Annotated in this window: 52 protein-coding genes (2 of these 52 running past the window's edge); 19 read left to right on the top strand and 33 right to left on the bottom strand. The window is 51.2% G+C overall.

Annotated elements, in window-relative coordinates; genetic code table 11:
- From FRY98_RS16755 to FRY98_RS16770, 4 genes are all read right to left on the bottom strand, one after another.
- Positions 1–338 carry the start of a hypothetical protein gene (locus FRY98_RS16755; RefSeq protein WP_148453983.1) on the bottom strand. 736 nt of this gene lie to the left of the window's left edge, so the window shows 338 of its 1,074 coding nt (coding positions 1–338); the start codon lies at positions 336–338; its stop codon lies beyond the left edge, outside the window.
- Positions 339–457: 119 nt separating this feature from the next.
- Positions 458–1,519, bottom strand: coding sequence for a hypothetical protein (locus FRY98_RS16760; protein WP_148453985.1), 1,062 nt, complete (start codon positions 1,517–1,519; stop codon positions 458–460).
- A complete protein-coding gene (locus FRY98_RS16765; RefSeq protein WP_148453988.1) occupies positions 1,494–2,081 on the bottom strand; it encodes an RNA polymerase sigma factor in 588 nt (195 codons plus the stop codon). Before FRY98_RS16765 ends, FRY98_RS16760 begins: the two co-directional genes overlap by 26 nt.
- Positions 2,082–2,290: 209 nt before the next feature.
- Entirely contained in the window at positions 2,291–3,319 is a 1,029-nt protein-coding gene (locus FRY98_RS16770) for an alpha/beta fold hydrolase (protein ID WP_148453990.1), read from the bottom strand.
- A gap of 148 nt (positions 3,320–3,467) precedes the next feature.
- Between FRY98_RS16770 and FRY98_RS16775 the strand changes: the two genes are divergently transcribed.
- The 3 genes from FRY98_RS16775 (at position 3,468) to FRY98_RS16785 (ending at position 6,324) form a co-directional block, all read left to right on the top strand.
- On the top strand, positions 3,468–4,361 hold the full coding sequence (locus FRY98_RS16775) for a LysR family transcriptional regulator (RefSeq protein WP_148453992.1): 894 nt from the start codon (positions 3,468–3,470) through the stop codon (positions 4,359–4,361).
- A 564-nt stretch (positions 4,362–4,925) separates the two neighbouring features.
- Positions 4,926–5,828 carry a hypothetical protein gene (locus FRY98_RS16780; RefSeq protein ID WP_148453994.1) on the top strand — a complete coding sequence of 301 codons (903 nt, stop codon included), beginning with the start codon at positions 4,926–4,928 and terminating at the stop codon, positions 5,826–5,828.
- A gap of 76 nt (positions 5,829–5,904) precedes the next feature.
- Complete coding sequence (locus FRY98_RS16785) at positions 5,905–6,324, top strand: hypothetical protein (protein ID WP_148453996.1); 420 nt, start codon at positions 5,905–5,907, stop codon at positions 6,322–6,324.
- A 147-nt stretch (positions 6,325–6,471) separates the two neighbouring features.
- On the opposite strand, the gene FRY98_RS16790 is transcribed toward FRY98_RS16785, so the two are convergent.
- A complete protein-coding gene (locus tag FRY98_RS16790) occupies positions 6,472–7,173 on the bottom strand; it encodes a DUF4386 domain-containing protein (protein ID WP_148453998.1) in 702 nt (233 codons plus the stop codon).
- 89 nt (positions 7,174–7,262) lie between these two features.
- On the opposite strand from FRY98_RS16790, the gene FRY98_RS16795 reads away from it, so the two are divergent.
- The 3 genes from FRY98_RS16795 to FRY98_RS16805 all read left to right on the top strand — a co-directional run bounded on the left by FRY98_RS16795 (position 7,263) and on the right by FRY98_RS16805 (position 10,226).
- A complete protein-coding gene (locus tag FRY98_RS16795; protein WP_148454001.1) occupies positions 7,263–8,132 on the top strand; it encodes a helix-turn-helix transcriptional regulator in 870 nt (289 codons plus the stop codon).
- A 261-nt stretch (positions 8,133–8,393) separates the two neighbouring features.
- Positions 8,394–9,257: a helix-turn-helix transcriptional regulator gene (locus FRY98_RS16800; protein WP_225039063.1), complete on the top strand. Its 864-nt coding sequence runs from the start codon at positions 8,394–8,396 to the stop codon at positions 9,255–9,257.
- Between the two features lie 96 nt (positions 9,258–9,353).
- Complete coding sequence (locus FRY98_RS16805; RefSeq protein WP_148454005.1) at positions 9,354–10,226, top strand: SDR family oxidoreductase; 873 nt, start codon at positions 9,354–9,356, stop codon at positions 10,224–10,226.
- A gap of 292 nt (positions 10,227–10,518) precedes the next feature.
- Here FRY98_RS16805 and FRY98_RS16810 read toward each other — a convergent pair whose 3' ends face one another.
- From FRY98_RS16810 to FRY98_RS16830, 5 genes are all read right to left on the bottom strand, one after another.
- Positions 10,519–11,472 (bottom strand): alpha/beta hydrolase, encoded by a 954-nt coding sequence (locus FRY98_RS16810; RefSeq protein WP_148454007.1) that lies wholly within the window; start codon positions 11,470–11,472, stop codon positions 10,519–10,521.
- Between the two features lie 71 nt (positions 11,473–11,543).
- The gene (locus tag FRY98_RS16815; protein ID WP_148454009.1) at positions 11,544–12,182 is read right to left on the bottom strand and encodes a peroxiredoxin-like family protein; all 639 of its coding nucleotides are present in this window, start codon (positions 12,180–12,182) and stop codon (positions 11,544–11,546) included.
- Between the two features lie 18 nt (positions 12,183–12,200).
- The gene (locus FRY98_RS16820) at positions 12,201–12,632 is read right to left on the bottom strand and encodes a MarR family winged helix-turn-helix transcriptional regulator (protein WP_148454012.1); all 432 of its coding nucleotides are present in this window, start codon (positions 12,630–12,632) and stop codon (positions 12,201–12,203) included.
- Positions 12,633–13,133: 501 nt separating this feature from the next.
- Positions 13,134–13,370, bottom strand: a complete 237-nt coding sequence (locus FRY98_RS16825; protein WP_148454014.1) for a DUF6953 family protein — start codon at positions 13,368–13,370, stop codon at positions 13,134–13,136.
- A gap of 309 nt (positions 13,371–13,679) precedes the next feature.
- The gene (locus tag FRY98_RS16830) at positions 13,680–15,428 is read right to left on the bottom strand and encodes an ABC-F family ATP-binding cassette domain-containing protein (RefSeq protein ID WP_148454016.1); all 1,749 of its coding nucleotides are present in this window, start codon (positions 15,426–15,428) and stop codon (positions 13,680–13,682) included.
- A 335-nt stretch (positions 15,429–15,763) separates the two neighbouring features.
- On the opposite strand from FRY98_RS16830, the gene FRY98_RS16840 reads away from it, so the two are divergent.
- Positions 15,764–17,788, top strand: a complete 2,025-nt coding sequence (locus tag FRY98_RS16840; protein ID WP_148454018.1) for a right-handed parallel beta-helix repeat-containing protein — start codon at positions 15,764–15,766, stop codon at positions 17,786–17,788.
- Positions 17,789–18,006: 218 nt separating this feature from the next.
- Here FRY98_RS16840 and FRY98_RS29450 read toward each other — a convergent pair whose 3' ends face one another.
- On the bottom strand, positions 18,007–18,288 hold the full coding sequence (locus tag FRY98_RS29450) for a helix-turn-helix transcriptional regulator (RefSeq protein ID WP_225039064.1): 282 nt from the start codon (positions 18,286–18,288) through the stop codon (positions 18,007–18,009).
- Entirely contained in the window at positions 18,200–19,048 is an 849-nt protein-coding gene (locus tag FRY98_RS16850; protein ID WP_148454022.1) for an epoxide hydrolase family protein, read from the bottom strand. The genes FRY98_RS29450 and FRY98_RS16850 overlap by 89 nt, the downstream gene beginning before the upstream one ends.
- Positions 19,049–19,333: 285 nt before the next feature.
- Here FRY98_RS16850 and FRY98_RS16855 point away from each other — a divergent pair, with 285 nt between their 5' ends.
- Together FRY98_RS16855 and FRY98_RS16860 are read left to right on the top strand one after the other, a co-directional pair.
- Positions 19,334–19,564 (top strand): hypothetical protein, encoded by a 231-nt coding sequence (locus tag FRY98_RS16855; protein ID WP_211373311.1) that lies wholly within the window; start codon positions 19,334–19,336, stop codon positions 19,562–19,564.
- 180 nt (positions 19,565–19,744) lie between these two features.
- Positions 19,745–21,193, top strand: coding sequence for a serine hydrolase domain-containing protein (locus FRY98_RS16860; protein WP_148454024.1), 1,449 nt, complete (start codon positions 19,745–19,747; stop codon positions 21,191–21,193).
- Positions 21,194–21,265: 72 nt separating this feature from the next.
- Here the strand turns inward: FRY98_RS16860 and rlmH are convergent, their stop codons facing one another.
- Complete coding sequence (gene rlmH / locus FRY98_RS16865; protein WP_148454027.1) at positions 21,266–21,745, bottom strand: 23S rRNA (pseudouridine(1915)-N(3))-methyltransferase RlmH; 480 nt, start codon at positions 21,743–21,745, stop codon at positions 21,266–21,268.
- A 298-nt stretch (positions 21,746–22,043) separates the two neighbouring features.
- Here rlmH and FRY98_RS16870 point away from each other — a divergent pair, with 298 nt between their 5' ends.
- Genes FRY98_RS16870 through FRY98_RS16880 form a run of 3 tightly spaced genes read left to right on the top strand, consistent with a single transcriptional unit; the run spans position 22,044 to position 24,774 of the window.
- The gene (locus FRY98_RS16870; RefSeq protein WP_148454029.1) at positions 22,044–22,622 is read left to right on the top strand and encodes a sigma-70 family RNA polymerase sigma factor; all 579 of its coding nucleotides are present in this window, start codon (positions 22,044–22,046) and stop codon (positions 22,620–22,622) included.
- Positions 22,612–23,742 (top strand): DUF4179 domain-containing protein, encoded by a 1,131-nt coding sequence (locus FRY98_RS16875; RefSeq protein WP_170287115.1) that lies wholly within the window; start codon positions 22,612–22,614, stop codon positions 23,740–23,742. Before FRY98_RS16870 ends, FRY98_RS16875 begins: the two co-directional genes overlap by 11 nt.
- Before the next feature lie 21 nt (positions 23,743–23,763).
- Entirely contained in the window at positions 23,764–24,774 is a 1,011-nt protein-coding gene (locus tag FRY98_RS16880) for a hypothetical protein (protein ID WP_148454033.1), read from the top strand.
- A 454-nt stretch (positions 24,775–25,228) separates the two neighbouring features.
- On the opposite strand, the gene FRY98_RS16885 is transcribed toward FRY98_RS16880, so the two are convergent.
- The 3 genes from FRY98_RS16885 to FRY98_RS16895 all read right to left on the bottom strand — a co-directional run bounded on the left by FRY98_RS16885 (position 25,229) and on the right by FRY98_RS16895 (position 28,026).
- Positions 25,229–25,396: a CxxH/CxxC protein gene (locus FRY98_RS16885; protein WP_148454035.1), complete on the bottom strand. Its 168-nt coding sequence runs from the start codon at positions 25,394–25,396 to the stop codon at positions 25,229–25,231.
- 149 nt (positions 25,397–25,545) lie between these two features.
- Positions 25,546–26,997 carry a CAP domain-containing protein gene (locus FRY98_RS16890; protein WP_148454037.1) on the bottom strand — a complete coding sequence of 484 codons (1,452 nt, stop codon included), beginning with the start codon at positions 26,995–26,997 and terminating at the stop codon, positions 25,546–25,548.
- A gap of 132 nt (positions 26,998–27,129) precedes the next feature.
- Entirely contained in the window at positions 27,130–28,026 is an 897-nt protein-coding gene (locus FRY98_RS16895; protein ID WP_148454040.1) for a DMT family transporter, read from the bottom strand.
- A 127-nt stretch (positions 28,027–28,153) separates the two neighbouring features.
- Here FRY98_RS16895 and FRY98_RS16900 point away from each other — a divergent pair, with 127 nt between their 5' ends.
- Positions 28,154–29,029 (top strand): helix-turn-helix transcriptional regulator, encoded by an 876-nt coding sequence (locus FRY98_RS16900; RefSeq protein ID WP_249043451.1) that lies wholly within the window; start codon positions 28,154–28,156, stop codon positions 29,027–29,029.
- A 573-nt stretch (positions 29,030–29,602) separates the two neighbouring features.
- Here the strand turns inward: FRY98_RS16900 and FRY98_RS16905 are convergent.
- Positions 29,603–30,856: a S1C family serine protease gene (locus FRY98_RS16905; protein WP_148454044.1), complete on the bottom strand. Its 1,254-nt coding sequence runs from the start codon at positions 30,854–30,856 to the stop codon at positions 29,603–29,605.
- 369 nt (positions 30,857–31,225) lie between these two features.
- Here FRY98_RS16905 and FRY98_RS16910 point away from each other — a divergent pair, with 369 nt between their 5' ends.
- Positions 31,226–31,435: a hypothetical protein gene (locus tag FRY98_RS16910; protein WP_148454046.1), complete on the top strand. Its 210-nt coding sequence runs from the start codon at positions 31,226–31,228 to the stop codon at positions 31,433–31,435.
- Here FRY98_RS16910 and FRY98_RS16915 read toward each other — a convergent pair.
- From FRY98_RS16915 to yycF, 5 genes are all read right to left on the bottom strand, one after another.
- Entirely contained in the window at positions 31,404–32,210 is an 807-nt protein-coding gene (locus FRY98_RS16915; RefSeq protein ID WP_148454048.1) for an MBL fold metallo-hydrolase, read from the bottom strand. The two genes, FRY98_RS16910 and FRY98_RS16915, sit on opposite strands and share 32 nt — an antisense overlap.
- A gap of 7 nt (positions 32,211–32,217) precedes the next feature.
- Positions 32,218–32,967, bottom strand: a complete 750-nt coding sequence (gene yycI, locus FRY98_RS16920; protein ID WP_148454050.1) for a two-component system regulatory protein YycI — start codon at positions 32,965–32,967, stop codon at positions 32,218–32,220.
- A 304-nt stretch (positions 32,968–33,271) separates the two neighbouring features.
- Positions 33,272–34,564, bottom strand: a complete 1,293-nt coding sequence (locus tag FRY98_RS16925; RefSeq protein ID WP_148454053.1) for a YycH family regulatory protein — start codon at positions 34,562–34,564, stop codon at positions 33,272–33,274.
- Positions 34,561–36,384 (bottom strand): cell wall metabolism sensor histidine kinase WalK, encoded by a 1,824-nt coding sequence (walK, locus tag FRY98_RS16930; RefSeq protein ID WP_148454055.1) that lies wholly within the window; start codon positions 36,382–36,384, stop codon positions 34,561–34,563. The genes FRY98_RS16925 and walK overlap by 4 nt, the downstream gene beginning before the upstream one ends.
- A gap of 1 nt (position 36,385) precedes the next feature.
- The gene (gene yycF, locus FRY98_RS16935; RefSeq protein ID WP_148454057.1) at positions 36,386–37,099 is read right to left on the bottom strand and encodes a response regulator YycF; all 714 of its coding nucleotides are present in this window, start codon (positions 37,097–37,099) and stop codon (positions 36,386–36,388) included.
- Positions 37,100–37,300: 201 nt separating this feature from the next.
- On the opposite strand from yycF, the gene FRY98_RS16940 reads away from it, so the two are divergent.
- From FRY98_RS16940 to FRY98_RS16955, 4 genes are all read left to right on the top strand, one after another.
- Positions 37,301–37,981, top strand: a complete 681-nt coding sequence (locus FRY98_RS16940; RefSeq protein WP_148454059.1) for a response regulator transcription factor — start codon at positions 37,301–37,303, stop codon at positions 37,979–37,981.
- Positions 37,978–39,357 carry a sensor histidine kinase gene (locus FRY98_RS16945; protein ID WP_148454061.1) on the top strand — a complete coding sequence of 460 codons (1,380 nt, stop codon included), beginning with the start codon at positions 37,978–37,980 and terminating at the stop codon, positions 39,355–39,357. Before FRY98_RS16940 ends, FRY98_RS16945 begins: the two co-directional genes overlap by 4 nt.
- A gap of 101 nt (positions 39,358–39,458) precedes the next feature.
- Positions 39,459–42,572 carry an efflux RND transporter permease subunit gene (locus FRY98_RS16950; RefSeq protein WP_148454063.1) on the top strand — a complete coding sequence of 1,038 codons (3,114 nt, stop codon included), beginning with the start codon at positions 39,459–39,461 and terminating at the stop codon, positions 42,570–42,572.
- The gene (locus FRY98_RS16955; RefSeq protein ID WP_148454065.1) at positions 42,565–43,620 is read left to right on the top strand and encodes an efflux RND transporter periplasmic adaptor subunit; all 1,056 of its coding nucleotides are present in this window, start codon (positions 42,565–42,567) and stop codon (positions 43,618–43,620) included. Before FRY98_RS16950 ends, FRY98_RS16955 begins: the two co-directional genes overlap by 8 nt.
- Before the next feature lie 42 nt (positions 43,621–43,662).
- On the opposite strand, the gene FRY98_RS16960 is transcribed toward FRY98_RS16955, so the two are convergent.
- The 3 genes from FRY98_RS16960 to FRY98_RS16970 all read right to left on the bottom strand — a co-directional run bounded on the left by FRY98_RS16960 (position 43,663) and on the right by FRY98_RS16970 (position 48,080).
- Positions 43,663–45,252: a peptidoglycan DD-metalloendopeptidase family protein gene (locus FRY98_RS16960; protein WP_148454067.1), complete on the bottom strand. Its 1,590-nt coding sequence runs from the start codon at positions 45,250–45,252 to the stop codon at positions 43,663–43,665.
- A 228-nt stretch (positions 45,253–45,480) separates the two neighbouring features.
- A complete protein-coding gene (locus FRY98_RS28670) occupies positions 45,481–46,320 on the bottom strand; it encodes a hypothetical protein (protein ID WP_211373312.1) in 840 nt (279 codons plus the stop codon).
- A gap of 473 nt (positions 46,321–46,793) precedes the next feature.
- On the bottom strand, positions 46,794–48,080 hold the full coding sequence (locus FRY98_RS16970) for an adenylosuccinate synthase (RefSeq protein WP_148454069.1): 1,287 nt from the start codon (positions 48,078–48,080) through the stop codon (positions 46,794–46,796).
- A 359-nt stretch (positions 48,081–48,439) separates the two neighbouring features.
- Between FRY98_RS16970 and FRY98_RS16975 the strand changes: the two genes are divergently transcribed.
- Entirely contained in the window at positions 48,440–49,774 is a 1,335-nt protein-coding gene (locus tag FRY98_RS16975; RefSeq protein ID WP_148454071.1) for an APC family permease, read from the top strand.
- Positions 49,775–49,784: 10 nt separating this feature from the next.
- On the opposite strand, the gene dnaB is transcribed toward FRY98_RS16975, so the two are convergent.
- The 8 genes from dnaB to FRY98_RS17015 form a co-directional block, all read right to left on the bottom strand.
- Positions 49,785–51,146: a replicative DNA helicase gene (gene dnaB, locus FRY98_RS16980; RefSeq protein ID WP_148454073.1), complete on the bottom strand. Its 1,362-nt coding sequence runs from the start codon at positions 51,144–51,146 to the stop codon at positions 49,785–49,787.
- A gap of 1 nt (position 51,147) precedes the next feature.
- Positions 51,148–51,591, bottom strand: coding sequence for a 50S ribosomal protein L9 (rplI, locus tag FRY98_RS16985; protein WP_148454075.1), 444 nt, complete (start codon positions 51,589–51,591; stop codon positions 51,148–51,150).
- Entirely contained in the window at positions 51,588–53,588 is a 2,001-nt protein-coding gene (locus tag FRY98_RS16990; RefSeq protein ID WP_148454077.1) for a DHH family phosphoesterase, read from the bottom strand. Before FRY98_RS16990 ends, rplI begins: the two co-directional genes overlap by 4 nt.
- Before the next feature lie 11 nt (positions 53,589–53,599).
- Positions 53,600–54,520, bottom strand: a complete 921-nt coding sequence (locus tag FRY98_RS16995) for a DUF2232 domain-containing protein (RefSeq protein WP_148454079.1) — start codon at positions 54,518–54,520, stop codon at positions 53,600–53,602.
- A 6-nt stretch (positions 54,521–54,526) separates the two neighbouring features.
- The gene (locus tag FRY98_RS17000) at positions 54,527–54,829 is read right to left on the bottom strand and encodes a MazG-like family protein (RefSeq protein ID WP_211373313.1); all 303 of its coding nucleotides are present in this window, start codon (positions 54,827–54,829) and stop codon (positions 54,527–54,529) included.
- A 118-nt stretch (positions 54,830–54,947) separates the two neighbouring features.
- Positions 54,948–55,376 (bottom strand): CBS domain-containing protein, encoded by a 429-nt coding sequence (locus tag FRY98_RS17005; RefSeq protein ID WP_148454083.1) that lies wholly within the window; start codon positions 55,374–55,376, stop codon positions 54,948–54,950.
- Positions 55,377–55,538: 162 nt separating this feature from the next.
- The gene (locus tag FRY98_RS17010) at positions 55,539–56,636 is read right to left on the bottom strand and encodes an LCP family protein (RefSeq protein ID WP_373317703.1); all 1,098 of its coding nucleotides are present in this window, start codon (positions 56,634–56,636) and stop codon (positions 55,539–55,541) included.
- Positions 56,637–56,889: 253 nt separating this feature from the next.
- Positions 56,890–57,671, bottom strand: partial view of an ABC transporter ATP-binding protein gene (locus tag FRY98_RS17015; protein WP_148454087.1) — the 3' portion only. The gene runs 184 nt beyond the window's last position; the window shows 782 of its 966 coding nt (coding positions 185–966); its start codon lies beyond the right edge, outside the window — the gene reads right to left on this strand; it ends in the stop codon at positions 56,890–56,892.

The following is a 57,671-nucleotide window of genomic DNA, read 5'->3' on the forward strand; positions in this document are numbered from 1 at the left end:
TATTTCCCACCGTTTAAATCTTCATAATTGATTTTAATACTGATCGTTTCGAGCTTTCCATCAGCTTTATAAGCAATAATATCGTCCTTGAAGTTCTCTCTTTTTAAATGGATAGAGTCTTTTGTAGCAGTTCCTTGAATTAACGTATACGTATTTCCTGTCAATTCTTTAAGCTTATCCTGAGCCGTTTGCATAAGCTTCTGATCAAGCTTAATATCTTGTGAAACATTGATATTTACGTTGTTAGGCGCATCTGCTTGAACGAGTGATTGGTATCCAAGCAGACTTCCTGATAATAAGGCTACTCCAAGGATAGGGAAAATTATTTTTTTGTTCATATTAATAAACTCCTTTATTTTTTATTTTGCTTACCCACAGCTTGTTAATGGAATGCTTCAGTCACGTTGAAATGAATCTATAGAAAATCAGTAGTCATCACCTCCTCTCACTACATTTATTAGTCCGTTCCTTTTTCAGATAACGGCCTTAGCTCAATTTTAATGGAATAGATCGTTCCTTTAGAGGTGAACAACGCAGTCACGTCTGGAGAACCCGCTTTTGTGAACGTTAATGTATCAAACCGTGATTCAAGTTTGGACACGCTATAATCAGTCAAGTCCAAATTCATCCATGCTTTAGCTTGCTTCACTGTTTCCTCATGAATCTTATCCAGCTCAATTGCTTTTGTTTTCTCAACTAGATCATGATATTTATTTTTATCGTCCAATTTATAAAGGTGATCCGACAACGGAAAAGCTAATACCTCTGTGATCTGATTGGTATCTTTTTGTACATCAATGAGGACAGAACCCTTCTTTGTTTCATACACGAACTCATACACCGGGTTTTGATTGGGTCTTAAGATCATTTGACTTACTGACCGTTTACTTTGTTTAAAATCTCCAACTTTATGAAAAGCTTGGTCCGCTGCATCTTTTGCAGCATCTGGAACCTGCTCCTCTCCAATCGTTTGCTCCGCATAATACCATTTACCTTGGTTAAATTCGATGGATCTGTTTTCGTTTCGCGCCTTTATGTGAAATGTGTTCGTATCATATTCGTACATAATCACATCATTAATTTCTTCTCCCTGGGGAAAAATCTCATTCCAGACCCTTTGCAGCTGGCTTTTAAACTCTTGGTCCTCAATGTCATCAAAGCGAATCATCCCTGTATGAAAATGCTTATTCCCATCCAAACCTGTCGCATAAAGTGTATCCACCTTCTCATTTGGATTCATTTTCATTTCTTTGACAAAAGGATTCAAATATTCAAGCAAGGATAGCCGCTCTATGGTTTGAGCCATGACAGGAGTTAGAGACACACAAAAAGCAACCAATGCCGCTGCGATGACTCCCGCCCTTCTTGTGAAGACTGGCTTTTGGAGTGGCACGCTTTTAGATTCAAGTTTTTCTACAATCTGTTGACTAATGCTATGCTCTGGCGTCTCCGTATCCCGAATCATTTGCTCCACCTGTTGAATACTTAGATTTTTAGATGGATTTGGTGATTGACGCATTCGCTCTACCTCCTTCATTAACTTCCTTCGTCTGTAGTTTTTTACGAAGGCGTTCATACTTTTTGCGCACAGTTGCTGGTTTCATATTCAACATTTCACTAATCTCGTCAAAGTGATATTGATGAATCGCCCGGAGAACCAATATATGTCTCTCTTCGATCGTCAATAAATTTAGAAAATCCTTCAGTGTAGTTTGACTGTCGATTTGCTGAGTCGAGGTCTCAGGCTGATCATATTTATAACGATCTATAAAACGAAACCACCTTTTTTTGCTCCGGATTTGATTCAGACTGTAATTGTAAGCAATTTTGTACAGCCATGCCGAGAAACTCATATTTGGACGATACTTATGTATCTGTTCATACACTCTAATAAAGATTTCTTGCCTAGCATCCTCGGCTTCTTCCTTGCTTTTGAGCATATGGTAACAATAGATATACATTGGTTTTTCAAAGTTTCTTATAATTGAAGCGAAGGCTTCCTTATCACCATGCTTAGTCCTTTCAATCAGCATCTCAATTTCTTCGGAGTCTGATTGATACTCTCTGTGCTGTCTATCCAAAAGTCTTCCCCCCCTCCTGGCTTCACTCTTAATACACCAATGCAGCTCATTTTGTGACAGCAACATCAAAAATAATGCTTGGTAACATCATCCACCTTGAAATAACGAAAAAGAAAAAAACACCGCCTATAAAGGAAATAGCACTCTTCTAGATTATAGAAGGGTGCTTATATTCCATACAGATGTGTTTTCCAATGGACACTCCAATGTTAAGGCTGACTTCCGTTTGTACTAAGCGCCAACAAGCGTTTTAGATTGTCATCAATAAATGTATTATCGGCACTGTTGATGCCGCGACCGGCAAAATGGCCCCACATTGACTCTATAGGCTTAAAAATAGCGTTCGGTATACGCTCAGCCTCGTATTCGCTATCGTCCGCCGGGCAGAAGAGATCCGTGCTCCCTGGCATGACGCAGGCAAGCGCCTTAATGCTTCCCAGCGCCTTATCGAAATCTCCGCTGTAGGTGGGATTTGCACTAATATCTGCATTTTGGCCCGTCCATAACATAGCTAAAACATTGTGCGGATCCATCCGCACAAAGCTGTTTTCCCAGACGCCGACCATAAAATCCGCCAAGGAGTCAAATCCCAGCTCACGATAAAGTTCCTCTCTGTAAAACGCCTGCGATACGCCCCATCCCGCATAGACACGGCCAACGGCACGCATATCTTCAGAAGTCAACTGGTTGAGTTTGCTTGAATCGAAGCGGACGGCGGCTATAAGCGAAGCTTTCATGCCTTCCAGGACCACATATGTTTGAGGCCAAGTCTTGGCAACGCCGGCGAAAGGCGCAATGCGTTCCACCATGTCGGGATAACTTGCCCCCCATTGGAATGCTTGAATGCCTCCCATGGACCATCCAACGACGAGAGCGATCTTTTGGATGCCGAATTTTTCAGTCAGCAGCCGATGCTGGAATTGAACGTTGTCGTAGATGGTTACCTGCGGAAAATTCGCCCGGTCGAATGGCGGAGGCGTGTTGCTGGGAGACGAAGATAAGCCGTTGCCCAGCAGATTTGGAACGATGATGAAATATTTTTGCGGATCCAGTGCCATGCCGCTGCCAATCAACCATTCATTCTGAACATGCTGATCGCCAAAAGCCGTCGGATAGACGATGACATTATCTTTTTTTTCATTTAATCTTCCATAAGTTTTATAAGCCAGAAAAGCGCCCGGTAACGTCACTCCCGACTGCAAAGTTACGTCGCCCAAATCGAAAATCTCATAATCCATCGTATAGCCTCTCCCTTCAAAATGAACCCTACCCCATGCCTAAAAATGTATTCCTTGTTGTTAGTATAGAACTGTGCTACCTTCAATAAAAGTGAATTAATTTCAACTTAGCATTCAATAATATTGAAAGTTAAAGGGGAATCATAGGATGGAATTGCGCCAACTTATTACGTTCCGTACGGTTGCGTCAACTTTAAATTTCAGTCGGGCTGCGGAAGCGTTGAATTACGTTCCCTCCAACGTCACGATGCAAATCAAAGCGTTGGAGGATGAGCTTGGCGTTCGCCTCTTTGACCGCTTGGGGAAGCAGCTTGTTCTCACCCATGCGGGCAAGCGCTTTTTAACTCAGATCCAAAGTGTTCTGGATAAATTGGACGAAGCTCGCAGCGTCGTTCACGACAATGAAGTGCTGAACGGCACCCTAACGATCAGTGCTAACGAGGTGATTTGCGCCTATCGGCTTCCGGCTGTCTTTCAACGATTTCGTGCGCAGCATCCGGGCGTTCGTTTGATCTTCCGCTCCGTTCCCAATCAGGAACTCAAGCAGGCACTCTTTGAGGGAACGGCCGATATCGTCTTTATGCTGGACGAGCCCGTTCGCTCGAACGGACTTGCCGTGGAGCCTCTACTGGAAGAGACTTTCCGCCTTTTCGCCGCTCCAGACCACCCGCTCGCTAAACGAACGGTGCTGCAGCTGGATGATTTTCACGGAGAAGTGTTCCTGACGAATGAAAAGGGCTGCCCCTATCGAACCATGTTTGACCGGTCATTTGAGAAAGAAGGCATGGATAGTATTACGTATTTAGAGTTTCAAAGTGCGGAAGCCATTAAACAATGCGCCATTTCGGGAATCGGCATTGCCTTTCTTCCCGAAATCGTAGTGGAAGCCGAAGTTGAACGGGGCGAACTTGTTGCTCTTCCCTGGCAAATTCCAGACCTTCACGTGTATACACAAATGTCATGGCACAAAGACAAGTGGCTTTCACCCATCATGTTGTCTTTTATAGAAGCGGCAAGGGGGGTTCTCCTGCTGGGGATTTGAGCTTTGAATCGTAACCATTAGGGAACAAGAGGAGAAATTCAATATAAATAAAAAGCTAGTAGTTATAACCCCGTCTTGGATGTAACGGGGCTGAACGACACTTATTTGGAATAGAGCTTCTAACCAAGCTGGGAACGCGGCCAAGATTGGCCGGCTCGAATCCCAAGCCCGTAAGGATTGATGGCTCAAGATTTCGTACTTGTGATGGAAATGCCTATCTTGCGTTCCGCGATGGAACTAGGGAAAGGGGTACCCTTCCAGTCGCAGCACTATCATCTTAAGTGCACAACACATCTGCATTAGGCGTTGAATTGGCAGCAAGTAAATAGTGACCTGTAGGAATCTCAAACATAACAGGTTATGTAAAATATTCCTTTAGAGAAATTTACATATTATGTATTTTGTAGCATTATGCCTATAAGAAATATTTTCCATTTGCATCAAAATTATCGGGATGTGATTAGCCTTTTCTTAAGGTGTCTATTGAAGCTGGCCAGCCTTCAATCCACATATACTCCTATGAATATTACATCGGACAAAAATATATTTTAGAGGGAGAATATCATGAAAAAAATCTTATCTTTAATATTAACTTGTTCGTTCTTCGTATATTCTGGATTAAATGTTTCTTACGCATCTTCTGAAAGTAATGCAGTCGATACAAAGCAGTCGTATGATCAGCAAATGGTTAAGCTAGAAAACTCCATTAAAATTGAATCTAAGGTACCATTACAGAAGATCACTATTGATCCTAATAATAGTAAAGAAGTGGAAATGACTATTAATAATTATAAGTTGTTACCAAAGACTGCTAATGATATTCGTGAATATTCTGAAAAAGTTCAAAATGGTGACATTACCTCGTATGGAATTAGTCTATATCTACCAGCAGGGAGTCAAGGGAATTTGTCAACTAACTCCACTACTAGAACTTACGTAGGCTACAATCATAAAACATATTATGAAGATATAGTAGTATACAATAGTATAAGCCCAGAAACAGAGATCAATAAAACAAAAAAAGAAAAATGGGCCGATTATGCAAAAAAAACTATTAGCGCGACAGTTAAATACTATATTGATAAAACACTAGATTCTGTTACTTTAGGTAATTGGAGTATGGCAAAAATTTTTTTAGAGGGTATCCCCTCTCAAGTTAGTGGACAAACGGAAATTACACATACGGCCAAATTCATCCAAAGTGTAGCTAAAAAAAATACCTATATAGTTTTGGATGGACAATATTATTTTGGATACGCCAGTGAGAGCGGCTCTTATTACTGGCAGAATTTCCGCAACATTCCGGGATACGGTATGATATTTGATGAAAGCACCCCTGTGGTATCAAAAAAGTTGCCAAATTATGATAAGGGTGACGAAAAGGCATATTTTAATTATGTTAATGGGGGGCTTACTGAACGTTTTAGCAATTACTCGTATGGAGGTGTAATATTCAACGCGATTTAGTATGAAAAGGAAAATATTACTGCTAAGTGTCCTCGTTTGTGTATTGCTGTTGATTTATGTTCTATATAGCGGGTATATGTATACAAATAGTTACTACAAGCATGAACATATTAAGGGAGTAGTTGTAGGACTTTCTGATAACAAACCCGGTATAGGGTCAACCCTTCAACAAATTAGAAGCATTGATGAACAAGAAATTGCTGAAGTGGTAGGGCTCTTAAAAGACAGGACAGTCATTAAATTATTTCCTGACATAGGGCCTGTAAGAGGGCATTCGAGTCAATATTTTGATTTACGAATTGAGCTTATTTCAGATACTAATTTAACCTTAGAGTATAGGGTCTCCTCAACCGGGCATGTTGAAGTTAAAAAAGGGGTTGATAACAACCCCTCAAATACTTTGATTTTCGGTGGCAGCAGTAAGGAATGGTTTAATGAAATAAACGCTTTGTTTGAGGAAAAAAAACAAAATCCTCTATGGTCTAAACAGGAGTAACCGGTTATTCACCGTTTTACTCCTGTTTCTTTCAGCGCGCCCGGTAAGGGCGTACAGAATCATTAATAAAGAAATATCAGTGACTGGGGACAGAAAGATCAATCGAATTGAATTTAGCTCCCGCTATCGCTGTGAAATAAGCGAGAATCAAGCAGCAGGCGATCTCATTTTTTGCAGGTTATCGCGATGAAATCCCTTCACAATCAACCAGACTGCCAAGGTCATCTCATAAACGCCTACAGGCAGTGCGACCAGTCCTTTTACTGCCGAGTAAGGTCCAATAATTCCGAACATTTGCAATAAACCAGCCACAAAAACCATAACCGCTGTAAGCATTCCGAAAATCGCTATCGGTTTAGGCACATAGCCTGTTCGATAGAGCAAATAACTATATATACTTGTATTGATGCCTAACATGAGATTGGGACCCAACATAGCCGTCCAGCGATAAATATCCTGCAGCAATAACCCTATAGGCTCAAGATTGGCTGCATTTGCTAAGCTGGCCGTACTATAATACGTACTAAGCCGTAACAAGCCTAATATACTTAGGATTCCGATTGCAATAAATACAGCCTCCATAAACCGAAAACATAAATATCCCAATGCAAGGGGTTCATTCCAGAGCCGAACGTAAGGAAATAGCATGATTGAAGTACCAACAGCCGTAACCACAAGCAGGAGATCATTCAATACACCGATTAAGACCTTCGTTTCCGACCCATTTGCCACGGCCATCTGCCATTGCTCCGACAAGACAGGCCCGTACAAAACCACCGCTATGATTGACGACAATGCAGCTATGATATAAAAAATCCCCAGTATTCTGGCATTCCTTTTGTCTCGCATTTTTCCTCCTGAGAAATCATTTTTTGCTGATGCTCGTATGGTATACTTGGTACAAAACAGCCTGCAAACACTTGATAGAAGGAGTTATTATGAACCATAACGAAGTCATCGAACGTGCTTTGATCCATATCGAGGACCATTTACAACATTCCTTAACCGTGGAATCCGTAGCCAATGCCTTCAACATGTCTAAATATTATTTTCATCGGCTGTTCTCTGCTATGATGGGCTGTACGTTAAGTCAATACATCCTATCCAGAAGATTGAATGCATCCTTAACCTTGATTCTTGATAAAAACAATTCTCTGACCGACATTGCCTATCGGCTTAACTTCGGTACGCAAGCCTCTTTCACTCGCGCTTTCAAACGACAATACGGTACAGCCCCAAGTTCTGTAAAAGCAGGAATCACAACGATCTCTCCAATCCCCATACCTACAGTAGTGAATAGACCCATTAAAAACATTAACGGCGATATCGTCGCGGATTTCACCTTGACTGAATTCGAGAAGACCCGAATCAGCGGAATCGCTTTTGAAGTCGATCTAGCCAATGATGATTATAAGAAGAAGATTCGCGCACATTCAGAAATGCTGCTAAGTCAAATTGATGAAACCATAAATGGTCCCTGCTACGTCATTTATTCAAACTGTCAACCTGATTCAACCCGGTTTAAGGTTCTATTCGGGATCCCGAGCAGTATTGAAATCGATGAGCCTTATTATTTTACGGTCGATGTGCCGCAAATTTTTTGTGCAAGGTTCAACTATTGTGGTGATCTACTTGACATTGGGGATGTACTGAAAAGTGACTATGCTCGTTTTTTAAAGATCTCCAGGCAGGAAACGGCAGAAACCGATATTGAACTCATTCAAGTTTTTGAGGACGTCCACAATTCTGATTCGGCCTATCATATATATGCACCTATCAAAAAACTCCCTGCTGACTCTCATCTTTAGTGCCCTGGCTCTAATATCATCTTCTCTACTCCTTTCTTTTCTTGCAAATAAGATAACATGCCGGGTTTTCGATCTACTTTCCACATCTTGCTGTAATTTAGGGACGAAAAAATGCACCTCTCTCGAGATGCATAATCTAACTGTTCAACGTTCCATGATCAAAGCCACCCTGCGCCTGCTGAAAAGTCGGATCATTAGAGCCAGTGCCTTGAGTCCATTTGGTTAATTACGATACGTATTCTTCCATATAAGTAATTAGAGGTGAGCTGCTTGAAAACAAATCGTTTCTCATCCGCATTGGGTGAGTTCATAAAATCGCGCAGAGAACGCTTGCAGCCTTCAGAGGCAGGGATCCAGCCGCTGCCCGGACGAAGACGCACTCCGGGACTTCGAAGAGAAGAAGTCTCTTACCTTGCCAATATAAGCGTGACTTACTATGCCTGGCTGGAGCAAGGCAAGGAGGTGAATCCTTCGCCGGAAGTGCTGCTAAGTATCAGCAAAGCGCTTCAGCTTGACGAAGACGAGCAGAAGCATCTATTCGATCTGGCCAATGTAGATGTGGCGAGCGTCGTCACAGCGCCAAATAACGGTGGGCCGGATGCGGGAGTTCTGCAGAAAATCGTAGATCAACTTTATTATCCTTCATTTATCACGGACGAAGGTACGGATGTTATCGCCTGGAATCGAGCGGCAGAACTGATCGTAGCCGATTTCGGCAGTCTGCCGGACAACGAACGGAATATGATGGACATTATGTTTTTAAAGCCGGATTACCGCAACAGACTGGTGAACTGGGAAGCCGCTGCCCGTTACTCTGTAGCCGTTATGCGGGCAGGCTTCGATCTTTACAAGAACAACCCGTTATATATGGAACGGTTTGAACGCTTGACGCGGGAAAGCGTGGAGTTCGTACATTTCTGGGAGTTATATGAAATCAAACAAAAACGCGTAGCGACCGCCTTATTCCGCGTTCCTGACGCACAGGAGATGGAGTTCGAGCTCCATTCCGCGGCTGTAATCGATAATGACCCGGGAATGCACTGGTGTTTCTTTGTTCCGGTGCCCGGTTCAGGTACGGAGGAGAGATTATTACGTTTACTTGAGCAGGACAGGCAGCTCCCGTAGACTGTTACTCCCGTTAATAGTATAGATGTGCTGTGGCTAGCTCCTTCCAGTTGCTTGTATGATTCAGTGGATGACAACGAATGGAGGGTGTTTAGCATGCAAACTTGGTTCATTACAGGAGCGTCAGGAGGCTTGGCTTCACGTATAACTCGCCGGTTGCTGGTTAGAGGGGACCGTGTAGCCGCAACGGTACGCAAGCCGGGGGTGCTGGATGATCTGCAGGCACAGTATGGCTCCCAGCTATGGCTGGCTAATTTAGATCTCACAAACCCTCAGCAAATTGCTGAAGTCGTGGAACGGGCATTTTCAGAACTGGGCACGATCGATGTGTTTGTCAATAATGCAGCCTATGGCTTGTATGGCGCAGTCGAAGAAGCAAGCGACAGACAAATTGAGCATCAGTTTATGACCAATGTGCTTGGCTCCCTGCGTGCAGCGCGTGCAGTCCTGCCCTTTTTCCGCAAGCAGGGCGGCGGTCACATGGTACAGATTTCAAGTATGGCGGGTCATTATTCTATTCCGGGCATGGGACTGTATTGCTCTTCGAAATGGGCGGTCGAAGGAGCCTTTGAAGCGCTAGCTAAGGAAGTGGCTCCGTTCAATATTAAGACCACTATGGTGGAGCCCGGCGGGATCCGAACGAACTTCCTTACAAGTAACGCCGTATTCGGCGAGCGGATGGACGAATACCGGGATACGGAGGCGGGCCGATTCGTTAGCCTGATGAAGGGAGAACTGCCTCGTATAGATATGAGCATGTTCAATCAAATGGTTGTCGGCGATCCGGATAAAATGGCGCAGCAGATTATCCGTCGTGTCGACCAGGGAGAGGGTCCGATACGTATGGCGTTGGGCAGTGACGCCTATGAGCAAATCCGGGCAGCCCTGCTGGACAGACTGGGCGCTCTGGAAGCACAGAAAGAGCTGGCTTACTCCACTGATTCAGATGATGTGGTAAAACCATTTTAAAGTATACCAAAGCATTCGACACCCACGGCAATTTTGATATGCTCCTCTGAAGTAGCGGGTTTATTTATTAATCCTGTCTACTTAAAGGGGAGCTTGTTTAGGGATTTTCGTTATTTGTGATACGGTTCAGCTTAACGGGTCTACGGCGAATTTTAAAAGTACCCAATTAATTAAATGACCATTTAAGCAACTCAAAAACCGGGATTCGCCAAATAAGGCGTCCCGGTTTTTGACGTTCTATGTTGGGTTAATCATCTCAGATAGCAGAGAATATCTTTCTCTCCCTGATCCATTATTGAAATCCATCTTTCAGCCAAGCGCTGGCTAATGCAGTCGCACCGCGGGCGGCCAACGTATCCGCCAAAGCATTCAACATGACGAAATCATGAATGATTCCTTGATAACGCACCGTTGTGACCTCCACACCAGCCTCCCGAAGCTTATTTCCATAGGCCTCGCCTTCATCTCGAAGAACGTCGGCTTCCGCCGTAATGATGAGAGCTGGAGGAAGATCGCGAAGCTGGTCGATGGAAGCCCTCAGAGGAGAAGTATAGATTTCATTTAACTCTTCCGCTTTGTTGATGTACTGTTTCCAGAACCAAGCCATCCCGTCACGGCGAAGGAAGTATCCTTCGGCGAATTCATGATACGAGTCCGTATCCATTCCCCCATCCGTAACCGGATAGAACAGCAGCTGTCGTTTAATCGCAGGTCCCTTTCTTTCCTTAGCCATCAACGTGATTGCCGCAGTCATGTTGCCGCCAACGCTATCGCCACCGATGGAGATATGATCCGAATCCAGGCCATGAGCCTTGCCGGAGGAAGCGATCCATTGCAGCGTAGCATAGATCTCTTCAAGAGCTGTCGGGTATTTGACTTCAGGAGACAAGCTGTAATTAGGAAATACGATAGCGGATCCGCTTCTGACCGCTAGCTCACGAATCAACCGGTCGTGGGTATGGGCATTACCGAACACCCATCCTGCACCATGGATGTACAAAACCGTTTTAAGCAGTTGGCCAGCCGTGTTCTTCGGACGCAGGATCCGAACGGACACTTGACCGCTTGGTCCGCCTGGGATGCTGAGATCCTCAATGTCTACATCTTTTTTCTTGGTATCTCCCGATTGAACTTCGTCTACCGCAGCTCTCCCCTGCTCAGGTTCAAGATGGAATAAGTAGGGCGGATTCGCAGTAGCCTCAACAAATTGTTGTGCGGCGGACTCAAGAATAATCTTTTTGGTCATTTTCAACATTCTCCTCATATCATATTAGTTTTGTAAAATTTAATTTTGCACAATCATTATGGGTAAAAAAATTATAACTTTCGCAGCTCCCAGAGAATATCCTCCGGTTCCATTCTCCTGGTGAAGTCAGGATTCACGTATGCGGAACGGATAACGGAGTATTCGTCAATCATGAACGTTCCCGTCACCGGAAGCAGCCAATGATCTGTCCCATTGTACTCTTGAAGATCAATATTATGGCTTAAGTACATGCCCCTCAGATAGTCAGGCACTTCATACAACAGGTTATATTTGGCGGCAACGATTCCCTTAGGGTCGCTGAGAACCTTAAAGGACATTTCTGCCTTCTCTTGATCAGACAGTGTATAATCCGGCAATTGTGGACTGACTGCGATAAGCTGCGCGCCTAGCGCCTGAATGTCGGGGAGAATCTCCTGGTATGCTCTTAACTGCCGATTGCAGTAAGGGCACCATCCTCCTCTGTAAAAGGTAAGGACAACAGGACCTTTTGCCAATTCGTCGGCTAAATTTACTTGGTTCCCTAGTGAATCTGACAGTACAAAGTCCTTGGCTTTCGTCCCGACTGGTAGCCCTGTGGCGTTGCCTCCCTCCTGAAGTTGCTGGATGAAACGTTGGTGTATCGCCTGCACTTCAAAAGGGCTTGCTGCCGTAATCTTCTCTAACGCTGAAGTTAGGGTTGTTGTTGACATGGTCACACCTCGAATGGATTATTTTCCGCTAGTCTGAATGACTTTCTCTGCTAACTCTTTGATAGTTTTGTTTAATTCCGAGACATCTTCGGTTGACATTCCGCTGGCTGAGAGGAGTGCGGATGGAATACAATCGGATTCCCCCTTAAGGGCCAACCCTTTCTCCGTGAGCAGGACCAAGATGACCCTCTCATCTTCCGTCGATCGTACTCTCCTAATCAGTTCGTTCGCCTCCATCCGTTTCAGCAGCGGCGTCAAGGTGCCTGAATCGAGGTCTAATTGTTCTCCCAGTTCTTTCACCGTCCGCCCGTCACTTTCCCAGAGGGATAGCAACACGAGATACTGAGGATAGGTAATTCCCATCTCCTCTAATAGCGGTCGATACAACCGAGAAATAGCTCGGGAGCAAGCATATAAGGAAAAGCAAAGGTGTTCGTTAAGTTGCAGCATGTGAGGTCAACCCCTTCTTCTGGTAGGTGATCGCTTACTCCGCTAGCTCCCGCAGGGCAGCTAGGGCGGCATCATAATTCGGATGATCCGTTATCCCGCAGGACCCGTGCCGATAATAACTGTTTGATGATGTGACATGTATTTCACCTCATTTTCAGTTGCCTACAAATTACTTGTGCACAATGTTTATAAACCAATAATATCCACTCTTAATTCAATTGTCAACAATTTAATTTTGGGCAATTGAAATTCAGTAAATTTCGCCGATCAAGTTTTCACGATAGACGTTAGGGATGCCCACTCAATAGTCTCCTAATAAAAACGCGTATTAATTCCTTATTGACCTTCCTCAGAATATCAACCTGATCCATGTCCAGTCGACCGATGCGGCCACAAGCTTGTCAATTGAGCACCGGGGTTATCCAGAATCATCATAAGGGGGGGCTTCGGGTTGCCTTCACCCTGAGCACATAGGTTGGAGTTGTTGGAAGGATGAGCGGCTCAGGTCCAAGCCCAAAAGAATCCGTCGCGGTCCCAAGCAATTTTGCCGCCGTGGAGTTTGCGGAAAGCCTTCTTCACCTCTTTAGACAGCGATGTATTTCCATTCTCATTCACGAATACAAACTGTTCGCCAAATTGAGTCTTCACATATTCAATCGCATCGGCCTGGTATAGCGTTCCCCTAGACCTGATTTCCTTGACCATCCAGTCCGCTACTTCCTGGGCAGTTACTTCCATAAGATTATGCTCCTTTCTAATCGCTTATTGCTCATTAATACAACCTATATGATTTTTCATCCGCTTTAGAGGAATCATCAAATAATCGCGCAGACATCGGCTTCAGCCTGATAATTACCGTCAACGATTCTGATTCTGTGCTCCCCACTCGCACAGCTGCTCCTACCTGGCTTTTCCGGAACAGTGGGTAGAGGTTCGGGCTGTGGCGCATGTAAGCTAAGAAAAAGAGAGGAGCTTTGCTTGAAGCGGAGCTCCTCTCTCCAAATATTCGACTGTGCTTCCCTAAACCGTCTAAGCCTGTGGCGCATGCTAGAGCGCAGACAGCTGCTTGATCAATCCTTCCAGCTCATCGATCAATCCTTTTGCAAGTTCGAAATCTGTATCTTTCAAGGCCGATTCAATTTGCATTTCGACCGACTTTTTCTTTTGCTCAATTTCTAAGTAATCTTTATTGAAATGACTGGCGTAGATCATCTGTCTGAATTTGCGCATACTCATTTTTCTAATCGTCTTGTCGTCAATGATTAGTACATAATCCATACCGTTAACGACCGAATAGAAATCATGGGAAATCATGAGGATAGCGCCTTTATATTCTTCGATGGCTTTCTCCAGTGCGATCTGCGTATAGATGTCCAAATGGCTTGTCGGTTCGTCAAGAAGCAGCAGGCCGGCTTGACTTGCAGCAGCTTTAGCCAATTGAAGTATGTTTTTTTCGCCCCCGGATAGCGATTCGATCTTTTGATCCAGGGTTTCGCCTTCAAAACTGTAGTTTAAAAGATACGCTCTGATCTCATCATACGTTTTAAACCCGGCATCGATGAACTCATGGAGTATCGTATTTGAATCTTTTAGCGTTTCGCCTTGAAGCTGCGATAAATAAGCCACTTTGATATCGTCCTTGATTTCGATGGAATCCTGATTGTTTTTGAAGATATCCCGGAGCAAAGTCGTTTTCCCGGTGCCGTTCGGACCGATGATAGCGACTTTATCCGTGGATTTGATCTCGAAGTTCACATCTTTCAAAAGCAGCTCGTCAAAGGAAACACTATAGTTATCGACTTTTACGACAACAGTGTCTTCTATTTCATGCTCGATCCCGAAGCGGATATTCGGCTGCTTGATATCAACGAACGGCGCTTTGATTCTGCGCGCTTCTAATCTTTCCTGGAACTTCACTCTGGCTTTTAACGCTCGGCCCCTGGAAGCGTCCGCAACATTCGTCGCGATCTCTCTAAGATTGTCGATGATTTGATCGTATCTCTCGATCTCTTCCGCTTCAGCGACTGCGATTTCTTGCAGCTCAATTTTAGTCTGAAGCAAGGAGAAATTGTACTCGATATATTTTCCGTCAAACTCCTGGATTTCCATGTTTTCGAGATGAATGATTTTGTTAAAACAGTGATTCAAAAGATAGCGGTTATGCGTAACGACCAGCAGCATTCCTTTGTGGGAATTGATCAATTTTTTAAGCGCATTGAGGTTTTCAAAGTCTAAAAATACATCCGGTTCGTCCATAATCATCAGATCCGGACTACTGAGCATTTCCTTCATCACTTGAATAAGCTTGAATTCCCCGCCGCTTAAGGAAGATATGTCAGCGTCTTTTAGCTTCATGAGGTTGGCTAGATTCAGCTGTTTATTGATGGTACTTTCGAAATCATCTCCGCCCATGGCATCAAGTGCGTCCAAAGCCGATTGAACCTTTTCCAAGAGCGAATCCATATCCGACGTGGTTGCCATTTCCGCATACATCGCTGTAATTTCATGCTGAAGCTTGATAAATTCTTCCCCGATATATTCAAAAACGGTCATTTCTACCGTTGGGTCTACCTGCGAGAACTGACTCACATATCCGATTCTGCAATCGGAGGCGATCTCCAGCTTACCCTCGAACAAATGTCTTTCCGGGTCCATCAGGATCTCGACCAGCGTACTTTTCCCGCTGCCGCTTGTGCCGATAAAGGCGCAGTGTTGGCCCTCTTCAAGCGTAAACGAAATGTCTTTGTAGAGTTCTTTTTGCGGAAACGAGAAGGATAAGTGTTCAACTTTGATCATGGTGTTACCTTTCTTGGTATCTGAAATGGGGTTTATGGTTGGAAGCAAACGTAAGTTTGAGGTTTTCGATTCTCAGAGTAACACTGATTGGGAGCTAGTACAATTTATTTGTATAGCTAACGGCCAGTTTTAGGGCCACCTTCTATGGGATGGCACTATGAATGGACATTCGAGGATAGGCTTTTAAAGAAACGCCTTTATCGCGCGCAGATATCGGCTTTCGTTCAACTTATATAGTATAATAACTTAATACAACAATAATTTTATAACTAGCCTGCCTTCAGCTTGTAAGGAATTCTTACAACTTTTTTAACGCGGAAAGAAGGAGAGTTGTTATGGAATATCATGTATCTATACATGGGAATGATCAACACAAAGGAACAGCGGATCAACCCCTTCGCACCATATCACGCGCTGCGGCTCATGCTATGGCTGGTGATACGGTTATTGTTCATGCCGGAGTATATAGGGAATGGGTTAACCCGGCTAATGGAGGAACAACGAAGCATAGAATCATATATCGATCCGCAGGAGACGGAGAAGTCGTCATTACAGGGGCTGAACGGATTACCAACTGGAAACCAGAAGGAAACCATGTTTGGAGCACAGAAGTGCTCAATTCCATATTTTCCGTTCGCAATCCCTTTGAAGTGGAGCTAAGTGGAGACTGGTTGTTTGACGGGCCCTTCCCGATCCATCTCGGTGATGTTTATTTGGATTGCAAATCATTGTATGAAGTCGATAGTGTTGAAAGCGTTCGCAATCCCGAGGTTTGGCCCGAAGCCAAATATCCTAAGGATTCACTGTTAAAATGGTATGCCGAAGTTGGTTCTACGACAACAAAAATCTGGGCTAACTTTGGTGGAAAAGATCCCCGTAAGGAGAATGTAGAAATTAATGTCCGTCCTTATTGTTTCTGGCCTGAGAAACCAGGATTGAACTACATAACCGTTAGTGGCTTCACACTTCGTCAAGCATCTCCGGGGTGGGCGCCGCCTACGGACTACCAGGAAGGTTTGATCGGACCTCACTGGAGCAAGGGCTGGATTATTGAAAACAATATCATTAGTGAATCAAAATGCGTTGGGATTAGCCTGGGTACCGAAATCGGTACAGGTCACAGCAAATCTTTAGATAAGCACAGTAAAGGCGGAACTCAACGTGAGCAGGAGGTTATCCTACGAGCATTACGCTCCAGCTGGCATAAGGATCGGGTCGGCAGTCACATCGTTCGAGGGAATGTGATCCATGATTGTGAACAGGCAGGTATTGTGGGTCATATGGGAGGAGCCTTCAGCCGCATTTATCAGAATCGTATATACAATATTCACCACAAACGGCTCAGACACGGGGCCGAAGTCGCGGGAATTAAACTGCATGCTTCCCTGGATACTCAAATTAGTGAAAATATAATCTATAGCTGTTACCGTGCGCTTTGGCTTGACTGGCAGGCACAGGGCACCCGCATCAGCCGCAATGTATTTTTTGACAACCTTTCTGAAGACCTCTTCGTTGAGGTTTGCCATGGTCCGTATATGGTCGATCATAATCTGTTCCTCTCTCCTATGAACTTCAGAAATATGGCACAAGGCGGTGCATTTGCTCATAATTTGTTTGCAGGCCGATTTGTCGTTCGTTCCGAGATTACCCGTATTACGCCATATCACTTCCCTCATGAGACAGCAATGGCCGGGTACTCCAATATCACTGGAGGCGACGACAGATACTACAACAATATCTTTTTGGGGGATAATGATGCGAATAAGGAACCTGTTCCAATAACCTTTTTTGAGCATCTTCCACTTAAACCAAGGGATGCAGTTGGAGATGATGGGAAGACGGTCATGGATGGCGTTCCGGACAATTCCATTTGCTATCTGCATGCTGTGGGGCTGGGGGGCTACGATAAACATCCTAGTGTAAAAGATAAGAGATGGTGGGAATATACCAAAGAGGAGCTTGCTGAGCTTGGCGATGTCGCAAAGGATTTCTTTATAGGAAATGCAGTTCTTCCGGTGGCTATGGGTGGAAATGTATATCTTAACCATGCGGCTCCAAGTCGTCATGAATCCAATGCGAAGACATATGCGCAGAAGGGCATAAAAGTTGAGATTAATCCTGCGCAAGGCAGGGTGCACATTCAGGTCAATGAGCCTCAATTGCTTCAAGGAGCCTCTGCAATGGTGGTTACCACTGACCTGCTTGGAAAGACTTATCACGCCGATATGAAGTATGAGGAGCCAGACAGCACTCCATATCGTTTTGACTCCGACTTTTTCGGGATAGAGAGACCCGATACAGATGTCACACCTGGTCCGTTTGAATTAACCGAAAAAGGTACCATGGATTTTGAAATTTAGTTTATGGTTGAGGATCCAGTCATTTCATTTTAGGTGACTGGATCTTTTTCGTGTGTACATGAGATACTCCGATGATCTTATATTTGTTTTGCCCTTATTGAAAGCCACATGTATATCTTTGATAAAATTTCGCTCTACTTATGATACGGTTCGGCTTAACGGGTCTATCGGATGATTCAACTATCGTTCCCCGATAGATCAATGGTTGCTGGATGTAATCACTCAATCACCAGCTTTTCGAGGTCTCCTCCGCATACGTTATATGCATTATAACTTGTACGATACTCCGAAGGTGATATTCCAAGCCGTTTACGAAAAGTAGTCGAAAAATGCGCAGCGCTAGAAAATCCAATAATGACAGCAATACGCGTTATAGTATAGTTTGTGTTTTCCAATAATTGTTTCGCTTTCTCAATACGTTTTTTCATGACATATTCCATTATCGTTATGCCTGAGACACGCGTTGGATTTCTTCCCCGGCATCCCCCATGATTTAGCATCCTCCTTATAAATGCGGGCAGAGGACCCTGCCGTTCCGGTAAACCAATAGATCGACACATTTGTCAGCAGCAGATCGCGGTCCGCCGGATCGCCAGAAGGAAACGCTATTAGACCGTTGGAATGAATTCCTATCACACGATCCGGAGCAAGATTGCCCATCTTCGGTGATATGATCGCCCCAGTGTCTCCTCCTTGCACGCCGAAGCGTTCATAGCCCAAGCGGCCCATCAATTCCAACCATGCTGCCGCTACTCGGTCCGTGTTCCAACCGATTTCATTCGTCGGGCCGGAGAATCCGAATCCCGGTATGGATGGGATCACCAGGTGAAAAGCGTCTTCCGGACGGCCGCCGTGAGCACGCGGATCGCTCAACGGACCGATGATATTCATAAACTCCACAATCGATCCCGGCCAGCCATGAGTAAGAATAAGCGGCATTGCGTCAGGTTCTGGAGATCGTACTTGAAGGAAGTGCACTTGTTGTCCGTCAATTGTCGTCGTATACTGCGGAAAGCGATTCAACGCATCTTCATATTTCCGCCAATCGTACTCCGTTCTCCAATATGCCGCCATTTCTTTCAGGTAACGGACAGGGACGCCGTAGTCCCAATCGATGGAATTCGGTTCGTCGGGCCAGCGCGTCCGCTCCAGACGGTCCCGGAGATCATCCAACGCTTGCTGGGGAATGTCGATGAGAAACGGGTGGATTTCGGTGTTTTCGTTGTGTTTGCGATCAATTGTTTGTTTGGATGCGTTCATTGGGATTACCTCCTAATTTGACTGGAACATTTGCTTAAAGCAGAGTTCCTGTCCATAGGATAATCCACCCTTGTTGCCAACAGGATGGCAACAACCTTAATATCCTTTTTCAATGTTCGTCTCTTGACTTAAATCAATGCCAGCAAACATCCCCCTAGTTAGAATGTAATCATTACTTAAACTTAGGGGTTTGTACATGGGTACTGCAAGGATGGGGTTCTCGGATCAGTAGGTGCCTCTTGTAAATGTCCGTCGCAGTAAAATTTCCGTTAGGGGGAGAAAATCATGAGAGCCATGGTTCAAATTTCATATGGTCCACCGGAAGTGATTGTTCTGCAAGAAATCACGAAACCGTCGCTTGGAAGCAAGGAGCTGCTCGTACATATTCAAGCTGCCAAAGTAGGGCCGTCGGACTGTGCCTTTCGCAAGGGCAATCTATTTATTAAGGTAATAATCTCCCATATTATTATTGTTTTTCGGAAATCGCCTCAGACAAACTATTGCCCCATCCGCTAATGAAGCAGAGGGGGCTTTTTTGTGTTCCTAGCAAAATAGTTCGTAGTAAGTAGGAGATTATGATAGCAATCTAATTTTTTATATCGTATGATTCTTCACATACAAAAAGATTTTGCAATAATAAGCTAATGCGGGCTATTTATATTTTCCGTACGGGAGTTTTTTCGGAATGGAGAGACTATGAAAAAAATTATTGTCTTTATGATTGCACTACTTATACTGTTCACCGGATTCGCAACACCAAGCTATGCATTATCAGATTCGCAATCTGATTCAATACAAACATTGTTGGATGATGCAAGCCGTATATCAGGTGTACCGGGAATGTCAATCTCCATACTTGCGAACAATGAAGTACTCTACTTTTCTTCCGGGTATGCAGATCGTGAAAAGGGACTGTCAGCAAGTGAAAACACTCTATATGAGCTGGCTTCGGTAAGTAAAGCTTTTACCGGCATGGGTATTCTGCTGATGGAAGAACAAGGACTGCTGTCAATGTCAGACCCTGTCCAGAAATATTTGCCTTGGTTTACGTTAAAGTATCAGGGTAAACACGTGGATATGCAAAGTATTACACTCAATAACTTTTTACACCATACTAGCGGCTTAACAAATGGCAGTCACAGTCAAAACATTCCACAAGGCAATACGCCGGATATGTTGCAAAAAACCGTAGAAATGCTCGTAGATTCTGAATTGTCGTTCTATTCTGGTGAGCAGTATACTTACGGAACTGTTAATTATGACGTATTAGGTCTGGTTATTGAGATTGTGTCGAGACAAAGCTATGAGGACTTTATGAGGGAACAGGTATTTCAGCCGTTGGGTCTTCACCAGACGTATGTTTATAAAGAAGATGCTCAAGCCACCGGACAGTTGGCACAGGGCTATCGTTCTTCCTTTTTTATGACAACTCCATATAATGCGCCGGATTATTCCGGGAATAAACCCGCAGGCTACATCATTTCTTGTACAAAAGATATGGCGCGTTGGATGGGCATACAGATGGGTATTGTGCAGGACATACCCGAAATATTCCATACGGTTATCGAAAAATCACATCAGGGTGATATGTCTGTTCCTGCTGTCAACGAAATGTATTATGCGGCGGGCTGGTCGGTAAACGCCAACCAAACGATTATAGAGCACCCCGGGGGCAATCCCAATTTCGGAACCGAAGTGGTCATACAGCCAAATGAACGAATAGCCATCAGCTTGCTGACCAACGGCGAAAATATCAATAGAAGCATGGTACTAAAAATTAAAGATATATTAGACGGCAATCTGACGCAGTCATATGGAATAAGCGGCACACAGCTTTTGGACATCATTTTGTCGTCTACCACAATTATTCTTTGCCTATTGGCTGTTCTGTTCTTTCTCTTGGGATTACGCAGAAGGAAAACGAATGAGCGGCAGCCAATGACCAAAAAGCGAATAATCGTAACAGCTATTTTGCTGTTTGCTACGATTGTCCAGTGTATACTGTGCTGTGCATTAGATTGGTCAACGATACTTATTTGGCGAACATATAGTGTTCTTACAACTTTGATTTCGTCGGCATTATTAACAGCAAGCATTACATGGTTTGTATACACTCACCGATATAATGCCTCGCTCCGAAAATAAGCATTTCATTCGTTCACTTATTGAAAAAAAGCCAAGGTTTCTTTTAATGAGAGAACAGCCCCTATTTTCGCCCTACTTATGATACGGTTCCCCCCGATTGATCTTCACCGCGCGATAAATCTGCTCCACCAGTACCAGCCGCATCAACTGGTGCGGCAGCGTCATGCGCCCGAAGCTGAGCTTCTGCTGGGCGCGGCGCAGCACGTCATCGGAGAGCCCGTGGCTCCCGCCGATGACGAACACCACATGGCTCGTCCCGTACGTGCCGAGCCGGTCCAAATGCGCGGCGAGCTCCTCCGAGCTCCACAGCTCGCCGCCGATCGCCAGAGCGATGACATGGGCATCGCTCTTCACGTGCGCCAAGATGCGCTCGCCCTCTCGCGCCTTCACGCCAAGCACCTCCGCCTCGCTCATCGTCTCCGGCGCTTTTTCGTCGGCCACCTCCGTCATCTGGAATTTTACATACGGCCCCAGCCGTTTGGCGTATTCCGCGATTCCCTGGACCAGGTATTTTTCCTTCAGTTTGCCGACTCCGATCAATTGAATAAGCATGGCTACCTCCCGCATCTGCCTCAAAATATATTATGATTATACTTTAGTCTCCCGCCGCAACAAAACGACACATCAGGTTTCTCAAAACACCGAGCTATTTGACTTTGCCTATAAGGCACCGTATGAAACGTTCCCCCCTGACAGGGCTATTCACTAATCCACTTCGCTTTCCGAGACTTTTTTTTCACCCTGCCATAGACGAATTTCTCACTTGCTCCAATAAATTTAAAATTCCACTGAACCATTTTCGCGTTCGGAGCGAATATAGGGGTGAGGCACACGGAAGGAGGAACGGGGCTTGCAAGATATCGACATTACTCCCTGGCTGCAAAAATTAAAAGAAGGGGACGAGGAAGCGTTTCGTCACGTCTACGACGCCACGGTCCAGGATGTCTACCGCATTGTCGCGCTGCTGATCCCTCGCCGTCAGGATATCGAGGACATCATGAGCGAAGTGTATTTGAAGTTATGGACTTCGATCGGGAATTACGACCCCACCAGGCCCTTCCGCTACTGGCTGCATGGCATCGCCGTCCGGCAGGTGCAGGATTGGAAGCGCAAAATGTGGCGCAAGCTCCGTTTGTTTGAGCGCCAAACCTTGCTGGAGATCAAGGAAGAATCGCCCCAAACCGACCACCCCGCCTTGAGGAACGAGACCAGCGAGGAAGTGCGGATGGCGCTCCACAAGCTGTCGTACAAGTTACGAGTCGTGATCGTACTTCGTTACTATCATGAATACACGTTCGGCGAAATCGCCGAGCTGCTGGACCTTCCTCAGGGAACCGTTAAATCCCGGCATCATCTGGCGTTGAAAGAACTGCGCAAATACGCCGTATTTTTGGAGGAACAAAAAGGGGGTGACTGCCTTGTCCATTGAAGATCAGTTAAAGGAGCAGATTCAGCGCGCCGCCCGGGAGCTGGAATGCCCGAAGGACCTCTCGGAGCGCGTATGGGAATCCAGCCGCCGTCACATCGGTCAAACTTCCGTTCCGCGTAAACCATCGGGACAAACCCGGCTCTTCCGTAAAGCCGCCCTAGCTTGCGCCGCCGCCTTCCTGTTGACCGCCGCCGTGATTGCCTCCGGCTTCGTATCGCCCGTGATGGCGGAAACGCTCGGCAAGCTCCCGTTTGTGCAGAACATTTTTAGGCTGGCTGGGGACTTCGGACTGCAAAGCGCCGTGGACAAAGGGCTGGTCAAAGAGATGCGGATCAGCGATACCCGGAACGGTTTTACGTTATCCGCAGTCCAGGTGCTTTACGACGGAACGCGGGCAAGCGTAGCCCTACAACTGGACGAGGCGGGACATCCGGCTTCCTTGTTTTCTCCCGTCAAAGACAACGGCATTGTACAGCAGCCTTCCAAAGGTAAGGGTTCCTTTAACCGGCTGGAGGCGCAAATCCGGGGGGCGAAAGGCAATGTGGCGTGGGTCCTCGGGCCGGGGGCCGATGCTTCCTCCGCCATTGTGACGGTCAGTGTGGCTTCCGATGAGAGTACCCGCCGTCCCGCCATGCCCGATCAATACACCTTGTCCCTGGAAATCAGCCTGAATGGAATTCATGAACCGTTTCAATTGGACATCCCCGTCCGGAAAAACACCAGCAATCGGGTTCTTTCCCTGAACACGGGCAAAACGTTCGGGAAGTTAAGCTGGAAACTGGATGAAATGGAATCGTCCCCCGTCTCCACCCGGCTGTTTTTGCAGACCTCGGGCATGACCGCGGACGGAAGAGAGATGTATTTTGATGTGGTGGACGAACAAGGGAATGAAGCGGGCTGGATCGACATCTACAGATATCGACTCCAAGATGGCCGCAAACAGCTCGACCTGCTTTACGAACCGCTGGCGGCGGACACCAGGTCCATCACGATTAAGCCCTTCTTGTACGTTTACAAGGATGCGCCCGACAACCGGATTGCCGAGATCGATTCCCATGGGAACTGGACCAAAGAGTACATTCCCGAATTACAATTGACCATTCCCTTACAAAAACAATGAAATGTTCAGGAGGTTTTACTTATGAAAAACGTGCAAAAAACCATCGCCATGCTGACCGTTACCGGGCTTTTGCTGGGCGCCGCCCCTTCTCTGACGGCCCCTGCGGCCGCCGCTCCCGCAAAAACCAACGCGGCTTCCAAGGCTTCCGCTCTTAACGGGATCAGCGCCAACCTGATCAAGGCGGCACAGGCCAAGCTGAAAGAAGTTACCGGCAAAACCTATACCTTCAGCAAAGCCGACAAATGGACCGAAGGCAAAAATACGAGCTGGGTTCTGCAAGTCAAAGAAGCCGCCAATAGCGAAGTGGATATTTTCAACGATAAAGTCGCCTACATCTCGGTTGTTCAGAAATGGGCCGACCTCAAAGACACCTATAAACAACAAATCAACGCCGCATTAAAGCTCGCGGATGCCGAAGCGACCAAGACGCCCGAAACGGTAACGCTAACCATCGGATACACCGCCGAGTATGCCAATCCCGGCAAGTTGGAACTGTTCGCTTCCGTGGGTGACCAATTTCTGACACTGCTGGACGGGAAAGCAAAACGTATCATGAGCCCGCTCCAGGTTGAAGAGGTGCCGGAAAGCGCCCTGCAGGCGGCCGACAAAGTTGCGGAAGGGTTAAACGGGGTAAAAAAGGGCAACTTGCTTAAGGCTTCCGTCGTGCTGAACGGTAAAGGCGAGAAATCCTACGAGCTGCAATTCGCCAGCGATGACGCGAACAATCCCATCTTCATCAACCTGAAAGAGGCGACCGGGCAAATTACCAAGGTCGAGCTGTCCAGCCTGGAGGACTCCTCCTCCGACTATACCAAGGGCTACAGCCAACTGAAAGGCTACACCGAAGCGCAATTGCTCAAGAACGCATCGCCCCAGGCCCTTAAGCTGCTGAATATCGACTTGACCGGCTATAAAGCCGCCAAGGACAAGGATCACCCGGGATCCATCGTCTTTACTAAAACCAATGCACCCACGGTAAAAGGAACCTATAACACCAAAGGTCAGTTCTATAACCTGGAATTGGCGGAGTAAAACGCATACGGAAAGAGGACCAGCCTTTATGGCGGGTCCTCCTTTTTACTGTGAGACCGGATGCCCCGCCGACACATTAACGGGAAAACTTCCCGCTAATTCGGTCCGAATCTCACGAATCTCGAAATTACCTGGAATTTCTCCCGTTAATCCTCCCCCGCAAGGCGGTTTTGGGCCATGTTCCGCTAATTTAGCTGGAGCTTTTCCAGGTAATTGATTCCCGGAAGTTAGAATCTGCCTCATTAGCTGGAGAAAATCCCGCTAAACACCTCATCGCCCGACAATGCACGGACTGTCCGAAGTTCGCTCTCCTTTTCCATGCAAAAGAGGCCGCCTCCTCCGCGCAAGTGGAGAAAAACCGCCCCATCGTTTTCACATTATATTTTCTAAGTGTTCCGTATCACCCGGCCCGGTGCCAAGATTCGCGGCTAGCCGTCGGCAGAGCGATCCCTAACTAGACGATCAGAAACCTCGCTTCATGCTCGCACTCCTGGCATTTGACCGGCGGATCCCAGTCGATAAATTTCGTGTGCTCCAGGTCCACCACATCCGGCGCATCCTCAAACTCGTCGACAAACATGTCGATTGCCAGCTCCACATGATCTTTGCATACTACGTACATTCGCTCAAAGCATCCTTTCTTGCCGCCATCGCGGCGGGCTCCGTATTTACAGGTTGTCCTTTATTTGTTCTACCATACTCGGCCCAAAAAAGGAACCGTCCAAATCACACCGGATTTCGGACGGCTCCCCACATGCTTCCTTATGTACCTCAACGCGGCGTATAGAAGTTTTGCGTAAAGTACGATTGGTATTCACTCTTGTCCGAACCCAAAGCCACGCCGATCCCGAGCGTCGTAAAGGAGCTCTTCAGAATATTGGCCCGGTGGCCCGCGGAGTTGATCCAGCCGTTGTAGGCTTCAATCGCATCGTCATAGCCGGCCGCGATATTTTCGCCCCAGGTGCGGTATTCCTTGAGACCCTGTGCCGCCATCCGGTCCCCGGCCGACAAACCGTCCGGCGTCTCGTGCTCGAAATAATTCCGCTTCGCCATGTCCTGGCTGTGGAGCCGGGCCGCGGTGGCGGCCTTGTCGTTCCAGGTCAGCGGCTTAAGTCCTTTTTTTACCCGGAACGCATTGGTTAAATCAAAAATCTCCTGCTCCGTCGCACTCAAAACCGCCTCCGAAAGACCACTAGATTTTACGCCGTCAAAATAGGCTTTGTCCTGCAGCATAACGCCGTCAACCGCTCCGTTCTCATGGGAATCCAGGAACAGCAGCACTCGGCTTCCCTGAGCCTGATAACTCACTAATTGGTTTCCAGCCGCTTCTCCCTTGCCCCACAGCTGGTCCGCCCGGGACTTTAAACCCTTCAGCCCTTGCGTATCCCCCGCTTCAAACTGCCAGCCCTCGCTGTTCGAGTACAAGGCGACCACTCGCCCTCCCGCGATGCCGATTTGGGCGTAACGCTTGTAATCGCTATTGTAGATGTACCAGCTCATGCTGTGGCCGGTCACATCTTTGCGGGCCGGCTGGCCCAGCAATTCCGTGACCTTCGACTCGGCTTCGCCGATCGCCACGCCCTGCAGACGAATTCCCGCTTCCGCCTTCGCCGGCTTGTCCGGCTTTTCCGCCGCCGCAGGCACGCTGCCCGAAGTCGTCTGCTGCTTCAGTCTATACAAGAAGGTCTGCGCCTCCGCACGGGACAGTGCATCGTTCGGAGCGAAGCCCGCCACGCCTGGGGAACCGGCCTTCCCCTGCGCAAGACCTTTGTCCAGCACCAGTTGAACCGCTTCCGTTTCCGCCAAAGACTGACCCATGACGGCCGCCATCAAACGCGCCACCTGGCCGCGGGTAATCTTCTGTTCCGGCTGATTCGCCACGGGCCAACCCGCATCCGAAGCCACTTTATAATAAGGCGTGTACCAAGGCTCCCCTGCCTTTTTCTCCCCAATGGTTTTTTCCGGATAGGCGCGCACCAGCATGACCAGAAATTCCGATTCGGTAACCGCTTGCGTTGGACGGAAGGTACCATCCGGGTATCCGCTCGTCACCCCGTTCTCCTGGGACCACATCACCATGTCGTAAGCCCAGTGCGAACCCGGGACATCCGAAAACCCGGCCGCCTTGGCCACCCCCGCCGGTCCCGCCGCACCCATCAAGGCCGCTCCGGCCGCCCCCAGGATGGCAAGACTACTCATTCCCCGCTTCAGCGTTCTTTTCATCGCTCTCTGTCCCTTCTAAACTAAGCTGAAAATTCTTATCCCGTTAGTTCGACAAAAACCGATGAAATCCTTTAATTTTTAATCGCTTTCTTCCCAGGACCCTGCTTCAAATAGTGACGGGATCGATATACCTCAGCTATCCTCTTTGTTAAAAGCTAAGAAAAGAATCATGACCATGAGGCAAGAAGTCCCGATCCATTGGAACAAGCCGAAGGAATCTTTTAGCCAAAATACGGTCGTCACTACGGCCGCTAACGGTTCCAAGCTGCCCAAAAGACTGGATTCTTTTGGTGACAGGCTGTTCAAGCTTTCGATATAAAACCAAAAAGGCAGCATCGTGCCAAAAATAATGACGAAACCCAAATATAGATAGGCTTCCATAGGTAAGCTCGTAACCTTCATATCCCAAGGCGGGTGGATAACACTCAAGGCCACGCCCCCGATCATCATAGCCCAGCCCACTATGACCAGCGAATCGTATCTCTCAAGAAAGCGGACTGCATACAAGGTATAAAAGGCAAGGGCAGCCCCGGATAATAATCCCCAAATCACTGCAAGGGACGGTACGGATAACTGAGACAAGGAACCGTTGGTCAGCAAGAAAAAACAACCTGCTAATGCAAGCGTTACAGCATACATCTCTTTCCTTGTTGGAGCGGATTGTTTACTGACGAATAAGTAAATCATAATGATTACAGGAGCTAAATATTGTAACAGCGTTGCTACAGCGGCGTTTCCCTTTTCTATGGAAGCCATATAAGTGTATTGAACCCCGAGCATTCCAACCAATCCGAACAAAATGAGTTGAAGCGAGAACTTTTTACTCTTCCAGATCTCAAGAATGCTCGCAGGACCCTTTTTCAGAGATTGAACCCCGAGCAGTAAAAATCCCGCAATCAGTAGACGTATTGTAACGAGCCAACCCATATCGATGCCGTATTGTTGGAACAGTTTTTTTGCTACCGTACCCCCAATCCCCCAAAGGATAGCGCCGGTCATGATGAAGAAAATCCCTTTCCCTCTACCCATAGTCAACTCCCTGATAAAGTATTAAAATAGTACTCTGTTTGACTATAATAAAGAGAAAATGCGTAAATTTATACTAATATCCAATGATAAAATATAAATATATTGAGATGGGGGTTTGTCGATGCAAATCAAGGATTTTACAATTGATCCCGATTTAAAAGAGCTGACCGAACATCGTACCACCACGTTGCCCATCGCGTGTTATCACACCACGATTAGTCACAATATAAACGGCTATATCCCTATGCATTGGCATGATGAGTTTCAATTTGTTCTCATTATGAAGGGACAAGCCGTCTTTCAAATTCAGGAAGAAAGCGTGACGCTGGACGAAGGAGACGGGCTATTTATTAATAGCGGCTGCCTCCACCTGGCCAGAGACAATCACCATTCCGGATGCGTTTATATTTGTTTAAATGTTTCTCCAAGTTTTGTTCTCTCGCAAGAACTTTTTAGATCTCATGTGTATCCTTATATAGGAGCGACCAACTTGCCTTACCTTCGCCTGACTCCCCAGGAGGATTGGGCCAAAAATATCGTCGACGCCATCCTGGAGATTGACCGTTTAATCCGGCAAAGTCCAGCTTTGTATCAAATTGATATTACGATACAGTTAGCCCACATCTGGAGAAACCTGGTCGCTAACGGTTTTCCATTAGAGTACAAAGAAGCTGAAATGCTGAAGAACCATAGAATGAAGAACATGCTGAATTGGATTCATCTCCATTTTGCCGAGAGGGTTCGTTTAGAGGACATCGCAAAAGAGGGGCAGCTGAGCAGGTCCGAATGTTGCCGCTATTTTAGACGGTTTCTAAAGAAAACCCCTTTAAATTATGTGATGGAATACCGCATTCAAAAAAGCCTGACCTTACTGCAACAACCCGAGTACAATGTCACCGACGTGGCTTATCAAGTAGGGTTCAATAGTACCAGCTACTTCATCCATCAATTCAGAAAATCCATGAACATGACCCCGTTAGCGTACAAAAAGCAGAAAAATTAGCCTTATCCCTTAAGGCTCTCCTCCGGCTCCATCGCTTCCGTCGGCGTGCGATCCAGCTCTTCGGCACACCCCGCTGCCGAAACGCCGGAAATCGGCAGCACCTTGGTCGGGCAGCTATGGAAACCCGCATGCCGTGCTCCTCGTGCATTGGGGCTTCCACGCGATCAACGACCGGCTCCGTCATTTGCGGTAGCCAGTCAGCTTGCCGCGTACATTAACGGGATTTCCCCCCGTTAAATCCGCCCACAGGGTGCGGCCCGCCCATTTACCTGGAATTTCTCCCGCTAATTCGGCTTAAATCGGCCGCTTCCGCCCGATTACAAAGAATTAGCGGTACTTTTTCCAGGTAATTCGCGCTCCAGGCCGCCCGGGGCCTCATTTAACGGGAGATTTTCCCGTTAATCCACCCCGCCGCACGGCCAAACGAGGCCTGGCTAGGCCAATCCGTCCCGCACGGCCTCGCGACGCCAAGCAAGGCCGGCTATGGCCCATCCCCCCTCGCACAAAAAGACCCCTCCCGCGCCCGCAGTCAGCTGACTGCTTCGCGTATAGGGGTCTTCCTTTATGCGTTGTTTATTTCTCGGCCTCTTCGGCCTCGATTTCCGTCTCGGACGGCTTGTCGGTCAGCTTCACGGTCGCCGTACGCGGCTCGCCGTCCCGGTAGTAGGTGACCTCGAGATCTTCGCCGATCTTCTTGTTCTCGTACAGATACCTGCGGAGCTCCAGCGTCGAGGTGATCGGCTGTTTGTCAAACTGCGTGATGACGTCGTTCAGCTTCAAGCCGGCTTCCTTGGCCGGGCCGTGCGCTTCCAACACGATCACGCCCTCGGTCACATGGTTCGGCAGCTTCAGCTCCTTCCGCTGTTCCTCCGTAATCTCGGCGTAAGGGTTGTTCAGGTCCAGCGTATACACGCCGAGGTACGGGCGCACAACCTTGCCGTACAGCAGCAGATCGTCGACCGTTCTCATCACCTCGTTGATCGGGATGGCAAAGCCGAGTCCCTCCACGCCGGTATCCGAAATCTTCATCGTGTTGATGCCGATCAGCCGGCCGTTCAAATCGACGAGCGCTCCGCCGCTGTTGCCTTCGTTAATGGCCGCGTCGGTCTGAATGACCTCCTGCTCCCAGTCGTAGATCCCGTCCTGACTCAGGGAGATCGGAATCATCCGGCTCGTATAGCTGACGATGCCCGAGGTTAGCGTGCCGCCCAACCCCAGCGGGTTGCCGACCGCGATCACCGTCTCGCCGGCGCGAAGCTTCTTGGAATCGCCGATGTCGATCACGGCGTCGATGCCTTTGTCGTCCACTTCCAATACGGCGATATCGTTGATGGAATCCTGCCCGATAATCTTGGCCTTGCGGGAATCACCGTCGCTCGTCACGATCTCCAGATTTTCGGCGCCCGAAATCACGTGCGTGTTGGTGATAATGTAAGCCTTGCCCTTATCCTTCTTAAAAATCACGCCCGACCCTAGCGCCGCCCGCTCCGGATCTTCCTCCTCGCCGGCCTCGCTATGGTTGAGAATGCTCACCACGGCCGGGGCCACTTTGGCCGCCGCCGTACTGATCCGGTCGTACGGATCACCCCCGGCATGCGCGACGCCGCTCACACCGGCTTCTCGGGAAGCGGAGGGGAGCCCGGTAATCAAGCTGTACAGGAGCACGGCCACCACCGCGCTCAGGATGGAAGAAACCAGCGAGACCTGAAGCGTCGACCACCCGGGCCTCCGCCGGCTTCCCTGCCACCGCAGATTATTGTCCGAACTTCTGCGAAGTTGGCGTCTCGGCACCTTTGTGGAATAAAAGTCATCATCGAACAATCCCATCCCGTATCTCTCCCTCCATGGCACTACCAGGCCTTAGCCCATCTATCTTTGTTACTTTATTACCCATGTGTCGCTGCTCACTTCACTCTATGCGATAACGGCAAATTCATATTCCCGTTCATTGCGGTACTCTCTTAACGTATTAAATTGGCGGGATGTTGCCCGTTCAGGCAAATTATTCGTTGTCCATTTGTCTTCGTTAGGAATGTTTACGGCAAAGTAAGACTACACTATAGATATAGCGCTAGATTGATAGATTTATTCTACCATAAGCCGGACAAACTGGTGCAGTTTTCATACAGGGAATTTTCGGGAGAAACACCGTCTTTCCAGTCTGTCCCGGCTGTCCTAAAAAAGGAGGGCTTAGTCATGAATTCAAACTATTCCACGCCGATGAACGAGGTGAATGTCCTCGCCAAACTGGCCGATATGAAAGAAGAGCATTACCACCAATTGGTAACGCTCAGCGCGATAATGGAGCTATTGATCGAGAAAGGGATTCTCACCCGGCAGGAGATCGAGCAAAAAGCGGCCGAACTCGACGGGTTTATAAGTCCGCCACCGTATCCCACGGCGTAGGCCGGTCAAAAAAAGTGTCCCGCAGTTTGAACTCACTGTCCTTAAAAAAACAGCCGCGGTCTTCCATCGCGCCCCGCACGGCCATTCGGGCCAGGTCCGGCATGTTATGCTCCCGGCTCAAGTGGGCCAGGTACGTCCGCTTGATCCGGCCGTTCAACAGCTCGCTCAGCAGCTCGCCCGTGGCTTCGTTGGACAAATGCCCCATGTCGCCGAGGATCCGGCGCTTGATGTTCCACGGATACCGGCCCATGCGAAGCATTTCGATATCGTGGTTCGCCTCCAGCACCAGCACGTCGGAGTCGGCGATCGCCGCTTTCACCTTGTCGCTGGCATAGCCGAGATCGGTGCAGACGCTCAGTTTTTCTTTGCCATCGTAAAAACAATACCCCACCGGCTCCGCCGCATCATGCGAAATCGCGAAGGATTCCACTCGCAGCGACCCGAAATCCTTCGCTTCGCCGGTACCGAACAGGCAGCGGTTCTCCTCCGGAATCTGGCCGATCGCCTTTTCCATCGAGCTCCACGTCTTCTCGTTCGCGTAGATCGGTAAATTGTATTTTCTCGCCACGGCTCCAAGTCCCTTGATATGGTCGGAGTGCTCGTGCGTCACCAGAATGCCACTCAATTCCTGCCCGGATACCTCGCGCTCCGCCAGCAATTCGTCAATCCGGCGGCAGCTGAAGCCCGCGTCGATCATCAGCGTGACCTCACCGTTCGCAACCAGCGTGGCGTTTCCCGTAGATCCGCTCGACAGCACTGTAAATTTTAAACCCATTTCCCCATTACTCCTTTGCTTTCTCGATGTTCGGACTGATCACGTCCCCGCTGATGCCTTGTACGTAATACTCCGTCCCGCTCTCCAAAATAAACCGCCAGGCCGGCGCGGCCGGCAGATGCGCATCGGAATTGAACACCTCGCCGTAATAACCGAGCTCGATTTCCGTGACGACCGAGCCTTCCGGCAGAAAGTTCTCGACCAGGTTGCCGAGCGCTTTGGAAGCGGACAGCACCCGCTGCCGTTTCTCCCCTTCCGAACTGCTGATTTCAATGTTCTGCTCGCGATAGGAGATAATCTTCTGATTGCTGTAGTACAACCTCAAGTCTATTTTAAACAACGGCCATTTCCCGTCAACCAGCGGGTGGAGAACAAACTCCCCGTCCCGGCTCGCCGCCTCGTCATACCGGTAATTTGCGATATTGGGAAGACTGGTCTTTAACGCGCTGACCAGCTCCTTAGGGGTATAGATCAGCTTGCTGTCCACCGGTGACGGAAGATCGACGACCTTGCCGTTCCCCCCTCCGTCCACGAACCGGTACGATATTTTCGGCAGCTCGGGCGTTTCGCTCGGAATTTTCGCCGGCACCCGAATCCGCTTCTCGTCCATCGCCTTCTGGATATTACTCTCCAGCGAGGAGAAATCCGGGTTGGAGTCCGCCTGCTCCTGCCAATCGTTCCACAGTTGATAGCCCAGCACCAGATTCAGCAATAAAAAGGCGTAAATCAGCACGTTCTTCGCGCGGCCCCAATCCATCCTTCCACCTCCATCAGACAACCTCACTGAATAAAATGCCTGCAAATCTGCAGGTTTTTTCTCCTGCTAGGAACAAAATTTCAAAATTCCTGCGAATCTGCAGGCATTTTCGGCAAATCAGCTCTGTGCCCCCAAAATCGCTGGAAATTCCTGCAGATTTGCATCTTTTTCACAATTCCCATCGTGGATCGGCCTAAATCCTGCAGATTTGCATCTTTTTGAGTTTGAAGCGGGCAACTCGGCAGAAGTTTTCGAATATCTGGTTGAATATCCGATCGAATATCTCACGTCAGCCCTTCCCCCTCTAGTTCAGAATCCGCGTCGCTCCGTTGCGGAGCTCGGCCACCCATACCGGCTTCAGCAGCAGGCCGTCCTTGGTCAAGGAAGGATGGTAGGCCGGGTAGAGACTGACGATATCGGCCTCCCCCTTGAACCGGGCGATCAGCTTCCGCAGCTCGTTCCCCCCTGGCAGATCGACCATTTTTTTGCTCCAGAACTCGCCGGTCGGATAAATCAGGGAGCGCTGGTAGCCCGTGATCGTGCCCTGCCTTAATTCAAGGGCGATTTCTCCATAATGGAACGAGGAGATATCAATGATCGGCAAAGCGCCATACTGCCCCTCGCCGTAATACTGCTGAAAAGCCACCGTATGCTGCTCATTTCGGCTGTCGTCGGTCTCCTTCAACCGGTATTGGCCGTTCCAGCCGCCGTGCTGGTTAACGAAGTCCACCGCGGACAGCGCGTTGCGCCCCGGGCTGCTCTCGCCCGCGGCCGGTGCCGCCGGGTCGGTATAATTGATCCAGTTCCGGTCCTGCCTCACTTGGAGACTGCGCTTGCTGTCCGTATAGATCTCGGAGCCGTCTTTTTCCCGGATATAGCGGGTGATGCTGGGATCAAAAAACAAACTGCTCTGCATCTGATCCGTCGAAAACACCCCGATCTTCATCCCCGTCTCCACCATGCGGATCGGCTTCTCCGGAAGGTAATAGCCGTCCTCCAGCGTATACGGCACCCATTCCTTGCCGAAATCCACCTGCTGCTTCACGTCCTGCACGGTCAAATCGGCCTTGGTTGCCTCGTAAACCACGTCCCCCTGCGAGCTGAAAAAGAACACCCGCACCTGCTCCTCATCCTCGGCGTTGTAGATCAGCACCCGGCTGATGCTTTCGCCTTCAAACAGAGAGTCCGGTTCGATTTGCATAACCCGTTGCAGCAGCGATACCGGGATGCCTCCCCCGAACTGCAGCTCGATGCCGGGATAGCGGCTGCGGATTTCCGCCCAATCGATGTTTTCCAGGGCGTACCGCTGGAATCCCTCAAACTGGCGTCCCTTCAGCCGGGAGTAAATCAGGTTGTAGAAGGCCGATTCCGGGTAAAACACCGTGTGCCGGCCGCCGCCCAGATGAACGGCGATTTGCGCGGGAAACAGCATATCCTCCGCTTCCGCCTCCTGGCCCATGTTCTCCGTCTTGATATAGTCGCTCGCGGTTTTGACGACCGGGTTGCTGCCCGGCAGGCGATAGATGAGAAAATAGCTCTGCACCAGGCTGCACCCGACCAGAAGGGCCAGCACCAGCGATTTCACACGCTCCTTCACGCACCGTCGCCTCCTTGTTCATACTGGGGCAGCGTAAAGGTCACCTTGGTGCCCTTGCCCAGCTCCGACTGTAACGAGATCGTTCCGCCGTGCGCCTTGACGATTTCCCGGGCAATGGAGAGGCCGAGCCCCGTGCCGCCCATATTCCGCGACCGGGCCTTGTCCACCCGGTAAAAACGCTCGAAAATCCGGTCCAGGTCCTTCTTGGGAATGCCGATCCCGTTATCCTGTACCGAAATTTCCAGCGCCCCGTCTTCCTTGATTCGGGCTTCGAGTCCGATCGTGCCGCCTTCCGGCGTATATTTCATGGCGTTGGACATCAGGTTGTCGAGCACCTGGTCGATCTGGTCGCGATCCACCCACGCCGTGCTGACCCCGTTGCCGACGAAGAGCGTCGGCTTGATCTCTTTTTCCTGCATCTGAAAAGAGAACCGGTCCGTCACTTCCTCCAGCATCTCCATCACGTTGGCCGGCTGCTTCCGCAGCTGCGCTTCCTTGGAGTCGAGACGCGACAGATGCAGCAGGTCCGTGACGAGGCGGATCATCCGCTCGGTCTGGTTCTGGATGACGGAGGCAAATTTCGGTCCCAGTTCCGGATCGGCCATGGCCCCGTCCTCCAGCGCCTCCGTGTAGCTCTTGATCGTCGTGAGCGGCGTGCGGAGCTCGTGGGATACGTTGGCCACAAACTCCCGCCGGGACGCCTCCAGTTGCTCCTGCTCGGTCACGTCCTGAAGCACGGCGATGGTGCCCACGATGCCGGTCTCCCTGCGGTGAATCGGCGTGAACGTGACGCGGATCAGGAACGTTTCCCCTTCCGACGTCTCGTTCTCCAGAATCGTGGAGTGCATCGTGCCCTGCTGCAATATTTCGCGCTCCTCCGGACTCAGGCGCAGCAGCGAAATGATATCGGTTTCCCCGGTCGGGTCCTCGCCGATCCGCAGCATTTCCCCGGCCCGGCGGTTCATCAGGATCACGATGCCAGCCTCGTCGGTCGCAATGACCCCGTCGCTCATGTTGGTGAGGATCGAGGCCAGTTTCTCCTTCTCTTCCTCGTTCTGGGCCAACGCGTCGCGCAGCCGGCTCGTCATATAGTTAAACGCCCGGCTAAGCTGGCCGATCTCGTCGTTGCCCAGCACCGGCATCTGCTGGTGAAACTCCCCTTCGGCCACCGCCGTTGCCCGCCTTGTCATTTCCTTGATCGGCGAGGTGATCGTATGCGCCAGAATCACGCCGAGCACCGCGGTCAGCCCCAGCGCCAGTAAAATCCCCGATATAAAAATATTATTAATCCGTTCCATCGTATCGTACAGCTCGTTCATCGAGGCCGCGATATAAATGGCGCCCACGATTTTGCCGTCATTGACGACCGGCTTGGCCACGACCTTCTTACGGACATTGTCCTCGTCGATAATGTATTCCTCGTTGTCGCGAATCCCCTGCAGCGCCCGGTTTACGACCGTTTGCGTGTTCTTCGTGCCGACGTAATCGGCATGCGAAGGCGTGGAGGTCGTCAGCACTTTGCCGCTGGCGTCCAGCACCTGAATTTCCGCGCCGTTAATGTTGAACAGATTGTTCACCAGCACGCGCAAATTTTCCAGCGACTCCTCCGCCGAGTCTCCCGACGCGCCGAGGTTCTGCGCCGCCAGCACCGAAAGCAGCTCCGCCCGCTCCTGCAGCTCCTTCGTGAAGTTGTTCGTCAGGGAAGTCTTCATCGCGCTCACAAAATAAACCCCGATCAGCTGCATGGCGATCAGGATCAGGAGCACATAAATAATAATCAGCTTCGCCTGGATCGTGCGGAAGAAGGAGGGCAGCTTCATCCTAGAATCCTCCCACCTTGGAGCTGCGCATCATGTAGCCGAGCCCCCGCCGGGTCAAAATATACTCCGGCTTGCTCGGGTCCTTCTCGATCTTCTCCCGCAGCCTCCGGATCGTTACGTCGACCGTCCGGACGTCCCCGAAATATTCGAAGCCCCACACCGCCTGCAGAAGATGTTCCCGGGTCATCACTTTCCCGGCGTTCTTCACCAGATAATGCAGCAGCTCGAATTCCCGGTGGGTCAAATCGAGCGGCTCCCCGTTCTTGGATACCATATACGTATCGGTATCCACAAACAACTCAAACAAGCTGAGGCCCTGACGTTCATCGGCTCCCTCGGGTGCCGCCGGCTTTTGCTGCCGCCGCATCTGCGCCTTCACCCGGGCCAGCAACTCGCGGGTGCTGAACGGCTTGGTGACATAGTCGTCCGCCCCAAGCTCCAGGCCCAGCACCTTGTCGATCTCCCCGTCCTTGGCCGTCAGCATAATGATCGGGGTCTGCAGCCTGGCCCGCACCTCCCGGCATACGTCCATCCCGTCCTTGCCCGGCAGCATCAGATCGAGCAGGATCAGGTCCGGCTGTTCGGCAAACGCCAGCTCCACCGCCTCGATGCCGTCGAAGGCCAGGATCACCTCGTAGCCTTCTTTCTCCAGATTGAACTTCAATATATCCGCAATGGGCCGCTCATCGTCCACGACCAGAATTTTCCCTTGCATTTTCCCAGTTCACCCCATACTCTCGGGCATTGGCCCCATCTTCCTCTATCTTACCATACCTCCGCCCGCATCAGCCAACGGCTTCCAGGAAGCGGCAGCGCTCAAAATCTGTTGAATCCCTCTCCCTCCTGCTGGTAATCTAGAAACGATGCCAAATTGTAGCATACAAGGCGCATACCTAGAGAGGGGAACCGAGTTGAGATGACGACCATTCTGGTAGTGGATGACGATCCGAACATTCGGGAACTGATTTGTTTGTATTTAAAAAGAGAAGGCTTCCACCCGATGCAGGCCGCCGACGGAAAAGAAGCGCTGGAAGTGATGGAACAGACGCAGGCCGACCTCGTGGTGCTCGATATTATGATGCCCGTCATGGACGGCTGGGAATTGTGCCAGGAGCTGCGCCGGCAGTATCCGGACACCCCCCTGCTGATGGTGACGGCCAGGGGGGAAACCGGGCAGAAGGTCAAAGGCTTCAATCTGGGGACCGATGATTATCTCGTGAAACCGTTCGATCCGATCGAATTGGTGATTCGCGTCAAAGCCCTGCTTAAAAGGTACCGGATTTCGGCTTCGCAAAGCATTCAACTGGGCCATGTCTGGCTGAACCGTCAGACCTACAAGGTCATCCGCGGTTCGGAAGAGCTGACCCTTCCCCCCAAGGAGTTTGAGCTCTTGTTCAGACTGGGCAGCTATCCCGGGCAAATTTTTACCCGCGAGCAGTTAATCCAGCAGATTTGGGGGGCGGATTACAGCGGAGACGACCGGACGGTCGACGTCCACATCAAGCGGCTGAGAGAACGGTTCGCCCACGACGATCCTCCGTCGTTTCGCATCGAGACGGTCTACGGATTGGGGTATCGGATCGAGGTCTTCAAATGATCAAATCGTTGTATATCCGCATCGTTCTGATGTTTTTGACGGCCATCATCGTCAGCCTGCTGGCATCGGCCATGATCACCGGCTATGTTTACCAGCAATCCGTGACGAAACAGACCCAAACGTATTTGATTCACCTGGGAGAAAGCATGGTCCGGATTTTCGAGCGCGCGGGATTCGACAACCGGGCGTTGGTCATGGACGATATCAAGGAACTTATCCATTCCATAAGCTTTGAAATTTACAATGAAAACTTCAACCGGGAAACCTACGGTTACCAGGCCGGCAGCACATCATTTGTCAAAAAAGACCAGGTCGAACGGGTGCTGCAGGGGGAAACCGTCCAGGGAGAAACCCGGGATGACAATATGTTCGTCGGGCTTCGCTTTGAACACCAGGGACACAAGTATGCGCTGTTTATCCAGCCGGGACCGTCCAATCAGTTCGGCTACCCGATCAACAACATCATCCTGACGATGATCGGAATCGTGCTAATCGGCGGAAGCTTGTTTTTTACCGCGGAAGCCACGTTTCTGATCTTGCCGCTGCGCAAAATGACGGAAGCGACCAAGCGGATGGCCCGGGGCGATTTCAGCACCAACCTCAAGGTCCGGCGCAAGGATGAACTGGGCGTGCTGGTCAAAAATTTCGATGAGATGCGGCAGCAGCTGCAGCAAATGGAGCAGATGCGGCAGGATTTCGTCTCCAATGTGTCGCACGAAATCCAGTCCCCGCTGACTTCCATCCGCGGGTTCGCCAAGGCTTTGAAAGACGAAACCCTCGATGCCAAGGACCGAGACCGCTACCTGGATATCATCATTGCGGAAAGCGAGCGGATGTCCCGCATGGGCGACAATCTGCTGAATCTGGCATCACTGGAGTCCGAACACCATCCTTTTCATCCGGAAGCCTTCCGGCTGGACGAGCAAATCCGGCAGATCGTCGTCGGTTTTGAGCCGCAATGGTCGGCCAAGTCCATCGACATCGATCTTCACCTGCCGGCTGTCGTGATCAAAGGCGATCGCGACGGGCTCAATCAAGTATGGACCAACTTGCTTGGCAACAGTTTGAAGTTTACCCCCGAGGGGGGATGCATCTCCATTCTGCTCCGGCGAGAGGTCCACAAGGTTGTCGTCACGATCAAGGACAGCGGGATCGGCATTTCCGAGGAGGACCTGCCGCATATTTTCGAGCGATTTTATAAAGCGGACCGCTCCCGGAACCGGACCCAAGGCGGCAACGGCTTGGGGCTGGCGATCGTCAAAAAAATGATCGACCTGCATCGCGGCCGCATTCACGTTCAAAGCCGACCGGGCCAGGGAACCACCTTCGCGGTCACCTTGCCCTATTACGGCCTCAAGCCTCCCAAGGAGGTATGAAAATCGATCCTGTAATCGGATGCAAATTTTTATGAAAATGAACTCCATTCACATTCAGTTCACATTCATCCGGTAATCTTCTTTTAGATAGGAGGATTGCCATGAACAAACTCACCAGCTTCTCGATGAAAAATGTTGGAGCCCTCATCATTATGATCGTAATGCTGTTTGGGGGAGGCATGTACGCGGCCGGCCAGTTAAAGACCGAAATCATGCCCGATATCTCCATCCCCATGGTGTTCATTACGACACAATACCCGGGGTCTCCTACCGATGTAATGGAGCAGGTGACAAAGCCCCTGGAGAAAAAAATCGCCAACATGGAGGGCGTAAAATCGCTCCAATCCACATCGAGCGACAATTTTTCCACCATCATTGTCAACTTGACCGAGAAATCGGACCCCGAGAAGAAAAAGCTGGATATCGAAAGCCTGCTGCAGGAAGTGAATCTGCCGACTTCGGCAAGCACCCCAAAAGTAGCCACCATCGGTTACTCCTCGATACCGGCGTATTACTTTGCCATTTATGCGGAAAACGGCATGAGCCAGGCCCAGCTCGACCATTGGTTCGCGAATGAAATCAAACCCGGGCTGCAATCGATTCCGGGCTACGACCATATGGACGAAATCGGTTCGCGCAAAACGACGCTCAGCATCCGGCTCGATGCCGACAAGCTGACCGCCTATGGGCTGACGCCTCCGCAAGTCTCCAATGACCTGCGCCAAAACATCAACTCCCTTCCGGCCGGAGCCGTCGAACTGGACGGCAATCAATTGATGGCCCGGGTAAAGAGTGAAACGGACAGCGTCTATGCCCTGGAAAACATGGAATTAAACACCCCGAGCGGGACCCACGTCCGTCTGAAGCAGTTGGGTACGATCCAGTCGGTTACGGAGTCCGGTTTCATCGCCCGTCTGGACGATAACCCGGCCATCGGGATTCAGCTTTATAAAACGCCCGATGCCAACGCGGTCGATTTCTCCAAGGAAACCGAACGGCTGATGAAGGAATGGACGGCGGAAAATCCGAACATTCAATTCAAGACCATCTACGATACGTCTCAAGAGGTAAGCAAGTCGATTAACGGCATGTTAAAAGAAGGCCTCACCGGTGCCCTGCTCGCGGCGCTGATGATTTTGCTGTTTCTGCGGAACCTGCGGATGACGCTGATCGTTCTGATTTCGATTCCGCTCTCGATTCTGATCACGCTGCTCGTGATGAATTACTTGAACATCTCCCTGAACATTTTGACACTGGGCGGGATGTTTATCGCGATCGGCCGCGTCGTCGACGACAGTATCGTCGTCATCGAGAACATCTACACCCATTTGCAAAAAGCGGAAGAACGCGGCGAGTCCGTCATTAAGAAGGCCACGATGGAGGTTGGCGCCGCCATTACGTCCTCCACCCTGACTACCGTCGGTGTATTCGCGCCCCTCGGCATGGTCAGCGGGATGGCCGGCCAACTGTTCCGCCCGTTCGCCATCACGCTCGCTACGGCGATGCTGGCCTCACTGCTCGTCGCCCTGACGGTCATTCCGATGCTGGCGAAGCTGCTGGTGCGGGGAGATAAGATCAAGCAGCACGAAGAGAACCGGGAAGGCCTCATGGTGCGTTTTTACCGTCGCGCTTTGGAGCTGACGCTGCGCCACCGCATCAAAACCCTGCTGCTCGCCTTCGTCTTATTCCTTGGCTCCATCATCGGCACGGTTCCGTTCCTGTCGGTGACGCTGATCCCGGAAAGCGAAGCGCCGCGGGAATTCTATTATGTCATCAAAATGCCGTATGAAACTTCCCTTGAAACAACGGATGCCAAGGTGAAGGATATGGAAGACATTTTGAAAAACGCGAAGGATCCCGCAGGGAACCCGATGTTCACCTTTATCGAATCCCTGGTAGGCTTCAATGAGGGATCTAAGGATCCGTCGTCTTATTCCGCGCAAATCTTCACGGAGGTCAGCGAAGACAGTGACGTCAAACAGGTGAGGGATACATACAAGGAACTTCTGCTGGCGGAGCTTCCTCCCGGTTCCGAGTTGGATGTCCGTTCCATGGAAGGCGGTTCGACCGGAACGGTGGACTTCCAATACGCGGTAAAGGGCGACGACTTGCTCAAACTGACCGAAGCTTCAGCCCTTCTGAAAGAAAAGCTGAAAGAGTTCCCGGAACTTCGCGAAGTCAAAGACTCGCTTAGCGACGCCAAAAAGGAGCTGCAGATCGAGGTCAATCAGAGCAAAGCCCAACAGTACGGTCTCAGCGTCACGGGCACGCAGCAGACGGTTTCCAGCTGGCTGATGAAGGAAGAAATCGGCGAGCTGAAGCTGGACAATACGACGTATACCACTACGCTGGAGTTGGATAAAACCGATATGAACAGCTTGTCCAAGCTCGGAAATATTCCGTTCCATACCGCCAGCGGCACGGTCGTCTATTTGAAAGAGATCGCCGAATTGAACATTATTAACGCGGCCTCGAGCGTTCAGCGGGATGATCAGGAGCAGGTCATCACGATCACCGCCAAAATCGACAGCCAGAACAAGGGCGGCGTCAGCGCCCAAGTCGGGCTCGCCCTCGACGAAGTCGCGCTTCCGGACGGCGTGAAACGCGAAATCGGCGGCGTCAGCGAAGAGATCGGCGAGAGCTTCTCGCAGCTGTTTGTGGCCATGGCGGCCGCCGTCTTCATCGTCTACCTGATCATGGTCATCTCCTTCGGCAACACCAGCGCGCCGTTCGCCATCTTGTTCTCGCTGCCGCTGGCGGTCATCGGGGGCCTGATCGGCCTGTTCCTGACCGGGGAAGCGTTAAGTATCACCTCCCTCATCGGCTTCATGATGCTGATCGGGATCGTCGTCACCAACGCGATCCTGCTGATCGACCGGACGCAGCAGCTGCGGCAGGAAGGCTATACGGTCCGCCACGCCTTGGTTGAAGCGGGGATGATCCGCCTGCGTCCGATCATCATGACCGCGGTGGTTACGGCTATCGCCATGCTGCCGCTTGCGCTCGGACTGACCGAGGGAGGCACGATTATTTCCAAGGGGATGGCCGTTGTCGTCATCGGCGGTTTGGTCACCTCCACGATTCTGACCCTTGTGGTCGTACCGATTGTTTATGAATTGATCGAATCGTTCAAAAACCGGATGAGCGGACTGTTCCGCCGCCGGGAAGGCAAACCGGCCAAGGGCAACAAGAAAGGAGTTGTAATCGATGAATAGCAGAACATGGCATAAACTTATGCTGGGCGGTGCGATGCTGGCCATGGTCGCTATGACGGCGGCCGGCTGTACCAAGGCGGAGGAACCGAAGCCGCTGGTTCAAAGCAATGTGCCGCAGAAGCCGACCGTGAAAGTGAGCGCGGCGGAATTGCGCACGATCGCCGATCCGCAGGAGGTCGTGGCGGAAATCGCCGCCTCCGACCAGCGGGACGTGGTCGCCAAAGCCAGCGGCGATGTGAAAAAGGTATATAAACAGCGCGGCGATCAGGTGAAAAAGGGAGAGCTCCTGTTTGAACTGGATACGACCGATGTGCTTCTCCAGAAACAAAAGGCCGAAATTTCGCTGCGGACGGCCCAGCAAAACTTGAAAAACGGGCTGTTCAACAATCCGGACGACCCGGACGCGCAGCAGTCGCTGAAGGATCAAATCCAGCTGGCGCAGATCGGGATCCAGGAGGCCAACCGGACGCTGGAGAATTACAGAGTGGAAGCTCCAATCAGCGGGATTTTAACCGATTTCTCCGTCAAGAGCGGGATGACGGTATCTCCGGGGAACGTTGGGGTGATCCAACAGATCAACCCGGTGAAGATTAAAGCGAACATTACGGAGGAGAACGCCGAGTTGGTGAAAGGCAAGAAGGAGTTGTCCTTCTACTCCACCAGCCAGCCGGATGTGCTGCAAAAAGCGAAGATCGTTTATTTTGCCGACATTATGGATACCCAGCAAAGAACCTACGCAATGGAATTGCAAACGGACAACGCGAAGCAAGCCTGGAAACCGGGGGCCAAGGTTCAACTTCGAATCACCGAAGAGGCCGAGGAGAATGTGCTCACCATTCCGACCACCGCGATCGTCCGGGAAGAATCCGGCACCTACGTTTATGTGAACGCCGCCGGTAAGGCGGAAAAGCGCCAAGTGGAGTTGGGACGGTTAAACGGCATGTATCAAGAGGTGACCAAAGGAATCCAGCAAGGCGAACAGGTCATCGTCTCCGGGCAGCATCAGCTCAAGGACCAGCAGGAAATTGAGATTGCGCCGGCAAAATAGAATACAAAAAAAGACTTGGCTCCAGGGCCAAGTCTTTTTGTTTTATAAATATTTCATCGGATTCTGCACGCTGCCGTCTTTATGGATCTCGAAGTGCAAATGCGTCCCGGTAGAACGCCCCGTATTGCCCATCACGCCGATCTCCGTGCCTTTCTCGACGACCTGGCCCTCTTTCACGCTAATCTTGCTCAAATGGCCGTACAGCGTCTCGTAGCCGTTCTTGTGATCGATGATAATACAATTGCCGTATCCGGATTTGGTGCCCGTGAAGACGACGACCCCCTCATCCGCCGCGAGAATGCTTCGGTCGGAAGAAACGAGGTCGATGCCCTTATGCGTTCTCCCCCATCGTTCGCCGTAGCTGCTGCTCAACATCGCGCCCGATACAGGCCAGGCAAAATCACCGCTCCCTTGGCCGACCACCTTCGTGCCGCGAACCACGATCTTCGGCTTGGACTCCGTAATGACCTCCTGGCCCAGCCATTCCTCGCCGACCACCTCGCCGTTCTCTTTCGTAAGACGGTACTTCATCGTCTTGAGTCCGCTCGCTCCCAAGGAGATCACTTTCGTTTCTCCGGCGCGTAAATTATCGCTCTTCCGAACGATTACTTGCGGCTCGATTTCAATCTGTTCGGAGAACTTCTCCACCGTCTTCACCGTCAAGGACGGCTTCACGGTGTTAATCTTCAGCTCGGTTCCGATTTGAAGCGTGCGCTCCTTAACGCCCGGGTTGTTGCTGAACAGCTCCTTTTGCGTGACGCCAAAACGGGCCGCGATCGAAGAGATCGTATCTCCTTCCCGCACCGCGTAAGTCACCGCGGCTTCATCGCCCTCCAGAATCCGGGCTACCGCCTTGTTCACATCCATCACTTTGTTCGGAGCGGTTTCCACGGAGGCCGTGGTGACGTCCTCCTGGATGGCGACCGATTCCACAATGACGCCGCCCGTTTTACCGGCGTCGGTGGCGGTTTTACCCGTGCCGGTGGCCGCCGCCTGCTGCGCCCCGCCGGTTTTCTTCACCTTGCCGGCCAACCGGGCGGTCGCCATGACGGTTTTGTCCTCCGGTGCGAACTTGCTCTTGAGCTTCTCCAGGACCGCGTCCGCCGTAGCCTGATCCTTCACGATGCCGATCGTCTTGCCGTCGACCTTCAACTCGACCCCTTTGGCGTAGCCGGTCAGCATCCCTTCCAGCTTGCTCAGCGTCCGTTCGCTGTCCACCTGGGCTTTGTACTCCTTCGCTTCCACCGTCGTAATTCCTTCGGTATGTACCGCCATTTCCACATGCGGGTATTTTTCGTTATATTCCTGCTCCTTCTTGTCAAAAAGAGCCTGTAATTGCGCCTTGTCGGCAATCGTGCCGATTTCCTTGCCTGCGACGTAAACCCGATAATAAGTCACCGTATTGGCTTTGACATACTGCTGTCCCGCCGTATAGATTCCTCCGGCCACCAGCAGGGCGGCTAGCGCGCCGACCGCGATCATCCGCGGTTTGGAACTGCGCAACGCGGCATATAGCCCAGCCTTTTTATGTTCGGACATCTCCTGATCGTTTTCCGGGCGGCCGTGATTTGTCTGCGCCGGGTCCTGGCCCTTGCGCCACAGCTGCCAACGTATCCCCCTGAAACCTTTCATGCTGATCTCCTTTTCCCTTTTCGACTCATTACGACAGAAAAAGGTTTCAAAATTTTAACCTTTTTCCGCTACTGTTTACTTTAACACAGTCCGCAAAGGGATTTCAACCAAAGCAAAAAAGCCAAAATCCTGCGTCATGCAAGGCTTTTGGCTTTATTTAAGACTTCGGGGGTCTCGCCAATTTTTTACAATCTTGTGAATGGCATCGCTGACATGGTTTCGGGCGGACTATTCGTTCTTTAACAAATCCATGATTTTGGCATATTCCGTTTTGTTTAAGTGTTTGGACAGAATCTGCTCGATTTCGATCAGTTCCTTCTCTGTCAGACCGTCTTCCATGAGTTCCGTGATCCGCTGCATTTCCTCTTGAGGCAGCTTGGCCATCAGCATCGCGAACACCTCTTCCTTCTCCTTGGCCGGCAGCTCGTCCTTCATCGCCACCATCTGGTCCGGTGTCACGACGACCTGCGGGGCTTGACCGGAGCCGGTCGCTTCGGGCCCGTCCGCGCCGCCCGAAATGCCGCCCATGACCGACAAGGCGTCTTCCGGCGGCGTTTGGCCGGCGTCATCGACCCCCGCCTTCGCGTCCGCGCCGACGCCCGCATCGGCGCCTGCATTGACGCCTGTATTGGCACCTGCGTTAGTGCCTGACGCGTTGGCCCCGCCTGTCGAGCTGCCTCCGCCCGCCTTGTCGCTTGCGGCTCCCGCGGCCCCTGAGGCGCCAGCGCCGGCCGTCCCGCCCGTCCCCGTCGCGCCCGTGCCGGTTCCGCCCGTGCCCGTCCGGCCGCTGCTATCGCCCTCGTTCTTGCTCCCGGCCGAGGAATGTGTTTGCGGGTCCGCGTCCAACGCCGTTTTTTTCGCCTCCTCGTCTCGATCCTTGCCGCCAAGTCCCAGCATCCCCTTAACGACGCTGCCCAGGCTCGGGGCCTCCGCCGTGATCGGCAGATGATAACTCTCCAGCAGCGATTGTATATACGCATTTACGACATACCCCGTCGTCATAACCGTCAAAGCACATACGACCACCACCGTGGCAATCAGCCTCAACAACCACCCCATCCATCTCATAACGCTTCCTCCTTCTGCCGCCGGCTCTATCACCGGTCATCCTAATCTCCTAATTTTCAGTATGGACGGCGGAAGCGAATTGTAACCTCGCAAACCGGGCTCCAACACCCAAAAATAGAATAGGGACCTGTCGCCTGGCGCAGAATCACCTGGAATTCCTCCCGTTAATTTTGTATAAAACGAATGTTTCTACCGCTTTAACTGGAAAAAAGGGAGCTAATTCAGGCGATTCCCCGTAAATTCGATCCATCCACATCATTTAGCTGGAGCTTTTCCCGTTATTTTCACCACCGCCCCTTTTTCGAGCCGATTAACGGGAACATTTCCCGCTATTTCTCCAGCGGTGCGGAGCGCTTCAGAACTCGTCGGAGAAGTTAAGCACCGACCGCCAAACATCATCACGCAAAAAAAGCCGCCCACCGGGCCAAGAGTCACCTCTTGTTCCCGTGAGCGGCTATGCTTTGTACGGATGCTTATTCGTAAATCGGCAGTACTTGATTCGTCTGGCTGCGGTTGCGGCCGACCGAGAAGATCGCGATCGGGATCCCCGTCAGCTCCGATACCCGTTTTACATAGTTGCGGGCCGTTTCCGGCAAGTCTTCCAACGTCTTCGCGCCGGAAATATCCTCGGACCAGCCCGGCAGTTCCTCATAAACGGCCTCGCATTCGGCCAGCATTTTCAGACTCGCCGGATAATGCGTGATGACTTCGCCCCGGTATTTGTAGCCGGTGCAGATTTTGACCGTTTTCAGGCCCGTCAGCACGTCCAGCGAGTTCAACGACAGCCCGGTGATCCCGCTCACCCGGCGGGCGTGACGCACCACGACGCTGTCGAACCAGCCGACGCGGCGCGGCCGGCCGGTTACCGTGCCATACTCGTGGCCGGTTTCCCGGATAAAGTCGCCGACTTCGTCATTCAGCTCGGTCGGGAACGGCCCGTCGCCGACCCGCGTCGTGTAGGACTTCGCCACCCCGATCACCTGGTCGATCTTGGACGGCCCGACGCCGGAACCAATGCAGACGCCGCCCGCCGACGGATTGGAGGACGTAACGAACGGATACGTCCCTTGGTCGATATCCAGCATGACGCCTTGGGCGCCCTCGAACAGCACCTTTTTCTTGGCGTCGATCGCATCGTTCAGCACGACCGAAGTATCCGTGACATAAGGGCGAAGCACCTCGGCATACTCCAGGTACTTCTTCAGAATCTCTTCCACATCCAACGGTTCGGAACCATAGACCTGCTGGATCACATGGTTCTTCTCCTTCATCAAATGGCGGAGTTTCAACTCAAATTCCTCCGCATCCATCAGATCCGCGATCCGGATGCCGGTCCGCGCCGCCTTATCCATATAAGCCGGCCCGATCCCTTTACGGGTCGTCCCGATTTTGTTCGGTCCCTTGCGGTCTTCTTCCAGCGCGTCAAGCACCATATGGTAAGGCATAATAACATGCGCCCGGTCGCTGATGACCAGATTCTGTGTCGTGAAACCATTCTCGTGAATATAGTTGATTTCCTCGATCAGTGCGGCCGGATTGACCACCATGCCGTTTCCGATCACGCATTTCTTATCCGAATAAAACACGCCCGACGGGATCAGGCTGAGTTTGTACTTCTTGCCGTCGATAAGAATGGTGTGACCGGCGTTGTTACCGCCTTGATAACGGGCCACCACATCTGCGCTCTCCGCCAGATAATCCGTGATTTTACCTTTACCTTCGTCTCCCCATTGGGTTCCTACAACGACTACCGTTGACATGTACATTCCCCCGCCCGGTGCCCTCGCACCTGTATTTGAACAATTTTCATATGAACCGGCTCACACAACAAGTTAATTTACTGCGTCAAAGCAGCACTATCAGTTTACCAGTCTCCTTTTTCAAAGTCAAATTAAAAAGCGAACGATTATAATATGAAAAGTTAATAACGTTCGGAATTATCGGTTGTTAGGAACACGTCAGAAATAAATCGGCCCGCTTTGAAAAATACTACCCTCGTCGGTGTTCACATTCTCACAGTCCTTTGCAAATACACCGATTATACTAGGACAAAAACAGATCCTTCGCATCAACAAGATCTTGAACCTGAATAGAGAATCGGAAGGGACGGAAATGAACCATGGAAACGAATAGCCGCCGCGGAACGCTAAAAAAGTCGGTCACTTTTATGGAAGCCCTGGCGCTTGTCATAGGGATGATCATCGGATCGGGGATCTTTTTGAAGCCCGGGATTGTCCTCGGCCACGCGGGAACCCCGGGGATGGGCATACTGGCTTGGGCAGCGGGCGGCGTCATCACCCTGGCGGCGGCTCTCTCCGTGGCCGAAATCGCCGCGGCCATCCCGAAATCGGGAGGGCTCTACACCTATCTGGGAGAGTTGTACGGCGGGGTCTTCGGCTTCCTGCTGGGTTGGGTACAGACGATCATCTCCTATCCGGCCTCGGTCGCGGCACTATGCATTGCTTTCGCCACGTATTCCGGGTACTTCCTGCCGATGAGCGACGGGCAGCAAACCTGGCTGGCCATTGGCATCCTGGCCTTTATCCTGCTCATGAACGTACTATCGACCAAAAACGGCGGAATCATCCAGACGATCGCTACCGCGGGCAAACTGATTCCGGTGATCGGCATTGTAGGTTTCGGCCTCGCGGCTGGCGCCGCCCCCGGCTTCGCCGGGATTCCGGCGTCAGCCGCCGCGGCGTCCGGATCCGGATTTGGCGCGGCCATCCTGGGCACCCTCTGGGCCTATGACGGCTGGATCGGCGTGACCAATATGGCCGGCGAAATCGGTAACCCAGCCAAAACGTTACCCCGGGTCATCTCCGCAGGCGTTTTATTCGTCATCGCCGTCTATGTCCTGTTCAACGTCGCGATCTATCGCTCCCTGCCCTATGAAGCCATCGTCAACTCCCCGACGCCGGGCGCCGACGCGGCGCAGGCCCTGTTCGGAAACGGCGGCGGCGCCTTTATCACCGCGGGCATCATCGTTTCCATTCTCGGGGCGCTCAACGGGTATTTAATGACCGCGGCACGGGTACCGCAGTCCATGGGAGCCAACGGGCAGCTGCCCTTCTCCCGGACACTCGCGCGTCTCCATCCCAAGTTCCAAACGCCGGCGAACGCGTTGCTCCTGCAGAGCGTATTGGCCGTCATTTACATCCTCTCCGGCACCTTCAACACGCTGACCGATCTGCTGGTGTTCGTCCTTTGGATTTTCTTTACGATGGGCGTGTTCGGCGTATTCCTTTTGCGCAAAAAGACGCCACCCCGGCCCGGAAGATACCGGGTTCCCCTCTACCCCCTGACGCCGTTGATCGGGATGGCGGGAGGCGTCTATATCCTGGCCAGCACCATCCTGAACGACCCGATCCGCTCTTTGACCGGCATCGGCATCACCCTGCTGGGACTGCCTGTCTACTATCTGATGCAGCGTAAAAGCAAAAAAACAGGCTGACGGTCTCCCGTCAGCCTGCAAATGCGTCCGCATGCGCCCGCTCGTAATTGGCGAACTTGTTGAAGTTCTTTAAGAAGACCAGTTCGACGGTGCCGACCGGACCATTCCGCTGTTTCGCGATAATGATCTCGATGATGTTCTTCTTCTCCGTCTCCTGGTTATAGTAATCGTCCCGGTACAGAAACGCGACGATATCGGCATCCTGCTCGATCGAACCGGATTCCCGAAGGTCCGACATCATCGGGCGTTTGTCCTGCCGCTGCTCGACGCCCCGGCTGAGCTGGGACAACGCGATGACCGGCACTTCCAGCTCCCGCGCGATCTGTTTCAGGGTCCGGGAGATTTCCGAAACCTCCTGCTGCCGGTTCTCGCCCGGCTTGCCGCGCCCGTGAATGAGCTGGAGGTAATCGATCAGGATCATCCCAAGCCCCTTCTCTTTCTTCAGCCGCCGGCATTTCGCCCGGATATCGGCCACCGTTACGCCCGGCGTGTCATCGATGTAAATCTCGGCTTCCGACAACGCCGCGATGCCCATGGTGAGCTTCGCCCAATCTTCATCGCTCTTGAAATCGCCCGTCCGCATGATGCCGGCGTCGAGGTTCGCCTCGGCGCAGATCATCCGCTGTACCAGCTGGGCGGCGGACATCTCCAGACTGAAAATCGCGACGGTTTCCTTGGCGCGGACCGCCACGTTCTGCGCGATATTGAGCGCAAAGGCGGTTTTCCCTACGGAAGGACGGGCCGCCACGATGATCAGATCGTTCCGCTGAAAACCGGCCGTCATCTTGTCCAAATCGACGAAGCCGGAAGGAATACCGGTCGTATTCCCGCGATTCTGGTGCAATTGCTCGACGCGTTCGAACACTTCCATGACCACGTCGCGGATCGCGATAAAGCCGCTGCCGGACCGCCGGTTTGAAATTTCAAGAATGCGCCGCTCGGCGTCGCTCAGCATGCCGGAGACATCCTCGCCCCCGGTATAGCCGTCGCTGACGATTTGCGTCGCCGTACGGATCAAGCGGCGGAGCATCGATTTCTCTTCGATGATCCGCGCGTAGTAGTCGACATTCGCCGCCGTCGGCACGGCATGAGCCAGCTTCGCCAGGTAGCTGACGCCGCCGATTTCCTCCAGCTCGCCCTTGTCCTGCAGCCGGGCCGTCAGGGTCACCAGATCGATCGGCTGCCCTTCCTCGCCGAGCTGCACCATCGCTTCAAAGATCAGCTGATGGGGCTTGTCGTAGAAATCCTCGGTGCGCACCCGCTCCATCGCCGTAATCAGCGCTTCGGACTGAAGCAGAATCGCACCGAGCACCGCCTGCTCCGCTTCCAGGTTTTGCGGGGGAACCCGGTCAAAAAATGGCTCGGCGCTCATGTTACTCCTCCGTAACCTGAACCTTGAACGTCGACTTCACTTCAGGATGAAGCTTCACCGGAACCTGCGTAACCCCCAGCGTACGGATCGGTTCATGCATTTCGATCTTCCGCTTGTCGATCTTGATGCCGGTCTTCTCCAGCGCCTCCGCTACCTGCTTGCTCGTGATGGCGCCGAACAGACGGCCGCCTTCACCGGCCTTCGCCTTCAGCGTCACGGTGACTTCCTCCAGCTTTTTGCCGAGCTCGATCGCCTCTTCTTTTTCCTTCTCCTTGCGTTTCACTTCCGCCGCGGTTTGCTGCTCCAGCGTCTTCACATTGCCCTCGGTCGCCGGACGAACCAGCCCGCGCGGGATCAGGAAGTTCTGTGCGTAACCTTCCGAGACGTTCTTGATTTCCCCTTTTTTCCCTTGACCCTTAACATCCTGCAAAAAAATAACCTTCATTCGAATAACCCCTCTTCCTTCTCTATTTCATCCAGGACGGCGAGCAGCCGTTTCTCCGCTTCCTCCTGGGTGCCTTCCAACTGTGTGGCGGCATTCGTCAAATGCCCGCCGCCGCCCAGCCGCTCCATGACCACCTGCACGTTCATCGTCCCGAGCGAACGGGCGCTGATGCCGATCAGGCCGTCGGGCCGTTCGCTAATCACGAACGAAGCTAGCACGTTCGTCATATTCAGCAGCGTATCCGCCACCTGAGCGATCAGCAACTGCGGAATTCTGCGGTTCGGCTCCGCCACCGCCAGCGCGATATGCCCGTGAATCATGCGGGCATGCTTGATAATATCGGCCTTGGCGATGTATTCCTGCAGATCTTCCTTCAACAGGCGCTGCACCATTGCGGTATCCGCGCCCATCCGGCGGAGAAACGCCGCCGCTTCAAACGTCCGCGACCCCGTGTGCAGCGCAAAATGCTTCGTATCGACCGTAATCCCCGCCAGAATGGTCGTCGCCTCCAACGGGCTGAGCTCCACCTTCTCATGGATATACTGCAGCAGCTCGGTCACGAGCTCCCCGGCCGAGGAGGCGTAGGGCTCCAGGTAGACGAGCACGGCGTCGTTGATAAACTCCTCGCCGCGGCGGTGGTGATCGACGACCACCACCCGCCGAGCGGCTTCCACGAGCCGCGGCTCCATCGTCATCGACGCTTTGTGCGTGTCGACGACCACCAGGAGCGTGTGCGGGGTCATCAAGCTTAGCGCCTGCTCCGGCGAGATGAACCGGCGCGCCAACGCCTCCTCTTTATCGATGCGCTCCATGAGCCGCTCGATGCCGGGGTTCGGGCCATCCAGCACGATGTGCGCCTCGACCTTGTACATATCGGCGGCCTTCATCACGCCGATGGAGGAGCCGATCACGTCAAGGTCGGGCATCTGATGGCCCATGATGATGACGCGGTCGCTCTCCTGCATCAAATCGCGCAGCGCATGCGCGATGACGCGGGCGCGGACGCGCGTCCGCTTCTCTACGGCGCCGGTCTTGCCGCCGTAGAAGGAGAGCCGCTGACCGGCCTTCACCGCGGCCTGGTCGCCCCCCCGCCCGAGCGCCATATCCAAGCTCGACTGGGCGAGTTCGCCCAGCTCGCTGAAGCGCTCGGTGCCGAAGGCCAGGCCGATGCTCAGCGTCATCGGCACCTTCAGGTCCGCGGTCATCTCGCGGACCTCGTCCAAAATCACGAACCGGCTCTGCTCCAGTTCGTTCAGCGATCTCTGATTCAGCATCATCAGATAACGCTCGGAGGAGAGCCGCCGCAGATAAATCCGGTGCTGCTTCGCCCACGCCGTGAGCGCCGACGCGACCCGGGCGATCAGCGCGGTGCGCTGCTGGTCGTCCATCCCCTGCGCGGCCTCGTCCAGATTGTCGAGCATCACGATGCCGAGCGCGGCCCGCTCGTTCTCATAGCGTTCGCGCAGCATCGCGAGCTCCGTCATGTCGTGGACATAAATCAACCGCTCGTCATGGTCGATCGTCAATTCGTAATACCGATTGTGGGCCATCACCTCAACCGTGTTCTTCCCCGCCTTGTGTTCCTTCTTGTCCTTCTCTTTCTCCTTGGCTGTCTGCGGCTGGGGCAGCGGCGGAAGCAGTTCCGTCAAAGGCACGCCTACCACGCTTTCCCGTCCGAACATTCCGCCGACAAAACGATTATGCCATTCGACAACCCGATCGTCGCTGTACAGGATAATCCCGAAAGGCAAGCGGCCGACCGCTTCCCCTTCCACCCGCTTGATCCGATACGTCAAATCCGTGACGTACTTGACGAGATCCTTGCGAAAGCGCCGTTCCGCTTGCAGCATCATGTAAGCGAGCACCCCTACCAGACACAAGCTGACCAGCCCGAGAACCCAGTTGTAGTAGGAGATGAATATGACAAGCAGCAGTTGGAGCATGAACATCCACACGGTCTGATAGCCGTGCCAACGCTTTTGCAGTAAACTAGGCATGCCTTCTCACCCTATCGTCTTGGTCTTGTAAGCATCTCACGCAGCGGGAAAGCGATGTCCAGAATCCCGACAATACGCAGCGGCGGAAAGAACACCATCGCCACCACCAGGAGCACCGGAATCGCCGGATTCCACTTTCGATGGTATGCCACAAAGAAGAAAAGACTCGCGGATTGGATCATGAACAAGAACTGCAAGAGCGGCGTTATATTCAGGAGAATCGTCCCCAAAAAGCCCTGGGCCACGCTTTCGCCGCCAAACATTTGCAGCAGCAATGCCGCGAAATAATACCAAATCAGCGAACGGGGCAACCGCCAGTCGCGAATCGGCGGCAATTTCGGCACGATATGCCCCATGCTCCCCAAGGTCGGGCGAACCACCGCGTGGGCGATCGTCGTAATGATCAGGGCGCATACGACCATCGTGAACGGAATCAACCGTACCGTTAAATTCGACAGCTGCGTGCTCAATTCCGGGGACCAGGCGACCCCCGCGGAGAGCGGGCTGTCCGCCATATTTTGCAGCGGGGCCATCGCCGTATTGATCATATCTTCAATGGACGTCGCCAGGTTGAAGTCAAAGAATACGGTGCTGATGAGCAGCACCAGCAGAAACATCCCCATAATCGTCCCGGCACCCGACAGGATCGTCCGGACCGCCGAGGCCCTTTTCTTATACAAATGTCCCATAACAATGGCGGGAACGATAAAATAAATCGCCTGCAACAGCATGAACGGTCCGAAGATCAAAGTACAGATGAGCCAAACCGGAACGACATGCAGCGCGAACGTTTTGAATGATAAGGTTGTATACAGCAGAACGCCCGGCACAATCAGAAAAAAGGCCGTGACGACGGTAAGCGGAGTAGCCAGTGACAGCAGGAGCAGCAGATACACGACGCTCCAGGCCACGGATGTCCAGCGCAGCTTCAAATAGGTTCACCTCTTACGCATATGTTCTTCCAATGCAGATATATCCTGATACCAGTCCTCGAGTTGGTGCCCCTCCTGTTTATGTTTTCTCAACTTCTCCAAGATGGCTTCATCCAGGTCCCGATAAGAAACTCCCAGTCTGCGTCCCAATATATAACCGCTGACAATCAGGCTGGCGAGACTGTCCGTTATCCGTGTCGTGCTGCCTTCCCACAATGCTTTGAATAAACGGGATACGTGATCGACTACCTCGGTTTTTAGCCATTCAATCACTTTAGCGCGCTTCGCTACATCCATCTCCCTTTGCATGGCCGACAGCTTCCACCCTCCCCGAAAAAGTTTTATTTATCATTATAGCATAAAGCAAGCCCGGCAAGGGACGCAAACGGACACAGCAAGTTTTAGCAGCAAGCCTCGTTTCCCTGGTTTAGGCCTTCGGTACTGATACGTTGCGCGTCACAAATTTCTCGCAATACTCGATAATTTGGCTCCGGCGGACGATTCCGATAAACCGGCCCATATCGTCCACCACCGGTACGAAGTTCTGTACTTTGGCCAAGTTGATCAAATCTTCCATATCGGCGTCGATCGATACCGGCCGGATATCCATCTTGAGGGGAACGTCCCGTAAATGAAATTTTGAAGCGGTCTCAAAATTGACCTTGCCGTCCGAATTTTTCATAAACCAAAGCAGATCGCCCTCCGTAACGGTGCCGACATACTCCCCATCCCGCCCCAGAATCGGCACGGCCGTATACCGGTGAAACTCCATACGTTCCAGCGTCTGCCGCAGGGTGGAGTCCAACGTAACGCTAACGACATCATTCTTCGGCAGTAAAAAAAACGCGATATTCATTGGGATCGTATCCTCCTCAAAATAATAACCTTTCCTTCGGGTCACCTTAATTTGTACGGATCAGGCCGGCGAATGTTCCAGGAAAGGTTGAGAAATCGGCAGCCGGGAACCGGACTGCCGAATATTCATAAGATGTATGATTGCTATTGCCAATGGATCAGATTATTCGTTCGTTTTCTTATTTCCGCTTTCCGAGTTTTTCCCGCCGGACGTTTTAGTGGAGTCAGCGGCCGCATCCTTGGCCTTCTCCCGCGCATCCGGCATAATCAGCTGTTCCGGCGCCGTTTCGGGATCGTTCCAGTTCTGGATCATTTCTTTGGCAAACTCGAGATCCTCTTCATTTACCGCATCATAGTATACGCCATTCTTCCGGAAGCCTTCCCCCATGATTGTAAACCCTTGGATGGAAGGAGCGTCGCCCAGCAAAATCTTCTTCGACAGATCAATAATATGGCTCGGCATCATGTCCGTTTTAAAATTGTCGCCCATCAGGTTCAGCAGATCCGGAACTTTGGAAACCTGATCCAGCTTCATTACGCGGTTCGCGATGGCATTCAAGAATACTTGATGTCTTCGGGTCCGGTTAAAATCGCTGTCCTCCCGGTAACGGACGAAATTGAGGGCTTCCTGCCCGTTGTACAACGGCTTGTTGGCTTTAATGGTGAATTTCTCGTGATCCTTTTGCTTGTTGACGATGTCCTTGGTAATCGGCAGTTCGACGCCGCCCAATTCGTCTACGACCTGACGTAGTCCCTCAAAGTTGATGGCCGCATAATAATCGATAGGATTGCCCAGGAAATGTTCCACGGTGTCTTTGGCCATTTTCGCGCCGCCGAACGCGTATGCGTGGTTGATTTTATCTTCTTTATCCCTGCCGACGATCTCCGTATAAGTATCGCGCGGAATCGAAACCAGCAGAACCCGTGATTCTTCCGGACGTACTACGGCATATATCATGGTGTCCGACCGGGCCGGCTCATTGCCCCGCTGATCCACACCGAGCAGCAGAGCGCTGAACGGTTCCATCTTCTGTTCCTTCACGACAGGCTTGGGTGTCTCGCCTTCCAACGGAGCGTAAGACCGCTCCAGCTTCTCCTCCACTTGGCCGGACAGGAAAAGGTCAAACGCCATGACCGCCAGCGGCTTCCGGAAAAGATACGCTCCCGCTCCCAAAACGACAACAACGGCTAAGGCAATAAGCCACTTTTGCTTTCTTCCCAGTCTCCTTTTTTCTTTTACCCTTTTATCGCTTCGTTTCATCATATGCCTCCAATAGAATCATTTATTTCCTATATAGTGCAAAATCTTATTTTCGAATTTACTCTACCGTTTCGTACTATACCATATAGACGTTTTTCGGCACAACAATGTTACTGTTTACATCTTTGTATCCATAGGTTTTACAGCCAAAAAGGCCCACCTCCTGAGTCGGAGGCGAGCCTTCATCTGCTTGATCGGCACGTATGAAAGGGGCGGTTGATCTGCCAAATTTAACGATAAAGCGGTTCTTATATTATATAGCAAAATGACACGCCACATAATGTTGGTTCCCCGCATCCCTGTACTCGGGAACCTGCTGTTTGCAAATATCCCGGGCAATGGGGCACCGCGTATGAAACTTGCAGCCGGAGGGCGGATTCGCCGGACTTGGAATATCGCCTTGAAGCACGATGCGCTCTCTCCTGGCGGTAGGATCGGGAACCGGTATGGCCGACATTAACGCCTTCGTATAGGGATGTAACGGATTTCGGAACAATTCCTCTTTATTGGCCAGCTCCACCATAGAACCGAGATACATCACGCCAACCCGGTTACATAAGTGTTCCACCACACTGAGATCGTGCGAGATAAAAAGATAAGTGATCTGCTTTTCTTTTCTTAAATCGCTCAACAAATTGATAATCTGGGCCTGTATGGAAACATCAAGCGCCGACACCGGTTCATCGGCGACAATAAAATCCGGATTCATAATCAACGCGCGGGCAATACCGATGCGCTGCCGTTGTCCGCCGGAAAACTCATGCGGATAGCGATCGTAATGGTAGCTGGACAGCCCGCAAATTTCCATCGTGTCCAACACTTTTCTTTTCACTTCCGCCCGATTGGTCAATCCGTGATCCACCAAGGCTTCGCCGATCGCCTCGCCTACTTTGATCCGCGGATTAAGCGAGCTGAACGGGTCTTGAAAGACGATCTGCAGTTTAGGCCGCAGCCGCCGCATCTCCTCTTTGGACAATTCGTACAGTTCCTTCCCCCGGTAGACTACTCGCCCGCTCGTCTTATCGTTGAGCCGCA

The organism is Paenibacillus faecis, assembly GCF_008084145.1.
GTDB lineage: Bacteria > Bacillota > Bacilli > Paenibacillales > Paenibacillaceae > Fontibacillus > Fontibacillus faecis.

Coding starts and splice junctions, on each gene's coding strand:
- FRY98_RS16760 (WP_148453985.1), bottom strand. CDS start 1,519: ATGCGTCAATCACCAAATCCATCTAAAAATCTAAGTATTCAACAGGTG.
- FRY98_RS16770 (WP_148453990.1), bottom strand. CDS start 3,319: ATGGATTATGAGATTTTCGATTTGGGCGACGTAACTTTGCAGTCGGGA.
- FRY98_RS16775 (WP_148453992.1), top strand. CDS start 3,468: ATGGAATTGCGCCAACTTATTACGTTCCGTACGGTTGCGTCAACTTTA.
- FRY98_RS16780 (WP_148453994.1), top strand. CDS start 4,926: ATGAAAAAAATCTTATCTTTAATATTAACTTGTTCGTTCTTCGTATAT.
- FRY98_RS16785 (WP_148453996.1), top strand. CDS start 5,905: ATGTATACAAATAGTTACTACAAGCATGAACATATTAAGGGAGTAGTT.
- FRY98_RS16790 (WP_148453998.1), bottom strand. CDS start 7,173: ATGCGAGACAAAAGGAATGCCAGAATACTGGGGATTTTTTATATCATA.
- FRY98_RS16795 (WP_148454001.1), top strand. CDS start 7,263: ATGAACCATAACGAAGTCATCGAACGTGCTTTGATCCATATCGAGGAC.
- FRY98_RS16805 (WP_148454005.1), top strand. CDS start 9,354: ATGCAAACTTGGTTCATTACAGGAGCGTCAGGAGGCTTGGCTTCACGT.
- FRY98_RS16810 (WP_148454007.1), bottom strand. CDS start 11,472: ATGACCAAAAAGATTATTCTTGAGTCCGCCGCACAACAATTTGTTGAG.
- FRY98_RS16815 (WP_148454009.1), bottom strand. CDS start 12,182: ATGTCAACAACAACCCTAACTTCAGCGTTAGAGAAGATTACGGCAGCA.
- FRY98_RS16820 (WP_148454012.1), bottom strand. CDS start 12,632: ATGCTGCAACTTAACGAACACCTTTGCTTTTCCTTATATGCTTGCTCC.
- FRY98_RS16825 (WP_148454014.1), bottom strand. CDS start 13,370: ATGGAAGTAACTGCCCAGGAAGTAGCGGACTGGATGGTCAAGGAAATC.
- FRY98_RS16830 (WP_148454016.1), bottom strand. CDS start 15,428: ATGATCAAAGTTGAACACTTATCCTTCTCGTTTCCGCAAAAAGAACTC.
- FRY98_RS16840 (WP_148454018.1), top strand. CDS start 15,764: ATGGAATATCATGTATCTATACATGGGAATGATCAACACAAAGGAACA.
- FRY98_RS29450 (WP_225039064.1), bottom strand. CDS start 18,288: ATGCTAAATCATGGGGGATGCCGGGGAAGAAATCCAACGCGTGTCTCA.
- FRY98_RS16850 (WP_148454022.1), bottom strand. CDS start 19,048: ATGAACGCATCCAAACAAACAATTGATCGCAAACACAACGAAAACACC.
- FRY98_RS16855 (WP_211373311.1), top strand. CDS start 19,334: ATGAGAGCCATGGTTCAAATTTCATATGGTCCACCGGAAGTGATTGTT.
- FRY98_RS16860 (WP_148454024.1), top strand. CDS start 19,745: ATGAAAAAAATTATTGTCTTTATGATTGCACTACTTATACTGTTCACC.
- rlmH (WP_148454027.1), bottom strand. CDS start 21,745: ATGCTTATTCAATTGATCGGAGTCGGCAAACTGAAGGAAAAATACCTG.
- FRY98_RS16880 (WP_148454033.1), top strand. CDS start 23,764: ATGAAAAACGTGCAAAAAACCATCGCCATGCTGACCGTTACCGGGCTT.
- FRY98_RS16885 (WP_148454035.1), bottom strand. CDS start 25,396: ATGTACGTAGTATGCAAAGATCATGTGGAGCTGGCAATCGACATGTTT.
- FRY98_RS16890 (WP_148454037.1), bottom strand. CDS start 26,997: ATGAAAAGAACGCTGAAGCGGGGAATGAGTAGTCTTGCCATCCTGGGG.
- FRY98_RS16895 (WP_148454040.1), bottom strand. CDS start 28,026: ATGGGTAGAGGGAAAGGGATTTTCTTCATCATGACCGGCGCTATCCTT.
- FRY98_RS16905 (WP_148454044.1), bottom strand. CDS start 30,856: ATGGGATTGTTCGATGATGACTTTTATTCCACAAAGGTGCCGAGACGC.
- FRY98_RS16910 (WP_148454046.1), top strand. CDS start 31,226: ATGAATTCAAACTATTCCACGCCGATGAACGAGGTGAATGTCCTCGCC.
- FRY98_RS16915 (WP_148454048.1), bottom strand. CDS start 32,210: ATGGGTTTAAAATTTACAGTGCTGTCGAGCGGATCTACGGGAAACGCC.
- yycI (WP_148454050.1), bottom strand. CDS start 32,967: ATGGATTGGGGCCGCGCGAAGAACGTGCTGATTTACGCCTTTTTATTG.
- walK (WP_148454055.1), bottom strand. CDS start 36,384: ATGAAGCTGCCCTCCTTCTTCCGCACGATCCAGGCGAAGCTGATTATT.
- yycF (WP_148454057.1), bottom strand. CDS start 37,099: ATGCAAGGGAAAATTCTGGTCGTGGACGATGAGCGGCCCATTGCGGAT.
- FRY98_RS16940 (WP_148454059.1), top strand. CDS start 37,301: ATGACGACCATTCTGGTAGTGGATGACGATCCGAACATTCGGGAACTG.
- FRY98_RS16945 (WP_148454061.1), top strand. CDS start 37,978: ATGATCAAATCGTTGTATATCCGCATCGTTCTGATGTTTTTGACGGCC.
- FRY98_RS16950 (WP_148454063.1), top strand. CDS start 39,459: ATGAACAAACTCACCAGCTTCTCGATGAAAAATGTTGGAGCCCTCATC.
- FRY98_RS16955 (WP_148454065.1), top strand. CDS start 42,565: ATGAATAGCAGAACATGGCATAAACTTATGCTGGGCGGTGCGATGCTG.
- FRY98_RS16960 (WP_148454067.1), bottom strand. CDS start 45,252: ATGAAAGGTTTCAGGGGGATACGTTGGCAGCTGTGGCGCAAGGGCCAG.
- FRY98_RS28670 (WP_211373312.1), bottom strand. CDS start 46,320: ATGAGATGGATGGGGTGGTTGTTGAGGCTGATTGCCACGGTGGTGGTC.
- FRY98_RS16970 (WP_148454069.1), bottom strand. CDS start 48,080: ATGTCAACGGTAGTCGTTGTAGGAACCCAATGGGGAGACGAAGGTAAA.
- FRY98_RS16975 (WP_148454071.1), top strand. CDS start 48,440: ATGGAAACGAATAGCCGCCGCGGAACGCTAAAAAAGTCGGTCACTTTT.
- dnaB (WP_148454073.1), bottom strand. CDS start 51,146: ATGAGCGCCGAGCCATTTTTTGACCGGGTTCCCCCGCAAAACCTGGAA.
- rplI (WP_148454075.1), bottom strand. CDS start 51,591: ATGAAGGTTATTTTTTTGCAGGATGTTAAGGGTCAAGGGAAAAAAGGG.
- FRY98_RS16990 (WP_148454077.1), bottom strand. CDS start 53,588: ATGCCTAGTTTACTGCAAAAGCGTTGGCACGGCTATCAGACCGTGTGG.
- FRY98_RS17000 (WP_211373313.1), bottom strand. CDS start 54,829: ATGCAAAGGGAGATGGATGTAGCGAAGCGCGCTAAAGTGATTGAATGG.
- FRY98_RS17005 (WP_148454083.1), bottom strand. CDS start 55,376: ATGAATATCGCGTTTTTTTTACTGCCGAAGAATGATGTCGTTAGCGTT.
- FRY98_RS17010 (WP_373317703.1), bottom strand. CDS start 56,636: ATGAAACGAAGCGATAAAAGGGTAAAAGAAAAAAGGAGACTGGGAAGA.